Source organism: Blastococcus sp. TML/M2B (assembly GCF_016612865.1).
GTDB lineage: Bacteria > Actinomycetota > Actinomycetes > Mycobacteriales > Geodermatophilaceae > Blastococcus.
Genome location: NZ_JAENZZ010000001.1, coordinates 228,240 through 284,765, shown reverse-complemented (window position 1 = coordinate 284,765; position 56,526 = coordinate 228,240). Strand labels below are relative to the sequence as shown.

The window sequence follows — 56,526 nt, the reverse complement described above, 5'->3', positions numbered from 1 at the left end:
TGACCGAGTGCGCCACGGAGTCGTGCACCTCGCGGGCGATCCGGGCCCGCTCGGCGACCACCGCGGACGCCGCGACGGCCTCCTGCTGCGCGGCCAGGCGGGCCGCGAGCACCTGCAGCTCCCGCGAGCGCGCCTGCACCTGGTGGACCAGCGCCCCGACGCCCCACGCGGCGGCGGCGACCAGCAGGTAGAACAGCCCCTCCCAGGGCGAGGGGATGGCCAGGAAGCCGGAGCCGACCACGACCAGCGCCGAGAGGGCCGCGACGCCGGCACCGCGCCAGGGCGGCAGCACCGCGGCGGCGTGCCCGATGAGCACGCCCATGCCGAGCAGCTGGGCGCCCCCGGGACCGGGGGTGCCCAGCGCGTAGTTGCCGAAGACCGAGAACGCGCCGGCCAGTGCCGCGGCCGCCGGCCAGCGCGGGCTGAGCGCCAGCAGCACGCCGACCGCGACCCCGGGCAGCGCCGCCGCCATGCCGTAGTCGAAGACCGAGTCGGTCGCCGTCTCGACGACGGACATGCTGCCCAGCGCGAGCCCGACGGCGGCCCAGACCAGGTGGCTGCGGTCGGGGAGGGAGGCGGACCAGCGCGGCATGCGAGCACGCTAGGGGCCGCGCGGACCTGCGCACATCCCCCTCGCGGCCGAACGGGGACGCCGTCGGGTCCCCCTCGCGGCGGAGGGAGATCGGTCCGTCCCGGTGGACGCCCCGCACCCCCGGCCGTCCCTAGCTTTTCCGGCCATGACGACCTCACTCACCACCCCGCCCGCCCCGGCTCTCGACGAGCGCCCCCGTTCCGCCGGCTCCCGCCTGCTACCGCTCGCCGGCGGCGCGCTGATCGCCGGCTCGCTGCTGTACGTCACCGGTATGGCCGCCTCGCCGCCGGCCGACTCGATGTCCGACGCCGACTACATCGCCTCGCTGGCCCGCGACGAGGGCCGGACCGCGCTCTCCGCGATGCTCCTGCACTACGGGAACCTGGCGCTGGCGCTGGCCTGGCTGGCCGCACCGGCGCTGGTCCGCGGCCGCCGCGGCAGCAGGACGACGATCGTCGGCGCGCTGCTCTCGGCGATCGGCCTGGTGACCGTCACCGGCATGGTGCAGTTCGACTACTGGACCGGCGCCATCGGCAGCGAGCTCGACCAGGCCACCGCCCTGGCGCTGTTCGAGACCGTGAACGGCTCCGTGGGGGTCGCCGTCGCCGGCACGCTGACCCTGTTCGGGCTGCTCGGGCCGGTGATCGCCTACTCGGGCCTGGCGCGGGCCGGCGTCATCAGCTGGTGGCTGGTCGCCCCGTGCGTCGCGTCGCTGGTTGCCTCGATGGCGACGCCCTTCAGCCCGGTGCTGTTCGGCGTGTACGCGCTCGTCGGCGCCGTCCCGGCGATCGCGATCGGCCTGCGGATGATCCAGCGCTCCCGCGTGGAGGCCACCACCGCCTGAGTCACCCCGCCACGATCAGGTCACCTGATCATCGAGCGTCCTCCCTCACGGTCCGCGGTGAGGGAGGACGCTCGGCGGTGAGGGAGGACGCGCTGCGCCGGGAGTACGTGCCGGCTCAGCCGTCGGCGAGCTCGGAGGCGGTCAGCCAGGCCTCCTCGACCTCGGTCTTCTCCGCCTGCAGCTCCTTGAGCTTCGCGTCCAGCTCGGCGGCCTTCGCGTAGTCCGTCGCGGCGGCGGCGAGCTGCTCGTGCAGCTTCTTCTCGTCGGCGTCCAGCTTGAGCATGCGGCGCTCGAGCCGGCCGACCTCCTTCTTCGCCGCCCGAGCATCGGCCGCCGAGACGGCCGTGGGCGGAGGTCGAGGGCGCGCCCACCGGGCGGGTGCCCCCGCCGCCGGACGCCGTCGACAGCGGAGCACCGCCCGCGGCGCGGCGGCGCAGGTACTCGTCCACCCCGCCGGGCAGCTCGGCCAGCGAGCCGTCGCCCAGCAGCGCGACCACCTTGTCGCAGACGCGGTCCACGAAGTACCGGTCGTGGCTGACCACCAGCACCGTGCCGGGGAAGCCGTCGAGCAGGTCCTCCAGCGCGGTCAGGGTGTCGATGTCCAGGTCGTTGGTCGGCTCGTCGAGCACCAGCACGTTCGGCTCGGCCATGAGCAGCCGGAGCAGCTGGAGCCGACGCCGCTCGCCGCCGGAGAGGTCCCCGACCGGCGTCCACTGGCGGTTGGCCGCGAAGCCGAACCGCTCGGCCAGCGTCGACGCCGAGATCTCCTGGTTGCCGATCCGGGCCAGCCGGGCGACGTCCTGCACCGCCTCCAGCACCCGCGCCTTGGGGGGCAGCTCGGTCACGTGCTGGGACAGGTAGGCCGGCGACACCGTCTGCCCGACGACCACGGTGCCGGCGTCCGGGGAGGTCTCCCCCACGAGCAGCTTGAGCAGCGAGGTCTTGCCCGCGCCGTTCACGCCGACGATGCCGATCCGGTCGCCCGGGCCGACGTTCCAGGTCAGGTCGCGGAACAGCGTGCGCGGCCCGTCCTCGGTGGGGACGGCGTAGCTGACGTCCTCCAGCTCGTAGACGGTCTTGCCGAGCCGCTTCGCGGCGAACCCCTTGAGCGCCATCGAGTCCCGCGCCGGGGGCTCGTCGGCGATCAGCGCCTGCGCGGCCTCGATGCGGAACTTCGGCTTGCTGGTGCGGGCCGGCGGGCCGCGCCGCAGCCAGGCCAGCTCCTTGCGGACCAGGTTCAGCCGGCGCTCCTCGGTGACCGAGGCGATCCGCGCCCGCTCCGCGCGGGCCAGGGTGTACGCCGAGTACCCGCCGTCGTAGGCGTGCACGTTCCCGTCGGCGACCTCCCACGTCGTGGTGCAGACCTCGTCGAGGAACCACCGGTCGTGGGTGACGACGACGAGCCCGCCGGCGCGCTGGTTGACGTACTCGGCCAGCCAGGCGACGCCCTCGACGTCGAGGTGGTTGGTCGGCTCGTCGAGGACCAGCAGGTCCAGCGGGCGGATGAGCTGCGCGGCGAGCGCCACCCGCCGGCGCTCGCCACCGGACATCGGGGCGACCGGGGCGTCCAGTCCCATCCGGTCGAGCTCGAGGCCGGCGAGCACGCTGCGGACGGCGGGATCGGCGGCCCACTCGTGCTCGTTGGCGAACATGCTGGTCGGGAGGACGACGTCGCGCACCGTCGTCCCCTCGGGCAGCGTGCCGAGCTGGTCGAGCACGCCCATGGCGAGGTCGCCGCGCCGGGTCACGCGGCCGGAGTCGGGTTCGTCGGTGCCCGTGAGCAGGGACAGCAGCGTGGACTTCCCGCCGCCGTTGCGGCCCACGACGCCGATCCGCTCGCCCGCGGCGACGCCCAGGGAGACGTCGTCGAGGATCATGGTGGTGCCGTGCGCCTTGTGCACCCGCTCCAGGTTGACCAGGTTCAAGGGGGTGCTCATCACCCCCCAGTATCGCGCGCTGATGGCGGACGTTGACGAAGACCCCTCCCCCGGCCCGTCAGGACACGCCGCACGCCGCTGACCTGCGCAGACGCCCGGACGAGGACAGTTCCCGCTCGACACGCCGAGTGGCTCGGCGGTCCACCCCTGGAGCTCTCCGTGTCCCTCGCCACCTCCGCCCGTGCCCGTCGTGCCGGCGGGCTCACCGCCCTGACCCTGGGCGCCGTCACCCTCGGCGTCCCGGCCACCGCCCTGGCCGCCCCGGCCGACGAGACGCCGGACCCGGGCGCCGCCGCGCAGCCCGAGGCCGGGACGGAGGCCGCAGAGGTCCTCACCCCCGCGCCGCTGGCCGCCGGGGCCTCGCCCGCGAGCGCCACCGCGGCCCACTTCGGCTGGGGCAAGCTCGAGCCCGACCTCCTCGTCAGCGCGGGCAGCTCCTTCCCCGCGGACGCCGAGCTCGACCGGACCGGCGCGACGTTCCGCGTGACCTACACGAAGGTCTTCGACCGGGACACCTCGGACACCGAGGACTTCCCGGACGGCGTCCCCGTCATCGAGTGCACCTGGGACGAGGCGGACACCGACGGCAACGGGAACCCCTGCGACTTCACCGGCTCCGAGATGGTGATCGACACCGACGTCGACGGGGCGATCCTCTTCCCGCTGTCCGAGTTCACCGTCGAGCTCGTCCGCGTCCCGACCTCGGGCCAGGTGCTGCTCCCGGCCGGCGGCCGGACCATCGCCGGCTACACCGACGAGGACTTCGAGGGCCCGGTCGCCGCGGTGTTCGAGGCCCCGGGCGCCTACCGGACGCTCGGGGTCACCCTCACCGGTGCCGGCGGCGCACCCGTGGCCGGCGCGACCTTCGAGCTGTGCACCCAGCCCGGCGGCACCTGCGCCGCCGCCGCGCCGACGACGGCGTCCGGTTCCGCGCCGATCGCCGCCGCGAGCCCGCTGACCGTCAGCGCCGTCTCCAGCGCGGGCGGGCAGCTGCTCTTCCCCGGCCTGTACCTCCCCGGGCAGTACCAGATCCGGCAGACCGCGTCCGCCGACGGCTCGCCCTTCTCGACGGCGCCGTTCCTGCTGACGCTGGCCGCTGCCAGCAGCGTCGCCGACACCGGCGCCCCTGTTCTGCTGCCCGTCTCGACCGCCCCTGCGACGACCCCCGCGAGCAGCACGCTCGCCGCGGCCGCTCCCGCACCCGCTGCGGGCGCGTCGGCCCCGGCGTCCGGCGGCTCCGGCCGGCTGGCCGCCACGGGTGCTGCGCCGATGCCCGTCCTCGCGCTCGGCGCCGGCCTGGTCGCCGCCGGCGCGGTGACGGTCGGCGTCGCCCGGCGGCGCACCCGGTGATCGACCCGGCGGCACCCGGGATCTGGTACGCCTCCCACGCGGCGCCGCCGGGGCGGGTGATCGTCGGCGTCGCCACGCCGGACTTCGCCGCCGGCACGGTCGTCGAGCTGCCCGGCCCCCCGCGGCACCCCGCCGGCTGGCAGGTCGAGGCGCAGGTCCCGGTGCCCGGCCGGCTCCCGCGGCGCGTCCTGGTCTCGCCCGAGGCGGCCCCGGGCGCGCCGCTGCTGTGGGGCGTCGTCTCCCCGGCCGGCTGCGGCGACCAGGTCGACCTGGTCGCCTTCTCCACCGCCGACGCCCCCGACGGCGCACTGCTGGACCGCGCCGCGTTCGCCCGCCGGGACCTGTCGTGGGCCAACCAGGTCGGGGCGCTGCGCTGGTCGCCGTCCTCCGGCGTCATCGGGCAGATCTACGTGGCGCCCGCCCACCGCCGCCGCGGGGTCGCCGGCAAGCTCGTGCTGATGGCCGTGGGCATACGGATCGCCATGGGCTGGGCGGCGCTGGGCAGCGACGGCCGGCTGACCGACCTCGGCGACGCCTGGCTGGCCGACGCCCCCGGGTGGTGGCAGCGGTACGTCCCCGCCCGCACGGCGCACCTGCCGCCCATGACCCCCGACGACGAGGCCGCCGGCGTCCCGATCCGCAACCTGCGCCCCGACCGCGAGCTGCCGGCCCCCTGAGGGACCGGCAGCCGCCGCATCAGGGGACGACGACCTCCGCCGACACCGCGTCGCTGTTGCCGCCGAAGTCGGTGACCGACAGCTGGGCGAACAGCGCGGTGCCGCTCTCCAGCGTCTCGAAGTCGTACTGCAGGCTCGGCAGGTCGGCGTAGAGCCCGACGTCGGTGGCCGGCTCCCAGGACGAGCTGCCGTCGGCGGCGACCACCAGCAGCTTGGGCACGATGATCCCCTCGGGGTCGGCGGTGAGCTCCCCGTAGGTGCCGGCGGACGTCGTCCCGTAGTAGGTCTCGTTGAGCACGTCCCCGGTCTCCGGGTCGAACGTGATCGTCAGCGTCACGTCCCGGTACTCCTCGTCCTCGCCGGGCTCGAAGTAGGCCAGCGGGACGTCGATGGTGCCCACCTCGGCCTCGTCGTCCCAGGCCAGCGTCAGGTAGGCGTACGAGGTGTCGATGCCGTCGCTGATCGTCATGACGGTCAGGTCGTAGATCCCCAGGACGCCCCCGGAGCCGTCCTCGGCGATGTCGGCCTCCTCCTCGCCGAAGAAGGTGACCGACCCGTCGTCGGCGAGCTCGCCGTAGCTGATCGAGGACCAGACCACGTTCTCCGCGGCCGCCTCGGCGAAGGTCGCGAAGAGGTTCAGCCCGTCCTCGTCGAAGAACGCCTCGACGCTGCCGTCGCCGAAGGACGCCTGCTGCTCGACCGGGATGGCCTTGCCGGCGTCGAAGTAGCTGGCCAGGAACTCGCTCCACGCCTGCGCGCTCTCCACCGAGGCGTAGTCGGGGTTCAGCAGGTCCTCGGTCGGCGGGAAGTAGATCGACAGGCCGCTGGCGCCCAGTGCCGCCGGGCCGGCGATCTTGTACGGGACGGCGTCGTCGAGCGCCCGGATGACGGCGTCGGCCTGGTCGGAGACGTCGAGGGCGTCCACGCCGATCTCGGCGGCCAGCAGGCCGAGGTCGGCCATGTGCGTGTCCACCTCGGGGTCGGGGTCGCGGCCGAAGGAGAGAACCGAGGCGCGCTCCCGGCCGACGACGGGGGCGACCGCGGCCGCGCGCTCGCCGAGCGCCTCGCCGAACGCGGCCACCGCCTCGTCGACGGCGTCCATGGCGGTCAGGTCGATCATCGAGAGGGTGATGTCGGCGCCGGTCCCGGCCTCCTCCGCCTGCGCGGCGAAGCCGTCGACGATCGCGGTCCCGAGGGTGTCGACGTCGACCGCGGGGTCGTCGGCGGCCACCTGGAAGGCGCGGTAGTCCCAGCCGTGACCCGGCTCCAGCTCCTGGCTGGCGATCATCCGGTCGGCCAGCGGGGCCATCGTGCTGGCCGTCTCGTAGGTGGCCATGAGGCAGGCGTCGAAGCCCAGCAGGTCCAGCTTCTCCACGCCGGCCTGGTCCAGGCCGTCGGCGATGCCGCTGCGGATCTCCTCCAGGCTCAGGCTGCTGAAGTCCGAGCCCTCGTCCCCGCCGACGCCGGGCCAGGAGGCGCCGTGGTCGCTGATCACCAGCGCGTAGTGCTCGGCCGGGTGGTCGGTGATCCCGGCGGCGATGAAGTCGGCCAGCGGCGTGGGGTCGCCGGTGTCGACGTCGCCCACGTCGGCCAGCTCGGTGGCCTCGCCCTGGCCGATCGACACGTACTTCGCGCCGACCCAGTCGTCCAGGCCGAGGAACGGGTCGCTGCTGTAGTCGGCGGAGCGGTCGACCATGGCCGCGACCTGCAGGCCGTCCTGCGACCCGACCTCGGCGAACTCCTCCAGGTCGGCCAGGAGGTAGGGCTCGAGGTCGGTGTCGGCGATCGAGTAGACGAGCACCGTCCAGCCCTCGCCGTCGGCCGCGGCCGCCGCCGAGGGCTCCGCCGGCTCCTCCGGCTCGCTCGTGCACCCCGCTGCCACGAGCAGGCTCGCCGCCGCACCCAGGACCGACCACCGACGACGCATGGGACCCCATCCGCTCCGCCCCGGCCGGGACGGCCCGGGCACCCGCGGCATCCTGGCAGGTCGGACCGGTGGAGCGACACCAGTCAGCGGGTGTCGCGGGTCAGGCGAGCCGGGTGACCTCCACGGTGACGGTGTGGCCCTCGCTCTTCGGGCCGGAGAACAGCCCCTTGAACGGCGGGACGTCTCCGTAGTCGCGTCCCCGGCCGAGCGTGACGTGCCGGTTGCCGATCGGCACCGCGTTCGTCGGGTCGAAGCCGTTCCAGCCGCCGTCCCACCACTCCACCCAGGCGTGGCTCTCGCCGGTCACCGCGGCGCCGATCTCGCCGTCGGGCCGCGGGTGCAGGTACCCCGAGACGTACCGGGCGGGCAGCCCGAGCGCGCGCAGGATGCCCACGGTGACGTGCGAGATGTCCTGGCAGACACCCTTGCCGGACGTCCAGGCCTGCATGGCGTTGGTCTTCACGTTGGTGGAGCCCGGCAGGTACTCCATGCGGTCGTGCACGAACTCGCACACCAGCGGGCCGGCGTCGTGCGGGATCGCGTCGCCCACGGCCTCCCGCGCCGCGGCGACGACGTCGTCGTCGATGGCGGTGAGCGCCGTCGGCGCGAGCAGCTCGCCGAACTGCTCGCGGACCTCGCGGCCGGTGAGCGCGGACCAGCCCAGCCGGTCGTGCGCGGCGAGGTCCGGACCGGCCTCCACGGTCGAGGTGCCGGTGACGACGAGCTCCGCGTGCGGGGTGTGCAGGTCGAAGGCGGTGACCGTCGAGCCCCAGTAGTCGCGGTAGGCGTAGGCGGTGGCGCCCGGTTCGATCTCCACCCGGGAGCGCAGCGTCGTCTGCCGCGCGCTGTTCTCCGGCGTCAGCCGGGCCTCGTTGTAGGAGGAGCGCACCGGCCCGCTGTAGTGGAAGCGGGTGCGGTGCACGATCTGCAGCCGCCAGCGGGAGCCGCCGCTGCGCGCGGGCGGCGCCTGCGTCTGGAACTGGGTCATCGGCCGCTCACCCTGCCTCCTCCGGCACCCACACCTGCGGCGCCTGTTCGGTGAAGAAGCGGTGGGTGACCGCCGCGCTCGCCGCCGAGCAGGTCCGCTGCAGCTCCTCGAGCCGGACCGGCAGCTGGGCCAGCAGCTCGGGGGTGGACATGAACTCGAGCATCGTGCGCGCCCGGCCGACGATGCGGTGCGCCTCCCCGGCGACGCCGACCCGGGCCGCGTCGCGGACCGTGGAGCGCTCCAGCTCGGCCAGGCACGCCTCGGCCTGCTCCAGCGAGGCGAACACCGAGCGCGGGAACAACCGGTCCAGCAGCAGGAACTCCGCGGCGCGGCTGGAGTCCACGACCCCGCGGTAGGTGCGCAGGTAGGGCTCGTAGGCGCCGGTGGAGCGCAGCACCAGCGTCCAGGACGGCGCGGCGTCGCCGGCGAGCACGCGGGTGGAGAGCATCCGCGCGGTCATGTCCACCCGCTCCAGGGAGCGGCCCAGGATGAGGAACAGCCAGCTCTCGTCGCGGCTCATCGTGGCGTCGGCCAGCCCGAACACCATCGCCGAGCGCTCGCGGACGAAGCGGAACAGCGAGTGCGGGCCGTACCGGCGGGCCATGGTGCGCTGCTGCGGCAGCGCGTTGTGCGTGACGTTGAGCGACTCCCAGATCTCGGCGCTGAGCACCTCGCGGGCACCGCGGGCGTTCTCCCGCGCCGCCGAGAGCGCGCCGACGATCGAGCTCGGGCTGGCCCGGTCGAACGCCAGGCCGGCCAGTACCCGCTCGGTGTCGGCCTCCTCCTCGGGTACCGGCGTCCCCATGAGCGCGAGCAGGTTGGCGCAGGCCCGGCGCTCGTCGATCCACGGGTCCTCGACCAGCCGCTGGGTGTGCACGTCGAGGATGCGGGCGGTGTCATCGGCCCGCTCTACGTAGCGGCCGATCCAGAACAGCGACTCCGCGATCCGGCTCAGCATCCCGCGCCTCCCCGAGGGGCAGACATGGCCATCTCTGCCCCTTGCTGCTGCTGCTCCGACTGCTGCGACTGGGCCAGGGCGTTGTCGTTCAGCGGGCCGGGGTCCTGCGTCGGTGGCTCGTCGGGCAGGTCGGCGGCGGTGAACTCGATGGTGGTGGTGTCGCGGGCCGGGCCCAGCGGCACCGTGCTGTCGACCGGCCGGGGGCGGCTGAGCACCCAGGTGTCCTTGGAGCCCCCGCCCTGGCTGGAGTTGACCACCAGCTCCCCCTCCGGCAGCGCCACCCGGGTCAGCCCGCCGGGCAGCACCCACACCTTGTCGCCGTCGTTGACCGCGAAGGGCCGCAGGTCCACGTGCCGCGGGGCGATCCGGCCACCCACCAGCGTCGGGCAGGTGGACAGCCCGATCGGTTTCTGCGCGATCCAGTCGCGGGGCTTCGCACGCACCTTCACGGCCAGCTCCTGGAGCGTCTTCTCGTCGGCGCGCGGGCCGATGACGATGCCCTTGCCGCCGGAGCCGTCGACCGGCTTGAGCACCAGCTGGTCGAGGGACTCGAGCACCCACTCGACGGTGTCCCGGTCGTCGAGCCGGTGCGTCTCGGCGTTCTGCAGCACCGGCTCCTCGCCCAGGTAGTACCGGATCAAATCGGGCACCCAGGTGTAGAGCAGCTTGTCGTCGGCGACGCCGTTGCCGACCGCGTTGGCGATGGTCACCCGGCCGGCGCGGGCCGCGTTGAGGACGCCGGCGCAGCCGATCACCGAGTCCGGGCGGAAGTGCACCGGGTCGAGGAACTCGTCGTCGATGCGGCGGTAGATGACGTCGACGCGGCGCTGCCCGTCCGTCGTCCGCATGCTGACCTGGTTGCCGGCGCAGACCAGGTCGCGCCCCTCGACCAGCTCGACGCCCATCTGGCGGGCCAGCAGCGCGTGCTCGAAGTAGGCGGAGTTGTAGACGCCGGGCGTGAGGACGACGACCGTCGGGTCGGCGACGTTCGACGGCGCGCTGGCCTTGAGCGCGGCCAGCAGGCGGGACGGGTAGTCGTCGACCGGCTGGATGCGGTGGTCGGCGAACAGCTCGGGCAGCACCTGGCTCATCGCCGCCCGGTTGGTGATCACGTAGCTGACCCCTGACGGCGAGCGCAGGTTGTCCTCGAGCACCCGGAAGTCGCCGGCCTCGTCGCGGACCAGGTCGATGCCGCTGACGTGCACGCGGACGCCGTTGGGCGGGACCAGCCCGTGCGCCTGGCGGTGGAAGTGCGCGCTGGTGGTGACCACGCTGCGCGGCACCACCCGGTCGGCGAAGACCTGGCCGGCGCCGTAGACGTCGGCGAGGAACGCCTCGAGCGCCAGCACCCGCTGGACGACCCCGCGCTCGATGACGTCCCACTCGTCGGCGCCGATGACCCGCGGCACGATGTCCAGCGGGAACGGCTGCTCCTCGCCGGCGTGGGCGAAGGTGACACCGGCGTCGCGGTAGGTCTGGCTGAGCAGGTCGGCCCGCGCGGCCAGCTCCTCGCCGTCGATCGGCTGGAGCGAGGAGTGCAGGCCCGCGTACGGCGGCCGGGGTTCGCCGACGTCGCCGAACATCTCGTCCCACTGCTGCCCCAGGAGGTAGCCGTCGAAGAGATCCGCCATGGTCGAGAACCTAGTTCGGGGATGTGTCCCGCGCGTTTCGGCAGCGCGAACCCGCCGCCCGCTCCCCCGTCGACGCGACCAGATCGCCGATCTCGCCGCGTAGGGCGCCCGGAAGGCGCCAGATCGCCGATCTCGCCGCATAGGACGCCCGGAAGGCGCCAGATCGCCGATCTCGCGGATCTCGCCGGGAGGGTTCAGACGGCGACCGCGACGGCGAGCCAGGGGCGCAGCGCGCCGTCGGCGAGCAGCCGGCCGACCCGCCCGGAGTTCTCCTCCGCCTGCCGGAACGCCGGGTCCCCACCGTGCCGGCGGGCCACCTCGGCGTCGACGGCGTCGGCGGCGCGGGTCCACTCCTCGGGGCTGTCGGAGAGGTCGGCCTCGGCGGTGTCGATGACCTCGAAGCCGGCGGCGGCGAGCAGCTCTCGGGTCTCCGCCTCGGACGGGAACTCGTTGCCGTCGGGCGCCGGGGAGGTGAGGGGGCCGTCGGCGACGAAGACGAGCAGGCCGAGCCGGGCGCCGTCGACCAGCACCCGCCGCAGCTCGCCGAGTGCACCGGCCTTGTCCGGCATGGTGTCCAGCACGCCCAGGCACTCCGCGGCGTCGAAGGAGCCGTCGGCGAAGGGCAGCTGCTGGCCCAGGGCCACGACCGAGCGCAGGCCGAACATCCGGCGCGACGCCCGCACCGCCGCGACCATCGGCTCGGCGCACACCGGCCGGACGCCGCGCTCGGCGGCGAGCCAGGCGGCCGGCCCGCCGACGCCCGCGCCGGAGTCGAGCACCCGGCTCCCCGGGCGCAGCTCCAGCCGGTCGGCCAGCCAGCGCAGCGCGCCCTCGCTGCCGCTCCCCCGGCAGCCCGCCGGGATGGCGGTCTCCGGCCCGAGGGCGCGCACGGCCTCCTCGGTCCAGCCGGCGACGGTGTCGAACTCCGCCTCCATCGCCTCGCTCGCGAGCTCCGTCATGCCATCCCTCTCAGCTCCGTCGCGACGGCGGCCTTGATCCGCGCGCCGTCGTCCTCGCCCCGGCCCGAGCCCATCCCGGACAGGTTCACCCCGACCACGCCCTCCACGGCGAGCAGCGCCCGCGCCTCCTCGACGGCCGCAGCGATCCCGGCGGCCCGCGGGTCGGGCGCGGCCAGCACCTGCTCGACCCGCTCGTCGTCCAGGTGCAGGCCGGGGAAGCGCTGCAGCACCCGCGCCGAGCGCTCGTCGGTGTAGACGGCGACCCCGGCGAGGAACGGCAGCGTCGCGCCGGCCGCCCGAGCGGCGGCCACGAACTCCGCGACCCGCGCCGGGCTGCTGACGTGGTTGAGCACGCACAGCTGCGCCCCGGCGCGCTGCTTGGCGGCCACCCGCGCCGGGCGGGCGGCGACCGGCGGCGCCTCGGGCGACTCGGGGACGGCGACCGGCAGCCCGGTGGCGGCGGCCAGCGCGGCCAGCCGCGGCCCGTCCAGGTCGAACACCTGGGTGGCCCCGGCCGCGACCCCCGGCCCGCGGGCGTCGCCGGTCACGCACAGGACGCCGTCGACGCCGAGCGCCGCGAGCCCGGCCAGCTCCTGCTCCAGCACGACGCGGTTGCGGTCGCGGCAGGCCAGCGTGGTCCACAGCCGGCCGCCGGCGTCGTGCACCCGCGCGGCCAGCATGGTGGGCGGCACGTCCGGGCGGTTGGCGTGCTCCCCGGCGAGCACGGCGTCGCAGACCGGGGCCAGCACCTCCACCACCCGGCGCACGGAACCGGCGTCGAACGGCGCCGTCGTGAGGTCGGCGAGCACCACCGGACCGGTGTCCGCGGCGGCGAGCAGGGCGCTGGTCGCGGCCGGTGCGACCGGCCGCTCGGGCCAGTGCGGCGCCGGCTCGTCGAGGAAGACGCACTCGTGCTCGGCCACCTCGCAGCGCCCGTCCCCGCGGACCCCCCCGCAGGGGCCGAAGACCATGCGCTTCGGGCAGCCGAGCCGGGGCAGCTGCAGGTCCGGCACCGTCGCACGGTGTCCGGTCCGGCGACCGCCGAAACACGGGCACGGAGCGGGAAGACAGCACGGCCGGGACGAGTTACGGTGGCACTAGTTGAACTCTCAACCGAGGAGGCCGGCATGCCCGCCGTGACCGTCGAGGACACCACCACGCTGCCCCGCGTCCCCCTGCCCGCGCCCCGCAGCGTCCGCCGCCGGACCCGCTCGGTCACCACGGCGCCGTCGGGGTTCGAGGGCGAGGGCTTCCCGGTGCGCCGCGCGTTCGCCGGCGTCGACCTCCGCGACCTGGACCCGTTCATCCACATGGACCAGATGGGCGAGGTCGAGTACGCCCCCGGGGAGCCGAAGGGCACCTCCTGGCACCCCCACCGCGGCTTCGAGACCGTCACCTACATCATCGACGGCACGTTCGAGCACGCCGACTCCCACGGCGGCGGCGGCACGATCACCAACGGGGACACCCAGTGGATGACCGCGGGCGGCGGCGTCCTGCACATCGAGCGCCCGCCGGAGCAGCTCGTCGTCAGCGGCGGGCTCTTCCACGGCCTGCAGCTGTGGGTGAACCTGCCGCGCGCGCAGAAGTGGGTCGAGCCGCGCTACCAGGACCTGCGGGCCCAGGAGTCGGTCCTGCTCGCCAGCCAGGACGCCGGGGCGCTGCTCCGGGTGATCGCCGGCGACATCGGTGGGCACACCGGCCCGGGGTCGACCTACACCCCGATGGCGATGGTGCACGCCACCGTGGCGCCGGGCGCGCGGCTGGACCTGCCCTGGCGGCCGGACTTCAACGCCCTGGTCTACGTGCTCTCCGGCGCGGGCTCCGTCGGCATCGACGGCGCCCCGGTGCGCACCGGTCAGCTCGCCGTGCTCGGTCCCGGGGACACCGTGTCGATCACCGGCGCGGTGGCCCAGGCGAGTCGCGCACGCCGGCGCTCGACGTCGTCGTCCTCGGCGGCGCCCCGATCCGCGAGCCGATCGCCATGGCCGGCCCGTTCGTCATGAACTCGCGGCAGGAGGTCCTCGACGCGTTCGAGGACTTCCAGAAGGGCCGGCTGGGCTCCATCCCCGCCTCCTACGGACGCCGCGCACCGCACGCCGACGTGCAGGGCGAGTCCCGGTAGCCCTGACCCCCTGCTCCTCGCCGGTCTCGCCCCTCCGGGTCATCCTCCGGAGGGGCGGGACCTGCGGCGGTCACTCCTCCGTGGCGGCCTCCATGATCGAGAAGGCGGCGCCCCAGGGGTCCTCGAGAACCGCGAACCGGCCGAACTGGCTGTCCTCGGCCGGGTGCAGCACCTTCCCGCCGGCGGCCTCGACGGCGGCCACGGTGCCGTCGGCGGACGCGACGGCGAAGCAGACCGTCCAGCCCGTGGGCAGGCCCGGCTGCACCGGCCCCAGCCCGCCCAGCGGGCGGTCAGCGGTGCGGAAGGTCGAGTACTCCATGCCCTCCACCGGATCCCACCGGAAACCGAAGACCGCGGTGTAGAACTCCTGGGCGGCGGCCGGGTCCTGGACCGCGGCCTCGTTCCAGACCAGCGAGCCGGGCTCGTTGAAGCGCTGGACGCCGGTGTGCTCACCGGCCTGCCAGAGGCCGAACGCGTTCCCCTGCGGGTCCCGCGCCATGACCATCGTGCCGACCGGCCCGATCTCCATCGGCTCCACGACCACGGCGCCCCCGGCCTCGCGGATGCGCGCCGCCGTGGCCGCGGCGTCCTCCGTCGCGAAGTACGTCGTCCACGACGGCGGGTCCCCCTCGGTGAGCGGGCCGAGGCCGGCGACCTGCCGGCCGTCCTTCTCCGCGTTCGCGTAGCCGCCGTACTCGGGTTCGCCGCCGGTCCACACCCAGCCCATGAGCTCGGCGTAGAAGGACTTGGCGGCGTCCGGGTCGGCCGCGCCGTAGTCGATCCAGCAGGGGGTGCCGGCGGGCCAGGCGGTGTCTCGTGTGGGCATCTCGTTCCTCCCTCGGGTGTGAGGCAGGTCACGATGCCACCGGGGTCCGACAGAACGGCGGCCCGTCGTCTTCAGGCGGCGAGGGCCTGCGCGCCCAGCAGCGGGAGCACCTCCTCGCCCACCCGCCAGGCCTCCTCGAGGTGCGGGTAGCCGGAGAGGATGAACTCGTCGAAGCCGAGGCCGGCGTACTCCGAGATCCGCTCCGCGACCTGCTCGTGGCTGCCCACGAGCGCGGTGGCCGCACCCTCGCGCACCAGCCCGATGCCGGCCCACAGGTTGGGTGCGACCTCCAGCGAGCGCGCCCCGTCGGCCGCGGTGCCGCCGTGCAGCGCCGCCATGCGCGCCTGCCCCACGGAGTCCATCCGGGCGAACCGGGCCTGCGTGGCCGCGATCGCCTCGGGCGCCATCCCGGCCAGCATGCGGTCGGCGACGCCCCAGGCCTCCTCGGCGGTGTCCCTGCTCAGCACGTGCAGCCGGATGCCGAACCGGACCTCCCGGCCCGCGGCCGCGGCCTTCTCGCGCACCCGCTCCACCCGCTCGCCGACCAGCGCGGGCGGCTCGCCCCAGGTCAGGTAGGTGTCGACCAGTCGCGCCGTGACGTCCTCGGCCGGCCCGGAGGCCCCGCCCAGGTAGATCCGCGGCATCGGCGCGGGCGCGGCCAGGCCGGCGCCCTCGACGCGCACGTGCTCCCCGGCGAAGTCGAACGGCCGGCCCTCGAAGCTGCGGCGGAAGACCTCCAGGAACTCCCCGGTGCGGGCGTAGCGCGCGTCGTGGTCCAGGAAGTCGCCGTAGGCCCGCTGCTCGACCGGGTCACCGCCGGTGACGACGTTGATCCGCAGCCGGTTGCCGCTGAGCTCCTGGAAGGTCGCCGCCTGCTGCGCGACCAGCGTGGGCAGCGCGAACCCCGGCCGCAGCGCGACCAGGAACTCCAGCCGGTCGGTCAGCGCGGCCAGCGAGGAGCAGACGATCCACGGATCGGGGCAGCCGGCGCCGACCGGGGTGAGCACGCCGGTGAAGCCGGACTGCTCGGCGGCGCGGGCGACGTCGCCGAGGTAGCGCAGCGTGGCCGGCCGGCGCAGCGCCGTCCGGGAGGTGCCGGTGACCGTCGTCGCCGGAGCCGCGTCGTGCCCGTCGCCGCGCGTGGGCAGGAACCAGTGGAACTGCATGAGGACCTCGCGAGCGTCGGGACGGCGAGATCCCAGCAAAGCACACCAATCCGGTGCGCTTGCACGGGATTGCGGATCAGAACCGGCCGCCGCCGCCCCCGCCACCGCCGAAGCCGCCGCCCCCTCCGCCACCGCCGCCGAAGCCGCCGCCTCCCCCGAAGCCACCGCCGCCGCCGAAGCCACCGCCGAACCCGCCGCGGGAGCCGCCGGCGAGGATGCCGCCGAGCACCAGGCTGCCGAGGTCCACCCCGCCGCGGCGGTACCCCGGCCCGTACCCGCCACCGAAGCCGCCGGGGCCGCCGCCCCAGCCCTGCAGGTCGTCCTGCGCCCGCGACAGGGCCGACCGCGCCAGCGAGGTCGCCTGGTGGGCCTCCTGCAGCGCGGCCACCGGCTCGTCGCGCCCGCGGTCCACCGCGGCGTCGAGGTGCCGCTGCGCCTCGGCCAGCCGGGTGCGCGCCTCGGCGCCGACCGCGCCGCGGCGGGTGGCGATGAAGTCGCGCGCGGACGCGATCTCGGCCCGGGCGGTCAGCACCGCCTGCTCCAGCGCGCCGGCCGCCCGGCGCGCCTGGGCCTCGGCGTCGCGGGCCACGGTGAGCCCCTGGTCCAGCGCGATGTCGGCCTCCTCCAGCTGCCGGAGCGCGGCCAGCGGGTCGGGCCGCTCCCCGGCGAGCAGCTCGTCGGCCGCGGCCAGGGCCGCCTCGGCGCGGGAGATCTGCGGGCGCAGGCCGCTGCGGTCCCCGGACGCGGTGAGCGCCCGGGCCTCGGCGAGATCCTTCTCCGTCTCGGCGCGCACCGCGGCGACGCGGCCCCCGGCGGCCTCCAGGTCGGCGCCGAGCCGGCCGACGGCGTTCAGCAGCGTGGTCGTCTGCGCCACCGCGTCCTCGGCCGCGCGGATGTCGCCGACGGCGGTGCCGGGCTCGGGCGAGGCGAGCGCCGTCCGGGCCTCCTGCACCTCCTGCTCGGCCGCGGCCAGCCGGGCGCGGGCCTCGGTCACGTTGTCCGCGACCGGGGCCGTGGCGGTGTCGGCGAACCCCTGCCGCAGCGCGCCGAGCCGCTCCTCCTCCTGCGGGATCCGGGCGTGCAGCTCGGCGATCCGCGGCGCGAGCGCGTCCAGCACCTGCGGCGCGGTGTGCTCGAGGTCGCGCAGCGCCGCGAACGCCGCGGCCTGCTCGTCCAGGCGTGCGCCCGCCGCCTGGGTCAGCTGCAGCATCTCGCCGAGCATCTTCCGGGTGGTCGGCTCGTCCTCCGGGACGTCGTCGTCCAGCTGCTGGCGCAGCGTGAACGCCCGGGAGAGCTCGTCGCGGGAGGCGGCCAGGGCCTTGTCGAAACCCTCCACCGCCTGCGGCCCGTACTGCGCGCGGGCGTAGTCGAGGTCGAGCTGGGAGGTCTGCATCGCCTCGTCCAGCTCGAGCAGCGCGGTGCTGGCCCGGAACTGCAGCTTCTCCGTCGGCTCGCCGGCGTGGGGGTCGACCTGCTCGATCCGCGCGACCGGCGGCAGTGCCGCCCGCTGCTTCTTGCGGCGGTTCCGCGCGACCAGGTAGGCGCCGCCGCCGACGACCGCGACCCCGCCGACCACCAGCAGGGCACCCCCACCGCCCGATCCGGAGCCGGGCGCCTTGCCGGTGCGCAGGATGTCGGCGAACGCGACGACACCGGCCTCCCAGTCGCCGTCGGCGAACTCCGGCTCCACGGCCTGCCCGGCCAGCCGGTCGATCTCCTCGTTGCTCATGTCCGAGCCGTTCGGCGGGATGAACCCGTAGGCGCCGTCGTCGACCGCCACGGCCAGCATCGCGTCCCCGCCGCCCAGCCCGGAGAGCTCGCCGGTCGACAGCATCCAGTCCTGCGAGTCCACGCCGTCGAACGAGTCCACGAAGACGACGAACAGCTGCGTGCCGTCCTCGGACTGCAGCTCGTCGAGCGCGGCCTCGATCTCCGACTCGTCCCCCAGCACCCCGGCCTCGTCGACGATCTGGTCCTCGAGGCGGAACGGCTCCTGCGCGAGGGCCGGGGACGCGGCCAGGCCGAGCACGGCGGATGCGCCGAGAACCACGAACAGCCGGCGCACGGCCACCTCCTGGAGCGAATCGGTGCGGGAGACGACAGTACCGAGGAGGTGGGGGTCCGGCGGCCGCCCTGCGGGTAGGGGGGCTCGACGTCCCGACCACCCGAGGAGACCCCGTGCCGGACGACGACCGGATCCCCGCCACCGAGCTGCCCCCGGGCACCGTCCGCCGTGTCGGCGACTGGGCCGTGGGCAACCGCGGCCCCGAACCCGACGGCGCGGACCGCCACTTCGCCGTCTCCCGCCGCTGCCGGCACCAGCTGGCCGACCTGTCGGAGGGCTCGCTGGACGCCGACGGCTGCCTGGTCTGCCCCTGGCACCAGAGCCGCTACGACGTGCGCACGGGCGAGATGGTCGAGGGGCCGCGCGGCTTCCTCGGCTACCACGGCCCGACCCCGGGCTACACCCAGCTGGTGCGGCTGCTCGGCTCGCTGGCCCGGCTGCGCGTCCGCCGCGCCACCCGCTCCGGCACCGACGTCGTCCTCGAGTAGCCCGCCCTCCCGTCGGTCAGCGGAGGCGGTCCCACTCGGCGCGGCGGCGGGCCTGCTCGTCGGGATCGGGCACGGGCAGCGAGGCCAGCAACCGCTGCGTGTACGGGTGCTGCGGAGCGCCGAGCACCTGCTCGCCGGTGCCCTCCTCGACCAGCTCGCCCTTGTAGAGCACCGCGATGCGGTCGGCCAGCAGGTCGACGACGGCGAGGTCGTGGCTGATGAACAGGCAGGCGAAGCCCAGCTCGCGCTGCAGCTCGTCGAACAGCTCGAGCACCCGCGCCTGCACCGACACGTCCAGCGCCGAGGTGGGCTCGTCGGCGATCAGCAACTCGGGGTCCAGGGCCAGCGCACGGGCCAGGCTCGCGCGCTGCCGCTGACCGCCGGAGAGCTCGTGCGGGAAGCGGTCGCCGAAGCTCTTCGGCAGCTGCACCGCCTCGAGCAGCTCGTCGACCCGGCCGCGCGCCGCCTGCGGGTTCTTCGCCCGCTTGTGCACGACGAGCGGCTCGGCGACGGCGTCGGCGATCGTCAGCAGCGGGTTGAAGCTGGACGCCGGGTCCTGGAAGACGAACCCGATCCGCTCGCGCAGCGGCCGGAACGCCCGCTCCTTGAGCCCGTTCATCTCGGTGCCGTGCACGGTGAGCGAGCCGCCGGTGACCTTGGTCAGCCCGGCGATCGCCCGGCCGATCGTGGTCTTGCCGCTGCCGCTCTCGCCGACCAGCCCCAGCACCTCGCCCGGGCGGATCGCGAAGCTGACCCCGTCCACCGCGACGAAGTCGGGCTGGCGCAGCCGGCCGGGGTAGACGATCCGCAGGTCGCGGGCCTCCACCACCGGCGCCGCCTCCTGCCAGCCGGCGGGCCGGGCGGCGGCCCGGTCGGCCGTGCGGGCGCGTCCCTCGCCCAGCCGCGGCACGGAGCCCAGCAGTTGGCGGGTGTAGTCGTCCTTCGGCGCGGTGAACAGCGTCCGGACGTCGGCCTGCTCGACGATCCGGCCGTGGTACATGACCGCGACCCGGTCCGCGAGGTCCGCGACCACGCCCATGTTGTGCGTGATCAGCACGATCGCGGTGCCGAACTCGTCGCGGCAGCGGCGCAGCAGGTCGAGGATCTCGGCCTGCACGGTCACGTCGAGGGCGGTGGTCGGCTCGTCGGCGATGATCACGCCGGGGTCCAGCGCCAGCGCCTGGGCGATGACGATGCGCTGCTTCTGCCCGCCGGAGAACTGGTGCGGGTAGTGGTCGACCCGCGTCTCGGGGTCCGGGATGCCGACGCGGCGCAGGACGTCGATCGCCTTGGCCCGCGCCTCCTTCTTGCTGTAGTCGCCGTGGGCGCGCAGGCCCTCGGCGATCTGCCAGCCGACCGGGAACACCGGGTTCAGCGCGGTGGAGGGCTCCTGGAACACCATGGCGGCGTCCCGGCCGCGCACGTCGCCCAGGTCGCGGCGGGACAGCGCGACGACGTCGGCACTGCTGCTGCCGTCCTTGCTGGTGAGCACGATCGCGCCGCGGGTGAGCGCGGTCTCGGGCAGCAGCCCGAGGATGCTCCGCGCGGTGACGGTCTTGCCGCTGCCGCTCTCCCCCACGATCGCCAGCACCTCGCCGGCGCCCACGGTCAGGCTGACGTCGCGGACGGCGGCGACGTCGCCTGCGTCCGTGGCGAACGTGACCGACAGCTTCTCGATCTCGACGACGTCGCGCGCGGGTGTGGTCGTCACAGCTCGGCACCCTTCTCGTCCACGTACAGGTCGTCCGGCGGCGATGGCGCCGGGCACGACCGAGGTCTCCGCGACGTCGGCCGCCGTCGTCGGGCCGCGGCGGCGGGTGCGCAGCCGCGGGTCGGCCAGGTCGTTGAGGCTCTCGCCGACCAGGGTCAGCCCCAGGACGACGAGCACGATCGCCAGGCCGGGGAACAGCGAGGTCCACCAGATGCCGCTGGTGACGTCGGACAGCGACTTCTGCAGGTCGTAGCCCCACTCGGCGGCGGCCGTGGGCTCGATGCCGAAGCCGAGGAAGCCCAGGCCGGCCAGCGTCAGGATCGCCTCGGACGCGTTGAGGGTGAGGATCAGCGGCAGCGTGCGCGTGGCGTTGCGGAAGACGTGCCGCGACATGATCCGCCAGTGCGAGGCGCCGATGACGCGGGCGGACTCGACGTAGGCCTCGGCCTTGATCCGCACCGTCTCCGCGCGCACCACCCGGAGGTATTGCGGCACGAAGATCACGGTGATGGAGAGGGCCGCGGCCATGATGCCGCCCTTGAGGCTGGACTCGCCCCCGTTGAGCACGATGCCCACGACGATCGCCAGCAGCAGCGACGGGAAGGCGTAGATCGCGTCCGCGACGACGACGAGCACGCGGTCCAGCCAGCCGCCGAAGTAGCCGGCGATCAGCCCGAGCAGCACGCCGATCACGATCGACATGAGGACGGCGGCGACGATCACGTACAGCGCCGTCCGCGTGCCCCAGATGACGCGGGAGAGCACGTCGTACCCACCGACCGTGGTGCCCAGCCAGTGCGCCGACGACGGCTCCTGCTGGGCGCCGAACGGGCCGCTGGGGTCGCGCAGCTGGTTGAACTCGTAGGGCGCCAGCAGCGGCGCGAAGATCGCGGTGATCAGGAAGATGCCGGTCAGGACCAGTCCGGCGACGAGCATGCCGCGCTGCAGGCCGACGCTCTGGCGGAGCTGGTGGACGACCGGCAGGCCGCGCCACCCGCGGGGCCGGCGGCCGGCGGCGGGGGCGTCGGCGGGCTCGGCGTTCGTGCTGGTGGCCATCTCAGTACCTCACCCGGGGGTCGATGAGCGCGGCGATGACGTCGACGACGAAGTTGACCAGCGCCACGATGACCGCGGCCAGGACCACGATGCCCTGGACGGCGACGAAGTCGCGGGCCTGCAGGTACTCGACCAGCTGGAAGCCCAGGCCCTTCCACTCGAAGGTGGTCTCGGTGAGCACCGCGCCGCCGAGCAGCAGCGCGATCTGCAGGCCGATCACGGTGACGATCGGGATGAGCGCGGGCCGGTAGGCGTGCTTGCGCAGCAGCCGGCGCTCGCTGACCCCGCGGGAGCGTGCCGCCTCCACGTAGCCGCTGCCCAGGGTGCCGATGACGTTGGTGCGCACCAGCCGGAGGAAGACCCCGGCGGTGAGCAGGCCCAGCGCGATGGCCGGGAGGACGGCGTGCTCCAGCACGTCCCGGAGGACCTCGCCGTCGCCGAGCTTGATCGCGTCGATCAGGTAGATGCCGGTGGGGTTCTCCAGGGACTGGAGCTGGATCTCCGCGCCGGTGGAGGCGCGCCCCGCGACCGGGAGCCAGCCGAGGTTGACCGCGAAGACCAGCTTGAGCAGCAGGCCCGCGAAGAAGACCGGGGTGGCGTAGCAGAGGATCGCGAACACGCGCAGCAGCGCGTCGGGCCAGCGGTCGCGCAGGTAGGCGGCGAGCCGGCCGAGCGGGATGCCGACGGCGAACGCCACGATCAGCGCGTAGAAGGCGAGCTCGAGGGTGGCGGCGCCGAACGTGGTCAGCATGTCGCTGATCTCGCGGCCGTCGCTGATCGCCGTCCCGAAGTCGCCGCGGGCGAGCTGGCCGAGGTACTCCCAGTACTGGACGAGGATCGGCCGGTCGTAGCCGGCCTCGGCGATCCGCCGGGCGAGCTCCTCGGCCGGGAGCCGGCCGCCCTGCGCGGCGGTGATCGGGTCACCGGTCAGGCGCATGAGGACGAAGACCGTCGTCACGAGGATGAAGATCGTCGGGAAGATCAGCAGGAAGCGGACGAGCAGGTAGCTGCCCAGCCCCCCGCTGCGGCGCTGACGAGCCGCGGTGGGCGCGGCCTCGGGGGCGGCTCCGCCCCCGGTCAGCTCGGTCGTGGTGGTGGTCATCTCTCCCACTCGGTTCTTTCGGGCCCTCACACGGCAGACCCCGGGTGACCCGCTCGCGGCGGGTCACCCGGGGCCGTGGTGCCTACAGTCTCCCAGCTGGTGGGATCAGCCCTTGCTCAGGGCGCCGTAGCGGAACTTGAAGGACGCATCGAGCGTGTCCTCCGCGCCCTCGACGTCGGAACCGACGACGGCGACCTGGGCGCCCTGCAGGTAGGGCAGCGTGGACAGGTCGTCGGCGACCAGGTCCTGGATCTGCTCGAGCAGGCCCTGGCGCTCGGCGGGGTCGGCCGTCGTCGCCTGCTGCAGGATCAGGTCGTTGACCTGCTGGTTCTCGTAGTGGTTGCTGAGGAAGTTCTCCAGCAGGAAGAACGGCGTCAGGTAGTTGTCGGCGTCGGAGTAGTCCGGGAACCAGCCGAGCTGGTAGGCCGGGTAGGCGTCCGCGGTGCGCTGCTCCGAGTACTGGGTCCACTCGGTGGTCTGCAGGTTGACCGTGAACAGGCCGTCCGCCTCGAGCTGGTCCTTGATCAGCGCGTACTCGTCGGCCGAGGACGGGCCGTAGTGGTCGTTCGAGTACTGCAGGTTCAGCTCGACCGGGGTGGTGACGCCGGCCGCCTCGAGGCGGGCCTTCGCCGCGGCGGCGTCGGGGCCGCCCTCGTTGTCGCCGTACTTCTCCAGGAGCGGCTCGATCGCGCCGGTCAGGCCCTCGGGGACGTGGGAGTACAGCGGCGTGTAGGTGCCCTTGTAGACCTGCTCGGCGATCTCCTCGCGGTCGAGCAGGTCGGCGGCGGCCTGGCGGACGGCCAGCGCCTTGGCCGGGTCGACCTCCGGCGTGGTGGCGCCGAACGGCTGGGTGTTGAAGTTGAACACGATGTAGCGGATCTCGCCGCCGGGGCCGTCGACGACCTTGACGTCGTCGTTGCCACGCAGGTCGTCGATGTCCGTGGCGGTCAGGCTGCGCCACGCGACGTCGATGTTGCCCTGCTGGATGTCCAGCTTGAGGTTCGAGGCCTCGGCGTAGTACTTGACGTTGACCTTCTCGGTCTTCGCCTCGCCCAGCACACCCTGGTAGTCGGGGTAGGCCTCGTAGGAGATCAGGTTGTTCTGGTCGTAGTTCGTGATGACGTACTGACCGTGGAAGGCCTCGCCGTCGACGATCTCCTGGTCCGGGGTGATCTCGTCGGCCGAGAAGACGTCCTCGTCCACGATCGGGCCGGCCGGGCTGGAGAGGATCTGCGGGAAGACCTGGTCGTTCTCGGTCTTCAGGTTGAACACGACCGTGGTGTCGTCCGGGGTCTCGACGCTGTCGAGGTTGTAGAGCAGCGAGGACGGGCCGTTCTCGTCCGCGATCGCCAGCTGGCGGTCGAAGGTGAACTTGACGTCGGAGCTGGTCAGGTCGTTGCCGTTGGCCCACTTCAGGCCCGGCTTCAGGGTGACCGTGTACTGGGTCGGGGAGGTGAACTCCGCCGACTCGGCGATGTCGGGCTCGACGTCCGGGCTGCCGTACGGGGTGTTCAGCAGGAACGGGTAGATCTGGTTCATGACCGCGAACGAGCCGTTGTCGTAGGAACCGGCCGGGTCGAGGAAGGTGATCTTGTCGGTGGTGCCGATGGTCAGGGCGCCGCCGCTGCCGGAGCCGCCACCGGAACCGCCGTTGCCACCGTCGTCGTCGCCGCCGCAGGCGCTCAGCAGGAGAGCGGTCACCGCGACGCCCGCCGTGGCGACCATGCGCCGACGGCTGCTCGATCCGGAGATCATCCGATACCTCGTCTTCATCAAAATGCGACCCGCGCGGCGCACCGGGCGCGGCTGCGGGCCACCACAGGTCAGTGGATGAAGCAGGTCTAACACGCCGGTGCGGCCGCAAGGAATCCCGTCCCGACACCGTTATGACGTCGTGACTGCAGCAGTGAGCCCGGACACGCGGACGTCCTCGTCCGTGTGCCCGGGCTCACCGGATGTCATCAGAACGCGGGCAGGACCGCGCCGGAGTAGGTCTCCTCGATGAAGGTGCGGACCTCGTCGGAGTGCAGCAGCTCCTCCAGCTTCGTGATCCGCTCGTCGCCCTCGTCGCCGGTGCGCACGACGAGCAGGTTGGCGTTCGGGTTGCCCTCGCCCTCCTCCAGCACGAGCGCGTCCTCGGCCGGGTTCAGGTCGGCGTCGATGGCGTAGTTGCCGTTGATGACCGCGGCGTCGACGTCGGCCAGCGAGCGGGGCAGCTGCGCGGCCTCGACCTCGGTGATCTCGAGGTTCTTCGGGTTCTGGTCGACGTCGAGCGCCGTCGGGGCGTCGTCCCCGGTGTCGGCCAGCGTGAGCAGGTCGTTGGCCTCGAGCAGCCGCAGCGCGCGGCCGGCGTTGGTCGGGTCGTTCGGGATGGCGATCGTCGCGCCGTCGGGCAGGGCGGCGACGTCGTCGATCGACTCGGAGTACAGGCCCAGCGGCTCGATGTGCACCGGGTCGAGGGCGGTGAAGTCGTAGCCGGCGTTCTTCTCCTGCTCCTCCAGGTACGGCACGGTCTGGAAGAAGTTGGCGTCCAGCGAGCCGTCGTCGAGGGCGACATTGGGCTGCACGTAGTCGGTGAACTCGACGATCTCCAGCTCCAGACCGGCGTCGTCGGCGAGCTCGTCGGCGATGAAGTTCAGGATCTCGGCGTGCGGCACCGGCGAGGCGCCGACGCGCAGCGGCTCGTCGGCGCCGGAGAGCTCCGCGTCACCCCCGCACGCGGACAGGCCGAGCACGGCGGCGGCCGCGACGGCGGCCAGGACGGACCTACGGGGGCGGGACATGGTGGATCTCCTTGCTCGTGGGGCGGTGCGTGGGCTCAGACGTGCGCGAGACGCCGGGCCCACCGGTCGCCGGCCCACTGCAGGAGCTGGACCAGCACCAGCAGCAGGACGACGGTGGTCACGGTGATGTCGGTGCGGAACTGCTGGTAGCCGTAGCGGATGGCGAAGTCGCCGAGCCCGCCGCCGCCGATCGCACCGGCCATCGCGGAGTAGCTGATCAGCGCGACGACGGTGACGGTGACGCCGGCGACCAGCGAGGGCAGCGCCTCGGGCAGCAGCACCGTGCGGACGACGTCGCGCCGGCGGGCGCCCATGGACAGCGTCGCCTCGACCTTGCCGGGGCTCACCTCGCGCAGGCTGGTCTCCACCAGGCGGGCCAGGAACGGGACCGCGCCGATGGTGAGCGGCACGATCGTCGCGGTGGAGCCGATCGTGGTGCCGACGATGCCGCGGGTCACCGGGGCGACCAGCACCAGCAGGATGATGAACGGCAGCGAGCGGCCCAGGTTGACCACCAGGCCCAGCACCCGGTGGAGCACCGGCCGCGGGGAGAGCGCGCCGGGCGCGGTGATCGTGAGCAGCACGCCGAGCGGCACCCCGACGAGCACGGTGAGCAGCGTGGAGACGCCGACCATGTAGAGGGTGTCCCAGGTGGCCTCGGCCAGCTGCGGGGCGATGCGGGACCAGTCGTTCACCGCTGCACGTCCGGGGAGTCGAGGAGGCGGGTCAGCGCGGGGGCGCCGGCGCCGGGGGCGGGTTCGGGCCCGGGCCCGGTCAGGTCGACGGGCGGCGGCTGGTCGCAGGGCACGGCGCGCTCCACCAGCGAGCCGCCGTCGCGGAGCCGCTCCAGCGCGGGGTCCAGCCGGCCGTCGTCCCCGGTGACCGCGAGCAGGAGGCGGCCGAACCGCCGGCCGGCGACGGTCTCCACCGACCCGCCGACGATCTCGACGTCCAGCCCGAGCTCGCCGGCCAGGGTGCGCAGCACCCGGCCCTCGGGTGCGGCCTCGGTGACGGTGATCCGCACGAGGTCGCCGGCGGCGCCGGCGGCGGCCGGGGCGGGCAGCAGCTGGGCGGCCAGCGCGGAGTGCGGCCGGGTGAGCACCTCGGCGAGGGGTCCGCCGTCGACGACGCGGCCGGCGTCCAGCAGCACGGCGCTGTCGCAGACGGCGCGGACGACGGCCATCTCGTGGGTGATGAGCAGGACGGTGAGCCCCAGCTCCGCGCGCACCTGGCGGAGCAGGTCGAGGACGCCGGCGGTGCTGGCCGGGTCCAGCGCGCTGGTCGCCTCGTCGCAGAGCAGCACCTTCGGTCGCGCCGCGAGCGCCCGGGCGATGGCGACGCGCTGCTTCTGGCCGCCGGAGAGCTGGGCCGGCCGGGAGCCGTGCCGGTCGCCCAGGCCGACGAGGTCGAGCAGGTCGGCGACCCGGCGGCGGCGCTCGGCCTTGCCGACCCCGGCGAGCTCGAGGGGGTGCTCGACGTTGCCCGCGGCGGTGCGCGAGTCGAGCAGGTTGAAGTGCTGGAAGACCATGCCGACGGTGCGCCGGGCCTGCCGGACGCCGTCGCCGTCGAGGTCGGTGAGCACCTGCCCGTCGACGACGACCCGGCCCGAGGTCGGCCGCTCGAGCAGGTTGACCATCCGGGCCAGCGTGCTCTTGCCCGAGCCGCTGGGGCCGACGACGCCGGCGAACTCGCCGTCGGCGACCGACAGCGAGATGCCGTCGACGGCGGTCACCGCGGCCGCCCCGCGGCGGGCGGGGAAGACCTTGCGGACGTCGGTCAGTTCGATCACGGGGAGGCCTCGGTGGGGGCTCGGCGGTGCGGCACGGGACGGGGCGCCGGCGCGGGGATCCCGGGCAGGCGCGGACGAGCCGCAGCTACAGGCGGCTGGCCGTGCGCATGAGGTCGATGGCACGCCGACGCGTCAGCACCCCACCTCCCACCACGGGTCGAGTCTCCCCCGTCCCGGCGGTTTCCGACCACGGACCGTGCCGGATGTGAGCGACCCCTCACCCCTCCCGGATGTGAGCCACCCCCGACCCGTGCCGTTGTCCTCCCCGGACACCCCCTCGGGACTTTCGGTACCGAAAGTCCCCCACCTCCCCGGACTTTCGGTACCGAAAGTCCCTGTGCGGTGCGGTCAGGCGGTGATGGTGCGGCGGCCCTCGAAAGCGCGGCCGAGGGTGACCTCGTCGGCGTACTCCAGGTCGCCGCCGACCGGCAGCCCGCTGGCCAGCCGGCTCACCGTCAGGCCGAGCGGGCCGACGAGCCGGGCCAGGTAGGCCGCGGTCGCCTCGCCCTCCAGGTTCGGGTCGGTGGCGATGATCAGCTCGGTGACGCCGCTGTTCATCAGCCTGGTCATGAGCTCCTTGACCCGCAGGTCGTCGGGGCCGACGCCGTCGATCGGGCTGATCGCTCCGCCGAGCACGTGGTAGCGGCCGCGGAACTCGCGGGTGCGCTCGATGGCGACGACGTCCTTGGGCTCCTCGACGACGCAGATGACGTCCTCGGAGCGGCGCGGGTCGCGGCAGATGCGGCACTGCTCGGCCTCGGCGACGTTGTAGCAGGTGACGCAGAAGCGGACCTCGGCCTGCACGCGGGTGAGCGCGGCCACCAGCCGGCCGACGTCGGCGGACTCCGACGCCAGCAGGTGGAAGGCGATCCGCTGCGCGCTCTTGGGCCCGACGCCGGGGAGGCGGCCGAGCTCGTCGATGAGGTCCTGGACGGCACCCTCGTACACGGTGTTCCTCGTTCCCTGGGCGATCTGGAGGGGCAACCGGTCAGGCGCGCTGCCCGGGTCGGGCGGTCAGAAGCCGGGCAGGCCCAGCCCGCCGCCGGGGCCGCCGAGCCCACCGGCCAGCGGGCCCATCGCGTCGGCGGCCAGCTCGTCGACGGCGCGCTTGGCGTCGCGGACGGCGGCGACGACGAGGTCCTGCAGCGTCTCGACGTCGGCCGGGTCGACCGCCGACGGGTCGATGGTGAGCGCGGTCAGCTCGCCGGCGCCGGTCATGGTGGCCGAGACGAGACCGCCGCCGGCGGTGCCGGTCACCTCGCGCGACGCGAGTTCCTCCTGCGCGGCGACCAGCTGCTGCTGCATCTGCTGCGCCTGCTTCATCAGCTGCGCCAGGTCGGGCTGGCCACCTCCGGGGAACATGCTCCGAGAGTAGGCCGCGGATACGACCGGGAGCGGCTCGGCCGGGACGGCTGGTGTCGGCGGGGCGACCGGGCTCAGGAGTCGATCGGGCGGGCGCCGAGCTGCGCCTTGAGCAGCTGGAGGGCGGCCTGCTCGGGGTCGACGGCGGGCTCGCGCTCGCCCTCGGGCAGCGACGCCTCGGCCGCCCGCTCGGCCATGAGCTCGCGGGCCTCCGCGGCCTCCGCGGCGCGGGCCGCCGCGCGGGCGTCCTCGCGGCTGGCCCCCGGGCCGGCGGCCGTCGCGCCCTCGACGACGACCTGCACCTTCCAGCGGACGCCGAGCAGCTCCTGCAGCGAGGCGCGGATGACGTCCTTGTTGAGGTCGTCGCCGAGCATCTTCGCCAGCGCCGGCGAGGTCGCGGCCAGCGTGAGCACCCCGTTGGCGAGGTCGTGCACCTGGGCGCTCTTGAGCAGCGCCTCGGTGGTGCGCTTGTGCCCGCGGACGACCTTGAGCAGCTCGGGCCACACCCGCCGGACGTCGCTGGTGTTCAGCGTGCCGTCGGACTCCGGCGGGTTCGCCGACACCACGGGGGTCGGCTCGCCGCCGCGCGGCACCGGTGAGGACTCGGCGGCGGGACGCGGCGCGGTCTCCGACCGGGGCTCCTCCACCCGCTCGGCGGCGGCGCGGACGGCCTCGGGCCGGGCCGGGTGCGGCCAGTCCTCGTCGTCGGTGGGCTCGGGGGGCAGCGGGATGTCGGGCTCGCCAGCGGCCACCCGCGGACGGCTCGGCTCGGGCGCGCGCTCGGCGGCGGGCGCCGGGGACGACGGGGCCGGGGACGGCGGGGCCGGCGTCGCAGCCGGGGCCGCCGCGGCGGGTGCGGAGCGGCGGGCCGAGCCGGGCTGCACCGTCTCCGGCCAGTCGTCGGTGGCCGCGGCCGCGGGCGGTCGGGCGGCCGGCTGCTGGGCGGCGGGCGGCTGGGCGGCGGCCTCGCGGCGCTGCGACGGGCGGACGTACGCCGGCGCGGCGGCCGGCTGCTCGCGGACCGGCTCGGCCGCGCGGGCGGGCTCGGGTGCCCTGGTGGGCTCGGGCGCCCGGGTGGGCTCGGGCGCGCGAGCCGGTGCCGGGCGGGACTCGGCGGCCCGCGCGGGCTCGGGCGCGGCTACCGCTCCCCCGCCCACCCGGCCGGCGTGCTCGCCGGCGATCGACATCCGCCGCTCGAGGCGCTCGAGCCGCTGCAGGGTGGCCACGGCCGAGCCGTCGGTGCCGGGCAGCAGCATGCGGGCGCAGACCAGCTCGAGCAGCAGCCGCGGCGCCGTCGTCCCCCGCATCTCGGTGAGGCCCTCGTGCACGGTGTCGGCCATGCGCGACAGCGTCGCGGAGCCCAGCGCCTGCGCCTGAGCGCTCATGAGGTCCACCCGGTCGGACGGGGAGTCGAGCAGCCCGTTGCCGCCGGCGTCGGGCACCGCGTCCAGCACGATCAGGTCGCGCAGCCGGTCCAGCAGGTCGGTGGCGAACCGGCGCGGGTCGTGCCCGGCCTCGACCACGCGGTCGACGGCGCGGAACACCCCGGCGGCGTCGTGCGCGGCGAGGGCGTCGATGGTCTCGTCGAGCAGCGCGTCGTCGGTGACCCCGAGCAGGCCGACGGCGCTGCGGTAGGTCACGCCCTCGGGCCCCGCACCCGCCAGGAGCTGGTCGAGGATGGACAGCGAGTCGCGGACCGAACCGCCACCGGCGCGCACGACCAGCGGGAACACGGTGGGCTCGACGGTGACGCCCTCGGCCTCGCAGGTCTTCTCCAGCAGGCCGCGCAGCGTGGTCGGCGGGACGAGCCGGAACGGGTAGTGGTGCGTGCGCGACCGGATGGTCGGCAGCACCTTGTCCGGCTCCGTCGTCGCGAAGACGAAGACGAGGAACTCCGGCGGCTCCTCGACCACCTTCAGCAGGGCGTTGAAGCCCTGCGTGGTGACCATGTGCGCCTCGTCGACGATGTAGACCTTGTACCGGCTGCTCACCGGGGCGAAGAAGGCCCGCTCGCGCAGGTCGCGGGCGTCGTCCACACCACCGTGGCTGGCCGCGTCGATCTCGATGACGTCGAGCGAGCCGGGGCCGTCGGGGGCCAGGGCGACGCAGGAGGCGCAGACCCCGCACGGGGTGGACGTCGGGCCCTGCTCGCAGTTCAGCGAGCGCGCCAGGATGCGCGCCGAGGACGTCTTGCCGCAGCCGCGCGGACCGCTGAACAGGTAGGCGTGGTTGATCCGGCCGCCGTCGACCGCGTTCACCAGCGGCGCGGTCACGTGCTCCTGGCCGACCACCTCGGCGAACGTCGCCGGGCGGTACTTCCGGTACAGAGCCAGGGCCACGGAGGCAGGTTACGCGGAGGCGGGGACACTCCCGGAGCAGCCGGGTGGAACCGGTCCGCGGAGCGGCCCGGGGAAAGAAAAGGACCCCCCGCGCACCCGCCAGAGCCCGCTTATCCTTGCTGCCTTCCGGCCCTGGGGAGGTTCACAGGGTGACGCCACACGAGGGGTCGGGCTCCACTGTAGAGCACGGCCGCGACCACCCCCGGACGCAGGCGGGCCCGCCGCGTCCTGGTGGACGGGCGGGCCCGGTGCTGCGGAGGATGGGAGATTCGAACTCCCGAGGGTTTTATCCCAACCCGCTTTCCAAGCGAGCGCCATAGGCCACTAGGCGAATCCTCCAACTGCGGAGCCGATCCTACCGGGCGCCCCCGGCACCGCTGCCACGGCTCTCGACGACGAGCACCGAATCGGCCGCACCGAGGTCCACCACCTCGCTCTTGGCGGGGTTCAGCCGCACCTCCCCGGTCGCGCCGACGCGGTAGCCGAGCACCGACTGCCCGCGGGACGCCCCGGCCGCCACGACCGCGCCGAAGGGCACGGGCTCCCGGCCGACGTAGCGGCGCGCCGGGTGGAACCCGAGCCGCGCACCCTCGGGGTCGAAGAGCTCCACGAAGACCTGGGCCAGCTCCGTGCGCTCCGAGAGCTGGGCCAGCACGAGGCTGGTCACCTCGTCGCTGACGATCCAGTCGTCCACCCCGCCGGCCCGCACCAGCTCGACGTCGTCGCGCTCGAGCACCTCGGCGACGATCCGGACCGCCCGCTCACCGCCGGCCGGCCAGGCCCGCCGCAGCGCGAGCAGGGTGAGCAGGGTGCGGGCGTCGCCGTCGGCGGCCGCGACGGCGTCGCGGTAGCTGAGCACGATGCCCTGGTCGTAGTCGCCGTCCTGCACCAGCGCGGCGAGCTCCTCGGGCCCGGCGCTGGTCGGGTGCACGCGGACCTCGGTGTGCTGCAGATCCTGGACCAGCACGTCCCCCGGGTCGACCAGCGCTGGGTCGACGACGACGTCGACGACGGTGCCGGGGACGGCGAACTGGTCGAACTCGCGCACCACCTTCGCGCCGAGCTGGCTCCAGCCGACGATGAGCAGCCGCTTGGGCAGCGGGACCTCGTCCGCCAGCAGCTCGGCCTCGGGCACCGGCCAGGTGGTGGTCCCGGTGCAGCGGAACGTGGAGTCGTCCTCCGCGACGGCGATGACCTGGTCGCCGTCGCCGAGGACCGTCGCGGCCGGCGGGTTGAGCAGGATGCGGCCGTCGGCCCGGGCCAGCCCGAGGACGGCGCAGGCGTCGAACGCGGTCAGCACCTCGGCGTAGGTGCGGCCGGTGAGCTCGTCGAAGGGGGCGAAGTAGATCTCGTCGCCGTCGAAGTCGATGAGGTCGCGGAGCACCTGCGACAGGCCGCTCTGCCGGCAGGACTGCGCGGTGATCTCGGCGATCACGTGGTCGGAGTTGACCGTGACCACCCGCCCGTCGGTGAGCGCGGCGAGGCTCGCGGCGTACGTGGGGTCGGAGATCTCGGCGACCACCCGCGGGCCGGCGAACTCCGGGTCGAGCGTCTTGAGGGCGAGCACGGCGCGGATCGCGTCGGCGTCGCCGTTCCCGGCGCTCATCACGATCACCGAGCGCGCACCGAGGACGTCGACCATCTCCAGGTCCGCGACCGAGGCCGGCGAGCCGGAGCGGCAGACCAGCCGGGTCGTGCCGGTGTCGCCGACGGCGGCCGCCAGCGCGTCCTCCATCACGGTCTTGTCCTCCGCGCCGAGGACGACCACGGCCGCGCGCCGCTCGCTGGCGTTGGCGACGACCAGCTCCGACACGATCGCGGCGATCCGCGGCGACCAGCCGAGGACGACGGTGTGCCCGGACTCGAGGACCTGGCTGCGCCCCTTGCGCAGGCCCTCGATCCGCTGGTCGACGGCGTTGGCGATCAACCCGATCAGGCTGCCGGCGATGAAGATGCCGGCGAGGGTGACCAGGAAGGACAGCAGCCGCATCGGCCAGCTGCTGTCGCCTGCGAACGTGCCGGCGTCGACGACGCGCAGCATCGCCTGCCAGATGCCCTCCGCGGGGTTCGCCACCGGCCCCTCGCCGTTGACACCGTCGAGCCCGAAGCCCCAGAACGCCAGGCCGGCGACGACGAAGATCGCCAGGGTCAGCAGCGCCAGCCAGCCGATCACGACGCCGGCACCGCGGGCGAGGGCGTTGTCGAACCGGTAGCGCAGCCGCTGGCCGGGGGTCGGCGTGCGCGCCGGCCGGGACGCGCGCCGCACCGGCGCGCCGGTGGCCGGCGTCGCCATGCGGGTGCGGCGGCTGACCGCCTTGCCCGGCCGCGTCGCCCGTGTCGTGGTGGTCCTGATCTCGCCCATGCCCGCTCCCGCCCGGAGCCGCGGCTGCCGGCGCCGGACCGCCGGCCGGTCAGGCGGCCGGCGACAGGTTAGGGGCTCAGACCCGGAACGACGCGGTTCCCGGGCCGCCCGGGTGGTTGAGTGTCGCGACCTGCGGGCATCCCCGCACGCAACGATCGGGTGGCCCCGGAGAACGCGCCGCGCGGCGACCGGAGGAGGAGACGGACATGAGCGAGGACACGCAGGTGCGGCCCGACGTCGTCGAGGCGATCGTCGGCGTCCTCAAGGGCGGCGACGCCGCCGCCCTGCCGGAGGGCGCGACCGCCGCGGAGAAGGCCGCGGCCAAGGACTCCTACCTGTCGGACTTCGTCGCCGACCGGCAGAAGCGCGACCGCCAGTCGCAGGCCTGGGAGCTGCTGGTGACCCGCAGCTACGACGAGCCCCCGACGTGGGCGCAGATCTTCGACGACCTCGACCCGGCGGTGCACGCCGAGCTCGGCGCCCTCTTCGACGCCCTCCCCGCGGGGGCCCGCGACGAGTACGTGCGCCGGTACGGGGAGCCCACGGGCGCCTGACCACGCGGTCGACCCCGACACCCCCATGTCCACATCCCTCACCACGCCCGGCCGGCTGGTCGCCGGGCGCTACCGGCTGCAGTCGCAGATCGGCGGCGGCGGCATGGGCGCGGTCTGGCTGGCCCTCGACGAACTGCTGGGCCGGCAGGTCGCGGTCAAGCAGGTGCTCGTCTCCGAGAGCGACCCGGTGCTGGCCGAGCAGCAGCGGCAGCGCGCCCTGCGCGAGGGCCGGATCGCCGCCCGGCTGAGCCACCCGCACGCGATCTCGGTGTACGACGTCGCCCAGGAGGGCGAGGTCCCGTGGCTGGTCATGGAGTACCTGCCCTCGCGCAGCCTCGCCGAGGTGGTCAGCGCCGACGGCGTGCTGCGGGTGGACCAGGTGGCGCAGATCGGCGCCCAGGTCGCCGACGCGCTCGCCGCCACGCACGCCGCCGGCATCGTGCACCGCGACGTGAAGCCGGCGAACGTCCTCATCGGCCGGGGCGAGCGGATCGAGGGCCTGGTCAAGATCACCGACTTCGGGATCTCGCACGCCCACGGCGACGTCACGCTCACCCAGACCGGCCAGATCACCGGGACGCCGGCCTTCCTGGCCCCCGAGGTCGCGCAGGGCGCCGAGATGGGCGAGGCCAGCGACGTCTTCTCGCTGGGCGCGACGCTGTACACCTGCCTGGAGGGCCAGCCCGCCCTTCGGCATGGAGGACAACGCGCTGGCGATGCTGCACAAGGTGGCCGGCGGCTCGATCCGGCCGCCGGTACGGGCCGGCTCGCTCTCCGGTCCCCTCACCCGCATGCTCGCGGCCGATCCCGCCGAGCGGCCCACCATGGCCGAGGTGCGTGACGAGCTCGCCCGGCTGGCCGCCGGCCGCAGCGGCGACACCACGACGGTGCTGCTGGCGCGCACCGACCTGCGCCCGGCCGGCGGTCGGCCGCGCACCGAGGTCCTCCCCGTCGCAGCGGCCGCCGGTGCGGACGACGCGACCGCCGAGCCCGCCCCCGCCACGCCTCCCCCGGCCGCGGCTGCCCCGGCCGCGGCTGCCCCCGCGGCCGCCCGGCCCCGGGTCACACCGGCCCCTGCCCGCCGCGGCCGCCGGGCCGCGTGGCTCGCCGCCGCGCTGGTCGCCCTGGTGATCGTCGGGCTGGTCGGCTTCCTGCTCCTCCGCCCGGACGGCGACGACGGCGACCCGCAGGCGGGAAGCACGCCGTCGTCGTCCGCCGCGCCGTCCTCCGAGGCGACGTCCTCGGCCGCGCCGTCCTCCGAGGCGCCGTCCTCCGAGGCGCCGTCCACCGGATCGGCGGACGGCGACGGCACGACCGGAGGCGCCGCCGGCGGCGGCGACCAGCCCGCCGACGAGGGGGCGCCCACCGCGGGCGACCCGGCCGCGGCGACGCGGGCCTTCTTCGCCCTCGTCCCCGGCGACCTGGCGGCGGCGCACCGGCTCACCAGCCCGTCGTTCCAGGAGGAGTTCCCGCTGGAGCGGTTCGCCGGCTTCTGGGACGACTTCTCGGCCGTGCAGATCAGCGACGTGCAGGCCGACGGCGACGACCGCGCGACGGTCGACATCACCTACGTGCGGCCCGACGGCTCCCGCGAGACCGAGCAGCACGAGCTGCGCTTCGTGGCCGGCGCGGACGGCCGGCTGCTGCTGGACCGGGACGAGGCCCGGTAGGGCGTCATCGGCCCCGAGCGGCCCCGGCCCGGCCCCGACCGGCCCCGGAAAGCGGCGACGGCGGCGCCCCCGTGAGGAGACGCCGCCGTCGGACTGCGGTGGCGGTGGGATTTGAACCCACGGAGGCTGTGAACCTCACACGCTTTCGAGGCGTGCTCCTTCGGCCGCTCGGACACGCCACCGCCGAAGAGACTACAGGCCCCTCTGCGCGCGGAAGAACGCACGTAGCAGCGTGGCGGACTCCTCGGCCCGGATGCCCGCGGTGACCACCGGCCGGTGGTTGAGCCGCCGGTCCCGGACGACGTCCCAGAGCGACCCTGCCGCGCCCGCCTTGGGGTCGTCGGCGGCGTAGACCACGCGGTCGACGCGGGAGAGCACGCTGGCGCCGGCGCACATCGTGCAGGGCTCGAGGGTGACCACGAGCGTGCAGCCGGTCAGCCGCCAGCCGTCGCCGTGCACCCGCGCGGCCGCCCGCAGCGCCAGCACCTCCGCGTGCGCCGTCGGGTCGCCGGTCTTCTCCCGCTCGTTGGCCGCCTCGGCCAGCACCACGCCGTCCGGCCCCAGGACGACGGCCCCGATCGGGGTGTCGCCCCACTCCTGCGCGGCGGCCGCGAGCTCGAGAGCCCGGCCCATGGCCGCGTCGAGGTCGAGCGTCACGCATGCGCTCCGCGCACAGTTGGGTTCTGCCCACCACCGCGGGCAGAACCCAACTGTCCCGGGAACGGATGTGCCGGTCGGCTCACGCGGCCTCGTCCAGCGGGAAACCGACCAGCGCGGACAGCTCGGCGATCGCGACGGCCGGGTCGACGACCTTGATGGTGGAGAAGCCCAGCGCCCGCGCGGGCTTGAGGTTGATGCCCAGGTCGTCGAGGTAGGCGCAGTCGGTCGCCTCGATCCGCCGGCCCACGGCGTCGGAGAGCCGGTCCAGCGCCCGGACGTAGATCTCCGGCTCGGGCTTGCGGATGCCCTCGATCGAGGACTCCACGATGACGTCGAACAGGTCCAGGATGTCGTCCATCCGGCCGCCGCGCTCCATCGGCGAGACGTTGTTCGACACCATGCCCAGCGGCAGGCCCGCCGCGCGCAGCCGGCGGATCGCCTCGACCATGGCGGGCCGCACCTCGCCCCGCAGCGCGGCCAGCACGCGGCTCGCGTCCAGCGTGTGCCCCAGAGCCGCCGCCTCGGCCTCGAACGCCGCGGAGAACCCGGCCACGTCGAGCTCGTTGCGCTCGAAGCGCGCCCAGGCGTTGGTGTCGGGGTCGGTGGAGTTCAGCTGCCGGATCAGCCCGTCCGGGAGACCCGCCTCCCGCTCGTAGGCGGCGAAGGCGATCATCGGGCTCTCGGTGATCACCCCGCCGAGGTCGAAGACCACCGCCGAGACGGTGCCGGCCGCCGGAGCGCTCACGCGGTCACCGCCGCGGCCAGCTCGTCGGCGAACCCGAGGCGGGCGGCGATCCGTTCCACCATCTCCTCGGCCCACAGGTCATCCGCTGTCACGATCGTCCTCAGCTCCTCCGCGGGCAGCCCGTCGTCGGCGAACACGTCCATGTCGCCACCGGGCCAGCCGCTCTCGTCGTCGTCGAAGGCGCCGTCGGTGTCGACGCCGATCCCGTACCGCTCCACCACCTCGGCGGCGAGCACCCATTCGAGCATCGTCGCGTCGGAGATGAGCGCGCGGACCATGCCCTCGGGTCCGTGCCGCAGGACGACGAAGTACAGCCGCGAGTCGACCACGACGACGAACGGCGGCGGCCAGGCGGCGCGGTCGAACTCGCCCAGCGCGCGCTCCAGCACCGGCAGCTCGTCGCCGGCGTCGTCGGCCAGCAGCTCCACCCGCCAGCGGGCGCCCTCCCGCGCGACCCGCACGGCGAAGCTGCCCGAGGCCGTCGGCCCGCCCTCGAGCGCGCTCACCGCTTGCGCAGCAGGGTCAGGCCGTCGGCCAGCGGCAGCAGCGCGGTCTCCCAGCGCGGGTCCGCGGCCAGGGCGGCGTTGAGCGCGGCGAGCGCGCCGTCGTTCCTCGTCCTGCGGCTCCAGCACCCGGCCGCCGCGCAGCGTGTTGTCCAGCAGCACGACGCCGTTCGGGTGCAGCCGCGGGTGCAGCTCCTCGACGTAGGCGGCGTAGCCGGTCTTGTCGGCGTCGACGAACGCCAGGTCGAAGGCCGGCTCGGCGGGCAGCGACCGCAGCGCGGGCAGCGCGTCGCCCAGCCGCAGCTCGATCCGGTCGGCCACCCCGGCGCGCTCCCAGTACCGGCGCGCCACCGCCGTGACCTCGGGATCGCGGTCGAGGCAGAGCAGCATTCCGCCGGCCGGCAGCCCGCGGGCGATGCACAGCGCGGAGAGCCCGGTGAACGTGCCGATCTCGATCGCGGTGCGCGCGCCGAGCGCCGTCGTCAGCAGTTGCATGAGCACGCCCTGCTCGGGGGCGATCTGCATCGTCGCCGACACCTCGCCGCGGCCGGCGAGCTCCGCGGTCTCGCGCACGAGATCGGCCGCGACGTCGTCGAGGGGGTCCGAGGAGGCGCGCACGTAGTCGGCGAGCCGTGGCGTGAGGAGGAACGACCTGGGGGTCATAGCCTCTGATCATGGCCGATGCCGCAGGTTCCGGGACCGCTCCGCCCGGGACGCCGTCGTTCCCGGTGCCCACGATGCCCGCACCGCCGGTCTCCGTGGTGGGGCTGGGGCAGCTGGGCGGCTCGCTGGCCGCGGCGCTGGTCGCCGCCGGTCGCGCCGTCTCCGGCTGGGACGTCGACCCCGCCGCGCGCGACGCCGCGGCCGCCCGCGGGGTGACGATCTCCCAGCAGGTCTCCGGTGTCGTCGTCCTGGCGGTGCCGCTGCCCGCCATGGCGACGGCGCTGGACGGGCTCGCCGTCGACCCAGACGCCACCGTCACCGACCTCGGCTCGGTGAAGACCCCCGTGCTCGAAGCGCTCACCCCGGCGCTCGGACGACGGTTCGTGGGCGGGCACCCCATGTGCGGCACCGAGCGCTCCGGCCACACCGCCGTCGACCCCGCGCTCTTCGCCGGCCGGCGCTGGGCGCTGTGCCTGGAGCCGGACACCGACCTCGCGCGGTGGCTGCGGGTGGCCGAGGTCGCGCTCGCCGTCGGCGCGGAGGTCGTGCCCGCGACGGCCGCCGAGCACGACGCCGCGGTCGCCGCGATCAGCCACGTGCCGCACCTGCTCGCCGCCGCCCTGGCCACCGCGGCCGCGGAGGCCGGCCCGCTCGCCCTCGCGCTGGCCGCCGGCAGCTTCGGCTCCGGCACCCGGGTCATCGGCAGCGACCCGGCGTTCGTCACCGCGATGGTCGAGGGCAACGCCGGCCCGACCGGGGCGGCGCTGGACCGGGTGCGCGCCGAGCTCGCCCGCCCGTGGCCGGAGCTGGTGGCCGCCGGGCACGCCGTCGTCACCCGGGAGACCGGGCGCCGGTCGGTGCGGATGCCGCTCGAGCGGGCCGCGCTGCTGGCGCTGGGCCGGGCCGGGGGCGCGGTCACCGGGCGGCTGGCGGCGTTCCTCGAGGGCTGGGTGCCCGCCTGACCGTTTCGGTCCGCCGTGGAGGGGCAGGCACCCGGGCATGGACGAGACCGACATCCTCAGCCGCATCCACGCGCTCGTCGACGAGGAGCACCGGCTCCGGGACAGCACCGAGCACACCGACGAGACGCGGGCCCGGATGACCAAGCTCGAGGCCGACCTGGACCAGCTGTGGGACCTGCTCCGGCAGCGCCGGGCCAAGCGCCAGTACGACGAGAACCCCGACGAGGCGGAGCTCCGCCCCGAGCCGCAGGTGGAGAACTACCTGCAGTGAGCCCCCGGGCGGGCTAGGCCGACCGAGCGGCCGGCCGCCCGTGCTGCGCGCCCAGCAGGGCGAGCTGCCACTGCAGGCGCGCGCGCGGGTCGGCGACGGTGCGGCCGGTGACCTGCTCGATCCGCCGCAGCCGATGCATGACCGTGTTCCGGTGGCAGTACAGCTCGTCGGCCGCCCGGGTCGGCGAGCCGTCCGAGGCGAGGAACGCGGCGAGCGTGTCCAGCAGCACGTCGCGCTCGTCCTGCGGCAGCGCGAGCAGCCCGCCCAGCGTCTGCCCGACCAGCCGCGAGCTGATCTCCGGTGAGTTGCTCAGCAGCGCCTCGGGCAGCCGCTCGTCGATGGTGACGACGCGGCGGGTGCCGCGCGGCAGCGTGCGGGCGGCCGTCTCGGCCAGCCGGTAGGCCGAGCTCACCATCGCGGCGCCGTCGACCGGCGCGGAGACCCCGACCGGGCCGGTGGTCAGCGCCTGCAACCGGGCCCGGACCTCGTTGGCGCCGAGCGCGCCGAGGGCGATCACGCCGACCTGCGCGCCCGACCGGGTGCCCCACACCGAGCGGACGCCGTGGCGCAGCAGCTCGGGCCCGACGCCGTCGAGCCCCGGCTCGTCGTCCTCGGCGGGCAGCGCGACGACCGCCATCAGCCGGCCGTCGAGCGGCATGGACAGCAGGTCGGCGGCGGTGCGCACGAACGCGGGGTCGTCGCCGCGGCCGTCGAGCAGCCCGTCGAGCACGCGGCGGCGGGTCTCCTCGTCCACCCCGGCCAGCCGGCGCTGCTCCTCGCGGTAGCCCTCGGCGAGCTCCGCGCACTCGATGTCGTTGGTGCGCCAGACGGTGCCGGCCACCTGCAGCAGCAGCGTGTCGTGCCGGCCGCCGGCCTGGGCCGAGACCGTGAGCAGCGCCTCCCAGGTCACCTGCCCGCCGAGCCGGTAGGCGCGCAGCGCCGCCTCCAGCGGGATGCCCTGCGCGGCGCGGCGGCGGCCGATCTCGCGGGCCGCGTGCAGCGCCGGCCGGTCGGCGACGGGGGCGCCGACGAGCGCGAGCAGGCCGTGCTCGAGGTTGTCGCGGGTCGAGCCGCGCAGCTCCTCGCCGGACGCCTCGATGAGCTCGCGGTAGGACGGCTCGGTGCGCGAGAGCACGTCCATCATCCGGTCGGTCATCGAGTCCAGCTGCTCGAGCAGCATCGGGGCCAGGTCGACCAGACACGACGTGACCTCGGTGTCGAACGCCTGCACTCGAGCTCCTTTTCCGACCGGACGGTTCCGACGTGACGTACAGCACAACACGTCGCCACCATGACTGTGCGGTGAGCCCATTGTGACCCGACGCACGACAGGCCCGGCGCTTTCGGACGTACTCGTGACCTAATCGTCGCCGTCCCCGGCGGCGCTCTCGACGCCGGGTACCCTCCCGACGCCGTCGCGGACGACGCGTGTCACTCCACGCCGGCCGGGTAGGAGTCCGGCCTGCGCGAGCGCCTCGCCGGGCGCCGCGGCGACCGAGGGAGCGGGCATGGCGGAGCCGGTGCGGGCGGCGCGGGACAACCGGCGCGCGGTGGTGACCGGCGGCGCCGGATTCCTCGGCTCGCACCTCTGCGAGCACCTGCTCGACCGCGGCGTCGAGGTCGTGTGCCTCGACAACTTCCTCACCGGCTCGCCCGAGAACGTCGTGCACCTCCTGGAGCGCCCCGGCTTCCGGCTGGTGCGCTGCGACGTCACCGACTACGTGCACGTGCCCGGCCCGGTCGACCTCGTCCTGCACTTCGCCTCGCCGGCCAGCCCGCTGGACTACCTGAGGATGCCGATCGAGACGCTCAAGGTCGGCAGCCTCGGCACGCTGCACACGCTCGGCCTGGCCCGCGAGAAGGGCGCCCGGTACGTCCTGGCCTCGACGTCGGAGGTCTACGGCGACCCGCTGGTGCACCCCCAGCCCGAGGAGTACTGGGGCAACGTCAACCCGGTCGGCCCGCGCGGCGTGTACGACGAGGCGAAGCGGTTCAGCGAGGCCCTGACGACGGCCTACCGCAGCTCCCGCGGGACCGACACCGGGATCGTCCGCATCTTCAACACCTACGGACCGCGGATGCGCGCCGACGACGGCCGGGCCATCCCCGCCTTCGTCGGCCAGGCGCTCGCCGGCCGCCCCCTCACCGTCGCCGGCGACGGCTCGCAGACCCGCTCCATCTGCTACGTCGACGACACCGTCACGGGCATCCTCGCCATGGCCTTCTCCGAGCACCCCGGCCCGGTCAACATCGGCAACCCCGACGAGCTGTCGATGCTGCGGCTGGCCGAGTGGATCGTCGAGCTCACCGGCTCGGACTCACCCGTCGAGTTCATCGACCTGCCCGTCGACGACCCGAAGGTCCGCCGCCCCGACACCACCCGCGCCGAGCAGCTGCTGGGGTGGCGGCCCTCGGTGCCGAGCGAGGTCGGGCTGCGCCGGACCGTGGCCTGGTTCGCCGAGCAGCTGGCCCGGGACGAGGTGCGCGCCGGTTGATCCGGCGGGCCGGGCGGCGGTGCGGCGGCTTCCCACTAGGCTGGCCACCGCGGGCCGGGGGGCCGCGCCCGTCACCGAGTCGATGACAGAGAGCGAGCATGGGCCGCCACGCTGACCCGACCGAGAACCGCCGCCCGTTCCCCACGCTGTGGGTCGCCGCCGCGGGGGCCGTGGTCGTCCTCCTCCTCGCCGGCGGACTCGTGTGGTGGCTGGCCGGGGGCGACGACGAGAGCTGCGCGACGCGCTCCACGGTCGCCGTCACGGTGACCCCCGAGATCGCCGACCTCGTCGACGGGCTCCTCTCCGATCCCGATGCGCTGGGTGCCGACGGCTGCGTCACCGCCGACGTGACCGCCCAGAGCCCGCTGCAGACCGCTGGTGACCTGAGCGCCCTGGACGACGACGCGCTGCCCGACGTCTGGGTGCCCGACTCCTCGATCTGGTTCCCCCGCGCCGGGGACGCCGAGCTCTCCCCCGACTCGTCGCTGGCCACCTCGCCGGTCGTCCTCGGCACCAGCACCGCCGTCGTCGACGCGCAGGGCTGGGCCGACGCGCCGCCGACGTGGGCCGAGGCGCTCACCGGCGACCAGCCGGTCGCCATGCCCGACATCGCCTCCAGCGGCGAGGCGCTGGCCGCCCTCTCCGCGCTCATGACCTCCGCCGGCGACGCCGACGCGGGCGACACCGCCGTCGTCCAGGCCGTGCTGGCCGCCGACCGCGGCGCCGGGGGCGCCTCCAGCGCCCTGGACGCCGCCGCCGGGGGCAGCGCGGACGCCCCGCTGGTGCCCGTCACCGAGCAGGCGGTCTACGCCGCGCGGGCGACCGACGCCGGTTCCGCCCTCACCGCGGTCTACCCCGAGGGCGGCTCGCCGGTGCTCGACTACCCCGTCGTCCGGGTCGGCTCGCCCAGCGGCGACCAGAGCCGGGCCGTCGACTCCGTCGTCGCCGTCCTGACCTCGGCCGACGCGCGGACCGCCGCCGGCGAGGCCGGGTTCCGGGACGCCGACGGCACCGCACCCCCCGCGGCCGGTGAGGAGAGCGGCATCCGCGAGGAGGCCCCGGAGGAGGTGCCGCTGGACCCCGACGAGGTGCAGGCACTGCTCTCCCGGCTGGCCGCGCTGGCCGCGCCCTCCCGGCTGCTGGCCGTCGTCGACGTCTCGGCGTCGATGGAGGCGAACGTGGGCGGCGGCGGCACCCGCGCCACGCTGGCCCGCGACGCCGCCAAGAGCGCGCTGGCGCTCATCCCGGGGCGCTCGGCGCTGGGCCTGTGGGTGTTCGCCCGCGAGCTCGACGGCGGCACCGACTGGCAGGAACTGGTGCCCACCCGCGTGCTCGACACCGAGATCGACGGCCGTACGCAGCGGGAGATCCTCCAGGAGCAGGCGGACTCGTTCCCGACCCGCCTCTCCCCCGGCGGCACCGGGCTCTACGACACGGTGCTGGCCGCCGTCCGCAAGGCCCGCGTCGACTACGACCCGACCGCGGTCAACACCGTCGTGATCATCACCGACGGCACCGACGAGGACGACGGCAGCATCGGCCTGGACGGGCTGCTGCAGACCCTCGCCTCCGAGGCCGACCCCGGCCGCCCGGTGAAGGTCATCGGCATCGCCCTCGGCCCGGACGCCGACCTGAGCGCCCTGCAGTCCATCGGCGAGGCGACCGGCGGTGACGCCTACTCCGCCCTCGACGAGAACGACCTGCAGACGGTGCTCTTCGACGCCCTCCGCCAGCGCGGCTAGGGACTTTCTGTACCGAAAGTCCCGATCAAGCGCGGACTTTCGGTACAGAAAGTCCCGGGGACGAGCGGACTTTCGGTACCGAAAGTCCCCTGGGGAGCAGTCCACGTCCTCACGGGAGGGACTGCACGGCGTTCACCACCTCGTCGACGGTGATCTCCGCCAGCGCGGGGTCGAGCTCGCTGCCCCACGGGTCGCCGCTGCCGCCGTGGACGCCGCCGTGCCAGAGCACCACGTGCTGCGAGCGGTCCGGCGGGCCCCACAGCGCGGGTGACACCGGGCCGAACAGCACCACCGAGGGACGGCGGTAGGCGGTCGCGAGGTGCGCCACCCCGGTGTCGCCGCAGACCACGACCCGCGCCGCGGCGACGACGGCGGCGAGCTCCAGCGACGTCGTCCGCCCGGCCAGCACGGCGTCCGGGCCGAGCCCGGCGGCCTCGGCGACCGCGCGGGCCAGCTCGACCTCGTCGGGGCCGCCGGTGATCCGCACGTCGTGCCCCGCGGCCGCCAGATGGCGGGCGACGGCCGCGAACCGGTCGGCCGGCCAGCGCCGGCTCGGGTAGGCGGCGCCGGGGTGCACGACCGCGACGTCCCGCACCGCCCGCGGCACCCGGGGGACGGCGAGGTCGAGCGCGTCGGGGTCGGCCGCGACGCCCAGCCCCTCGGCGACCAGCCGGCACCAGCGCCGGACCTCGTGCTCGTCGGGGTACCACGTCGGCCCGGGGTAGCCGGGGCTGTCGAAGGTCAGCAGCCGCTCCGGGTGCAGGGCGGCGACGACGACGTGCGAGGCGGGGCCCTTGCCGTGCAGGTCGACGGCGAGCACGGGCGGTGGGCCGGTCCAGTCCAGCGGCTCGAGCTCGCGGGCGGGCAGCACCTCGTCGACGGCGTCGATCAGCCCGGCGAGCGGGCGCAGCGCCTCCGTCGTCGCCAGGACCAGCCGGTGCCCGGGGACCGCGGCCCGAACGGCGCGGATCGCGGGCACCGCGGTGAGCAGGTCCCCCAGCCCGAGCGGCCGCAGCACCACCGCCGTCGGGACTTTCTGTACAGAAAGTCCCACGGGGTCGGGACTTTCTGTACAGGAAGTCCCTGGGGCGGGGTGGTCCATCAGACGCGGGAGCGCTCGACCAGGGCGGTGGTCGAGTGCCCGTCGAGGTAGGGCAGGACGACGGCCTGCCCGCCCCAGCTGCGCAGCACCGCCGCCTCGGGCAGGTCGGCGCCGGCGTAGTCGCCGCCCTTGGCCCACACGTCCGGGCGCAGCCGCTCGAGCACGGCCGAGGGGGTGTCCTCCTCGAACACGACGACGGCGTCGACGAACTCCAGCGCCTCGAGCACGCGGGCCCGGTCGGGCGCGCTGGTGAGCGGTCGCGACGGGCCCTTGAGCCGGCGGACGGAGTCGTCGGAGTTGATGCAGACCACCAGGCAGTCGCCCAGCCCGCGCGCGGCGCGCAGCGTGGCGACGTGCCCGGGGTGCAGCAGGTCGAAGCAGCCCCCCGTGGCGACGACGGTGCCGCCGGCCGCCCGCACCCGCGCGATGACGCCCTCGGCTCCAGGTCGGGCGACGACGACGTCGGGCGTCTCCCGGTCCCACGCCGTGGCGCCGCCGCGGCCCACGAACGCGGAGGCGAACGCGACGGCCGACGCGACGGCCTCCCCGGTGACGGCGCCGTCGGCGAGCGCCAGCGCGGCCGCCGCAGCGAACGAGTCGCCGGCGCCGCAGGGGTCGCCGCCGGTCACCGGCACCGCGGGCACGACCATCGGCGCCCCCGGGCCGTAGGAGAGCAGCGCCCCGCGGGCACCCATGGTCACCGCGACCGCCCCGACCCCCCAGCGCCCGATCAGCACCTCGGCCCGCGCGCCGACGGCGGCCAGCCCCTCGCCGGGCACGTCGGGCACGACGCGGGCGGCCTCGGCGCCGTTGGGTGTGACCAGCCGGACGCCGCGCACCGGGTCGGCGCCGCGCGGGTGCGGGTCCCACACGACCGGCCCGCGGGCGGCGGCCAGCGCGGCGCGCACGTCGGCGGCGGCCGTCGTCCCCCGGCCGTAGTCGGCGAGGAGCACGGCGGCGGCGTCGCGGATGGCGTCGGCGGCCTCGGCCGGCAGCGCGCCCAGCTCGGCCACGGGGGCGCCGCTGTCGAGCCGGGCGACGGAGTGGTCACCCACCCGGATGCGCTGCTTGACCGCGGTGCCCCCGCCGGCCGGGATCGCGATCAGCCGCACCCGCCCGTCGAGCAGCGCCCGCAGCCGGCCGGCGCCCTCGTCGGAGTCCAGCGGGGCGACCAGCACCACCTCGCGGGAGGTCGCGGCCGCGGCGATCACCGCGGCCAACGCGGCCCCGCCGGGGCGCTCGCGGCGCTCGACGTCCTCGACCACCGGCACCGGCGCGTCGGGGGTGAGCCGCGAGGCGCTGCCGACCAGGTCGACGTCGAGCAGCGCGTCGCCGACGACGACCAGCGGCCGGCCGGCCGAGCCCGTGCGCCCGCTCACCGGACCGGGCCCAGCGCCGGGCCCGCCGGCACGCGGGAGGGCTCGGCCAGCACGGCCGCGTCGAAGGCGGCGCAGACCAGGTGCAGCGCGACGAGGTGGCACTCCTGCACCGTCGCCGTCCACGGGCTGTCGATGCAGATCGCGTCGTCGGCCGCGGCGGCCAGGGGGTTCGGGCCCGGACCGGTCATGGCCAGGGTCGTGATGCCGCACGCGCGGGCGCGGCGGGCGGCCGCGACGGCGTTCGGCGAGCGGCCCGACGTCGAGAGCAGCACCAGCACGTCGCCGGGCCGGCCGTGCGCCTCCACCTGGCGGGCGAAGAGCTCGTCGGCCGGGTAGTCGTTGGCGATCGCGGTCAGCGACGAGGTCTCCGCGGTCAGGCAGATCGCCGAGAAGGGCGGCCGGTCGGCCCGGTACCGCCCGACCAGCTCGGCGGTGAGGTGCTGCGCCTGGGCGGCGCTGCCCCCGTTGCCGGCGGCCAGCAGCCGGCCGCGGCCCTCCCCGCACAGCACGCCGGCGAGCAGCCGCCCCCAGTCGTCGAGGACGTCGAGCTGACCGTGCAGCGAGCCGAGCGCGGCGGTCAGCGAGGCGACGTGGTCGGCGCCGGTGAGGTGGGTGCAGGTCGCCGGGTCGGGGACCTCGGCGGCCACGTTCTCGAAGAAGGAGTGCGGGCGGCTCATCGGAGGACCTCCACGAGACGGCGGCCGGTGCGCACCTGCCGGTAGACGGACTCGGTGTCGGCCGCGACGCGGCTCCACCGGTAGCGGTCGCGGGCCCGCGCCACCCCGGCGGCGCCGTAGGCGGTGCGGCGGGCGTCGTCGGCGAGCAGCGCGGCGAGCACCGCGCCGAGCCGCTCCGGGTCCCGCGGGGGCACGAGGTCACCGGTCACGCCGTCGACGACGCTGTCCTGCAGCCCGCCGACGGCGGTGGCCACGACCGCACGGCCGCAGGCCATCGCCTCCAGCGGCGTGATGCCGAACGGCTCGTACCAGGGGACGGCGAGGACCACGTCGGCCGAGCGCACCCACGCGGGGACGTCGGCGCGCGCCACGGAACCGGCGAACACCAGCCGGTCGGCCACCCCGGCCTCGGCGGCGATCGCCCGCAGCCGGCGCACCTCGGGGTCGGCGTCGACCCGGTCGGGCGGCGGGCCGCCCACGACGACCAGCTCGGCGTCGGGCACCGCCCGCAGCGCCCGCACCGCGTCGTCCTGCCCCTTGCGCTCGACCAGCCGCCCGAGGACGAGCAGCCGCCGGCGGCCGGTGCGGGGCGCGACGGGGCCGTCGGGGGTGAAGACGGCGGTGTCCACGCCGCAGGGCACGACCGAGACGCGGTCGGCGCTCAGCCCGAGCCGGCGCAGCTCGAACACCTCGTCGGTGCAGGTCGCGACGACGTGGTCGACCGTGCCGCACAGCGAGCGCTCGAGCGCGATCCGGTTCGGCGGCGACGTGTCGGCGTCGCCCTGGTGGCGGCGCTTGACCGAGCCGAGGGCGTGGAAGGTCTGCACGACCGGGAGGGCACCGGCCGCGGCGACGGATGCCAGGCCGCTCATCCAGAAGTGCGCGTGCACGAGGTCCGGCGGGTGCGCGGCCCACGTGCGCCGCAGGTTCGCGGCGAACTCGGGCATGTGCCGCAGCAGGTCGTCCTTGGGCAGCTCACGGGCCGGCCCGGCGGGCACGTGCACCACCTCGTAGCCGTCCTGCAGGACGACGCGCTCGGGCAGCGCCGCGTCGTCCCGGCGGGTGTGCACCGTGACGTCGTGCCCGCGCTGGGCCAGGCCGGCCGCGAGCGCGGCCACGTGCACGTTCTGCCCGCCGGCGTCGACGCCGCCGATGGCCGCCAGCGGGCTGGCGTGCTCGCTCACCAGGTGGATGTTCACCGGGTCACCTCCGCCAGGAGCTCGTCCCAGTCGCGCAGGAAGCGGCCGAGCCCGTAGCGCTCCAGCGCCGCGGCGCGGGCCGCCTTGCCGGCGAGCCGGGCGGCGTCGTCGTCGTGCAGGAAGGTGCGCACGCCCTCCCACAGCCGCTCGGGCCGGGTGCTGATCAGCCCCGCCCCGGCCGGCACCGCCTCGACCACCTCGGTCGTGGCGAGCGCCACCACCGGCATGCCCAGGTGCATCGCCTCGAGCAGCGAGAGCCCGAGGGAGGTCCAGCGCACCGGGTGCACGTAGACGCGGCGGCGGGCCAGCTCGGCGTGCATGGCGGCCTGCGGCGGGTCGTCGAACAGCGCCACCCGCGCGGGGTCCAGCCCGTACCGCTCGTGCAGCCCGGCCAACCCCATGCCGAAGACGTCGACCGGCGCGACCGCGGCCAGCCCCGGCAGCAGGTCGGCGCCGACGGTCCGGCCGCGGCGCACCGGTTCGTTGGTGACGACGGCCGCGCGGGCGAGCTCGCCGGTCCAGCGCTCGCCGGGGTCGACGATGCCGTGCTCGATCACCGTCGTCGGCGCCCGGCCGTTGTCGTAGAAGAGCCGGTTGAAGTGCGTGACGTGCGCGATCGGGATGTCCGACCGCCCGGCCACCGGGTGCAGGGTGTGGGGAACGGGTGCGGCTCCGTCGTCCAGGCCGGGGGCGTTGTGCTCGAGGAAGACCGCCGGCAGGTCGCGGCCGGGCTCGCGGCCCAGCCACTCGCGGACCAGCTCCAGGTCGCGCACCCGCTGCAGGACGACGACGTCGGGCTGCTCGGCCCGCAGCTGCTCGGGCGTCACCTCCCGCGCCGAGGCCGGCCAGTCCCAGGTGCGGGCGCGGCCGAGCCCGTCCGGCCCGCGCCCCTCGACCACCGGGAGCAGGTACTCGTGGCCGCCCTGGACGAAGGCCGTCGTCCACGAGCCGTGCACGTGCCAGACCAGCACCTTCATGCGTCCACCAGCTTCCCGACGGCCGCGACGACGTCGTCGGCGGTCACGGAGGTCAGGCAGGGGTGGCCGGGCACGGGGCAGACGCGGGCGCGGGTGCCGCGGCAGGGGGCGGACTGGTCGCCGAGCAGCACGGTGGGGCACGCCGTAGGGCGCCCACCGGCTCGCGGGGACGACGGGGGCGAACAGCGAGACCACCGGCGTCCCGACGGCGGCGGCCAGGTGCGCCGGGCCGGTGTTGCCGACGACGACCGCGGCCGCCCCGTCGAGCAGCGCGGCCATCTCCGCCAGCGTCGTCGCACCGCCGAGATCCAGCCCGCGGGTGCCGGCGACGCGCGCGGTCAGCGCGCGCTCGCCGGGCCCGCCGGTGACCACGACCCGGTGCCCGGCGTCCGCGAGCGCCTCAACCGCCTCCGCGCAGCGCTCCGGCGGCCAGGCCCGGGCGGGTACCGACGCCCCCGGGTGCAGGACGACGTACCCCGGCGCCAGGTCCACGAGATCTGCGCACTCGTGGCTTTCCGCGCTGCGGATGCCGCGAGTGTGCAGATCTCGCGGAAGGGTCAGCGGGCGGCGCAGCGCCAGCCGGCCGTCGTCGCCGGGCGGCAGCTCGAACCCGGCGGCGCGGGCCAGCGAGAGGGCCCGCTCGGGCTCGGGCAGGTCGTCGTCGACGGCGTGCCGGACGTCGAGCAGCGAGCCCGGGTAGTCGACGCTGATCGCGGAGATGCGTCGCACGCCGGCGGTGCGCAGCAGCAAGGCCAGGGGCAGCGGCGACTGGTGGAACGAGGTGGAGACGACCGCCTCGTCGGGTGCGAGTCCCCGGATCCGCTCGGTGAGGGCGGCGAGGTCGTCGGCGTCCACCGGGGGCGGGTCGCCGAGGATCCACGGGCAGGCCCACGTCCAGACCTCGTCGACGCCGGGCAGCAGCTCGGCGGCGGCGGCCCCGGCCGGCCCGGCGAGGAACACCACGCGCTCGGCGCCGTGCGCGACGGCACGCACCAGCGGGCCCTGCAGGAGGACGTCGCCGGCGTTGTCCAGCCGGGCGACCAGCACCGTCCGGGGTCCCGGTACCGGGCGGGCGGTCACCACCGGCCGCCCAGGACGTCGTCGACCGCGGCGGTCAGCGTCGGCGCGACGTGCGCGGCCGCGGCGACCTCGGCCTTCCGGGTGACCGGCGTCGGCACCATGATCCCGGTGGCGCCGGCGGCGGCCGCGGCGTCGACGTCGGCGGCGATGTCGCCGATGACCACGCACCGCGCGGGGTCGACGTCGAGCTCGGCGCAGGCGGTCTTCACCATGCCGGGCGCGGGCTTGCGGCAGGTGCAGCCGTCGTCCGGGCCGTGCGGGCAGACCTGCAGCGTGTCGAACGGGCCGAGCAGCTCCGCGAGCCGCGCCATGCAGGCGTCGACCTGCGCCCGGATGATGATCCCGCGGGCCACGCCGGACTGGTTGCTGACCACCCCGACCCGCACGCCGCGGGCGCGCAGCGCGTCCAGCGCCGCCTTCGCGCCGTCCACCGGCCTCACCAGCGCCGGGTCCCCGTTGTAGGGGTAGTCGCGGACCAGCGTGCCGTCGCGGTCGAAGAGCACGAGGTCGGGCAGCCCGCGCCACGGCCGGACGCCGACGTGCCGCACGACGCCCCGCAGCCAGTGCCACGTCGCCAGGGGCGGGATGACGGCGCTGGTGGCGAGCATCGTGCGCACCTCATCGCGGGTGCGCGGCCCGGGCGCGATGCGGCGCCAGGCGAACTCCGCGGTGCCGGCGGCCCAGGCGCCGGCCGCGGCGAGGGCGGCCCGGGGCCGGCCGCTGAGCGCGAGGCCCGCGGCGGCGACCGCGGCGGCGGTGACGGCGGTGTGCTGGGGGCGGCGGCCGAGCGGGGCGTTCGCCCGGTGCGGAGCGCGCCAGCCCGGCCCGTGCAGCCGCCGCATGAGGACGTCGTCGGCGTTGCCGGCCTGCACGCGGGCGCTCACCCAGCGGTCGGTGGGGCGCACCGGGTGGGTGATCCACCGCTCCCCGCGGACCAGGCGCGCGCCGGTGGCCGTGATCCGCAGCGCCAGGTCGGAGTCCTCGCGGAAGGCGCGGGGGAAGCGCTCGTCGAAGCCGCCGACAGCGGAGAGCGCGGCCCGGCGGTAGGCCAGGTCGGCGGTGATCCAGGAGCTCGTGGCCAGGCCGGCGGTGCCGCGCTCCCAGTCGGTGGGCGGGCGGTCCTCCGGCAGCGGGACGCGCACCCGGCCCTGGCTGCCGGCGACGTCGGCCGGCAGCTCGGCGAGATCGCGGTCCAGCGCGGCGTACCAGTCGGGATCGGGGACGACGTCGTCGTCGAGGAACGCGATCCACGGGGTGCGCGCGGTGCGCCAGCCGAGGTTGCGGGCGCGGGCGGGGCCCCCGCCCCCGGTGCGGACCACGCGGACCGGCGGGAGGCCGGGGCGCTCGGGCGCCAGCGGCGGTCCGGCGGGGCGGTCGTCGACCAGCACCAGCTCGGCCGGGCGCGGGCCGGAGGCGGTGGCGAGCGCGTCCAGGAGCACGTCGAGCGAGGGCCGCCCGACCGTGGGCACGACCACGGTGCACTCCGCGAGCATGACCGGGGCGGTGCCCGGACCGGTCAGCGCAGAAACACTACGGGCTCGAAGCGTTCCGGTTCTCGGCGGTGCGCACGCCGCCCCCGTCAGACCGCGCCGGGTACCAGCGGGACGACGTCGTCGGCGAAGGAGAGCCGGGCGCCGGTGCGCTCCTGGAGCTCGTCACGGCCCAGGCCCTCGACCACCTCGCGCACGAGCAGCCCCCCGGGCACGACGTCGATGACCGCCAGGTCGGTGTAGATCCGGTCGACCACGGCCGCCGCGGTGAGCGGGTACGTGCACAGCGGCAGGATCTTGGGCCGGCCGTCCTTGGTGGTGTGCGTCATCAGCACCAGCACCCGCTTGGCGCCGACGGCGAGGTCCATGGCGCCGCCGACCGCCGGCGGGTGGCCGACGTCGTCGGTCGCCCAGTTGGCCAGGTCGCCCTTCTCCGAGACCTGGAACCCGCCGAGCACGGTGACGTCGATGTGCCCACCGCGCATCATCATGAACGAGTCGGTGTGGTGGAAGAACGAGCCGCCGGGCACCAGGGTGACCGGCTGCTTGCCGGCGTTGATCAGCTCGGGGTCGCCTTCACCGGGCGCGGGCGCCGGCCCCATCCCGAGGATGCCGTTCTCCGAGTGGTAGACGATCTCCTTCTCGGGCGAGACGACCTGGCCCACCAGCGTGGGCATGCCGATGCCGAGGTTGACGTAGGCGCCGCTGGGGATGTCGCGGGCCACGCGCCGGGCCATGTCGGTGAGCGCGAGCCGGCTCATGCGGGGACCTCCACGACGCGGTCGACGAAGATGCCGGGGGTCACGACGCACTCCGGGTCGAGGTCGCCGAGCTCGACGAACTCGCGCACCTGGACGACGGTCAGCGCCGCCGCGGTGGCCATCGTCGGGCCGAAGTTCCTGGCCGCCGTCGAGTAGACGAGGTTGCCCCAGCGATCCGCCTTGCGCGCCTTGATCAGCGCGACGTCCCCGTGCAGCGGCTCCTCGAAGACGTGCCGCCGGCCGTTGATGACCCGCACCTCCTTGCCCTCGGCGAGCAGCGAGTCCGCGCCCGCGGGGGTGAAGAAGCCGCCCAGGCCGGCGCCGGCGGCGCGCATCCGCTCGCTGAGCGTCCCCTGCGGGACGAGCTCCAGCTCGATCTCGCCCGCGCGGTAGCGCTCCTCGAACCACACCGAGCCGCTGGACCTCGGGTAGGAGCAGATGATCTTGCGCACCCGGCGCTCGCGCAGCAGGGCGGCGACGTCGGTCTCCCCGCTGCCGGCGTTGTTGGTCACCAGCGTCAGGTCGCGGGCGCCCTCGTTGAGCAGGGCGTGCACCAGCTCCACCGGGATCCCGGAGTTGCCGAACCCGCCGACGAGCACCGTCGCGCCGTCGGCGATCCCGGCGACCGCCTCGGTCAGCGACCCGACCCGCTTGTCGATCACTGGCTCCCCGTCCGCTGGTGTCCTCCGGCCTCCCCACTCTGCCCCAGGTGCCCAGCGGTCGCGGCTCAGGGGCGGTCGATGTCGACCCGTGTGCTGCCACCGCCGTCCCGCTCGCCGGGGCCGACCTCCCGCGTCGCGTCGTCGTGGTCCGACTCAGGGGTCCACGAGGTCCCCTCGGACTCGGCGCCCGGGGTGTCCTGACCCGGCGCCGCGGACTCGAGCTGGTCGGCGTACAGCGCCGCCGGCCGGCCCCGGCGCTGCCGCCGGATCCCGCGCACCGTGCTGTAGATGACCACCGCCGCCATGAGCGCGAAGATCGTGCCCGAGAGCGGCCGGGTGATGAAGATGTCGAACTCCCCTCCGGAGAGCAGCATCGACTGGCGGAACGCCCGCTCGAGGATCGAGCCGAGCACGAACGCCAGCACGAGCGGCCCGGGCTCGAACCCGGTCTTCTTCATCAGCCAGCCGACGACGCCGAACACCAGCACGACCCACATGTCGAACGGGTCGTTGTTGACCGAGAAGACTCCGGCCATCGTGATCAGCAGCGCGAAGGCGGCGAGGATGCCCGCCCGCACGCGCAGCAGCTGCACGAAGACGCCCACCAGCGGCACGTTGAGCGCCAACAGCATCAGGTTGCCGATGAACATCGAGGCGATGACGCCCCAGAAGATGTCCGGGTTCTGGTCGATCAGCTGCGGGCCGGGGGTGATGCCCTGGATGAGCAGCGCGCCGTAGATCAGCGCCAGCACGACGTTCGCCGGGATGCCCAGGGTCAGCAGCGGCACGAACGCCGAGGTGGAGGACGCGTTGTTCGCCGTCTCCGGCCCCGCGACGCCCTCGATGGCGCCCTTGCCGAACCGTGTCGGGTCCTTGGCGCGGCGCTTCTCCAGCGCGTAGGAGGCCAGCGAGGAGATGACCCCGCCACCGCCCGGCAGCACGCCCAGCACGAAGCCGAGCACCGAACCGCGCCCGATGGCGCCGGAGGAGTCGCGGAAGTCCCGACGAGAGGGCCAGATGTTCTTGATCCGCGTCTTGATCTGCTCGGCCTTCTCGGTCTGCTCGAGGTTGTAGAGGATCTCCCCCACACCGAACAGGCCCATGGCCACCGCGACGAAGTCCAGTCCGTCGAAGAGCTCCACCTGGTCGAAGGTGAACCGCGTGGTGCCGGTGATCGCGTCCTGGCCGATGGTGGCCAGCAGCAGGCCCAGCGCTGCCATGCACAGGGCCTTCACCGGGTGCTTGGTCCCCAGGTAGGTGACCAGCAGGATGCCGAACGCGGTGAGCGCCACGTACTCCGGAGGGCCGAACTCGACCGCCAGGTCGGCCAGCGGCGGCGCGAGCAGGATCAGCCCGATCACCGAGACGGTGCCGCCGATGAACGAGCCCACCGCCGCGATGCCCAGCGCCGGCCCCGCCCGGCCCTGCATCGCCATCTGGTGCCCGTCGAACACCGTGACCACCGATGCCGCCTCGCCGGGCAGCCGCAGCAGCACCGACGTGATGGTGCCGCCGTACATGGAGCCGTAGTAGATGCCGGCCAACATGATCACCGCCGTCGCCGGCTCGATCTCGTAGGTCAGCGGCAGCAGCAGCGCGATCGTCGCCGTCGGCCCGAGGCCGGGGAGGACGCCGATGACGGTGCCGATCAGCACGCCCAGGAAGACGTACAGGATGTTGATCGGGTCGAGCGCGACGGAGAAGCCCTCGCCGAGGCCGTCCAGGATGCCCACGTCAGCCTCCCAGCACGATGTCGTCGGGGAAGGGCACGCCGAGGGCCTCGACGAACACCAGGTGGAAGACCACCGCGCCGATCACCGCCAGCGGCAGCGCCCACCTCCACGGCTCCCGGGCGAACAGCCGCAACCAGACCAGCAGCATGAGCACCGCCGGGACGAGGAAGCCGATCTCCTGGAACAACACGATGAACACCGCGAGGCTGACCAGCCCCAGGCCGATGCCGACCGTTCCGCGGGTCCACGGCTCGTAGTCCTCCGGGTCGTCGACGACGAGCAGGACCAGCGCTGTCAGCGCGAGCAGGGTCGCGCAGAGGAACGGCCAGAGGCCGGGCCCGGGCGAGCGGAACTCCCCCAGGGTCAAGTCCCGGGCCATCAGCATCGCGGCGATGCCGAGCAGCAGCAGGACGAGCGGCGCGAGCCGGAACAGGTGCCTGGACATCGAACTCCCGTCGATGGGCGGAACCGCTCGGTCAGTCCCCGAGGATCGGGCCGTAGACGTCGACGATCTCGTCGATGCGCTCCCGGAAGGCGTCGGTGCCGATGAACTCGTCCGGCACGTACTGCTCCCCCAGTTGCTCGACGACGTCGGGCTTCTCGAGGCAGGTGCTGACGGTGTCCTCGAGCGTGCCGACGATCTCGTCGGGCGTCTCGGCCGGGGCGGCCAGGCCGAACACCGAGACGCTGTTGGTCAGCTCCGGGAAGCCGACCTCGGCCAGCGGCGGGGCGTCGATGTAGTCGACCGGCTCGGGCGTGCTGACGGCCAGCGGCACGAACTTGCCGGCGTCGATGTTCTCCAGCACGTCCTGCGAGCTGTTGATGAAGATCGCATCGACGTTGCCACCGGCGAGCGCCGTCGTCATCTCCGCGTTGCCCGTGAACGGCACGAGGGTGAGCTCGGGTGTCGTACTCCTCGGCCATCCGCTTGAGCTCCATCGCCTGCGAGGTGGTCGTCCCGGGGACCCCGACGTTGAGGTCGCCGGGGTTCTCCCGGGCCGCCTCGAAGAACGCTTCGGCGTCCGCGTACTCGGAGTCCGGGCCGACGACGAGGGCCGAGGGGATCTGGGTGACCGCGGCGATCGGGACGTAGTCGTCGTTGGTGTAGCCGACGTCGTCGCCCTGCAACGGGTTGGTCGCCGTCGCCGGGACGGCGATCAGGGAGAGCGTGTAGCCGTCCGGGTCGCCGGCCAGCATGGCCTGCATGCCGATCGAACCCGAAGCGCCCTCGCGGTTCTCCACGATGACGGTCTGGCCGAACTCGTCCTCCATGCAGCTCGCGATGGTGCGTGCGGCGAGGTCGGTCGGGCCGGCGGGCGCGTAGGGGACGTAGAGGGTGATGTCGTCGTCGGGGTACGAGGCGGCATCACCCCCGCCGGAGGATCCCCCCTCGTCGTCCCCGCAGGCAGCGAGCAGCAGCAGAGTCGCGGCGGTCAGGGCGGGAGCGGTCGTTCGGGTGGAGCGCACGGTTTCCTCCGGTCGGTGAGCTGGCGGACGGCAGTTCAGCCGAGGATCGGCTCGTGGCCCGCTGGTCGCGGGCGAGTGCACCGGCCGGCGTCACCGCCGGCGAACTCCTCGGGCGGGCCGTCCTGAGGGCGACCGCACGGCCGCCTCCTCCACGTCGTTGTGATCGGGACCACAGCCATGCAAACACAGGTCGTCGGGCCGGGCCCGCCCAGTTGGCAACGAAGCTGCAACGGTCCGGACGGTTCCGTTCCCGGTCGTGGGCGTCGGGTCAGCGCCGGGAACGGGCGGCGGCGGAGACCCGCGCCAGGGCGTCGGTGACGACGGCGGCGTCGTCACCGAGCGGGGTGAGCAGCTGCGCGACCAGCTCGTCGTGGGTGATCGCCGCCTCGGCGACCCGCCGGCGCCCGGCGTCGGTGAGGCGGGCGTGCAGCACCCGCCCGGTCGGCGTCCACGCGCTCGCGCCGCACCAGCCCGTCGGCCACCAGCCGGCTCACCGTGCTGGTCACGCCCGGCCGGGAGAGCCCGAGCGCCTCGGCCACCTCGCCCATCGACGCGCGCTCCCCCGGGGCGTCGGCGATCCGGCGCAGCGCCTCGAAGCCGGTCAGCGAGAGGCCGTGCCGGCGGTGCAGAGCGGAGTCGACCCGCCGGGTGATGCGGTCGTGCACCTCCACGACACGGAGCCACGTCCCGGCGGGGC

The 56,526-nt window shown here is 74.9% G+C and carries 50 protein-coding genes, 2 tRNA genes, 1 other RNA gene and 3 pseudogenes (1 of these 56 cut by a window edge); 13 read left to right on the top strand and 43 right to left on the bottom strand.

The annotated features are described in order from the left end of the window. Positions 1-592, bottom strand: the start of a protein-coding gene (locus JKP75_RS01295) for a sensor histidine kinase (RefSeq protein WP_200489490.1). Its footprint begins 593 nt before the window's first position; only the first 592 of its 1,185 coding nucleotides appear in the window; the start codon lies at positions 590-592; its stop codon lies off the left edge, out of view. 145 nt (positions 593-737) lie between these two features. On the opposite strand from JKP75_RS01295, the gene JKP75_RS01290 reads away from it, so the two are divergent. Next, entirely contained in the window at positions 738-1,436 is a 699-nt protein-coding gene (locus tag JKP75_RS01290) for a hypothetical protein (RefSeq protein ID WP_200489491.1), read from the top strand. A 115-nt stretch (positions 1,437-1,551) separates the two neighbouring features. On the opposite strand, the gene JKP75_RS24260 is transcribed toward JKP75_RS01290, so the two are convergent. Beyond that, complete coding sequence (locus tag JKP75_RS24260; protein WP_375539229.1) at positions 1,552-1,719, bottom strand: hypothetical protein; 168 nt, start codon at positions 1,717-1,719, stop codon at positions 1,552-1,554. Positions 1,720-2,104: 385 nt separating this feature from the next. Next, positions 2,105-3,313: pseudogene (locus tag JKP75_RS24255) on the bottom strand (ABC-F family ATP-binding cassette domain-containing protein); the annotation flags it as partial. A gap of 219 nt (positions 3,314-3,532) precedes the next feature. Between JKP75_RS24255 and JKP75_RS01280 the strand changes: the two are divergent. Together JKP75_RS01280 and JKP75_RS01275 are read left to right on the top strand one after the other, a co-directional pair. Next, on the top strand, positions 3,533-4,723 hold the full coding sequence (locus JKP75_RS01280; RefSeq protein WP_200489492.1) for a hypothetical protein: 1,191 nt from the start codon (positions 3,533-3,535) through the stop codon (positions 4,721-4,723). Continuing rightward, positions 4,720-5,400, top strand: coding sequence for a hypothetical protein (locus JKP75_RS01275; RefSeq protein WP_200489493.1), 681 nt, complete (start codon positions 4,720-4,722; stop codon positions 5,398-5,400). The genes JKP75_RS01280 and JKP75_RS01275 overlap by 4 nt, the downstream gene beginning before the upstream one ends. A gap of 19 nt (positions 5,401-5,419) precedes the next feature. Here JKP75_RS01275 and JKP75_RS01270 read toward each other — a convergent pair whose 3' ends face one another. From JKP75_RS01270 to JKP75_RS01245, 6 genes are all read right to left on the bottom strand, one after another. Next, the gene (locus tag JKP75_RS01270) at positions 5,420-7,327 is read right to left on the bottom strand and encodes a clostripain-related cysteine peptidase (protein WP_200489494.1); all 1,908 of its coding nucleotides are present in this window, start codon (positions 7,325-7,327) and stop codon (positions 5,420-5,422) included. A 100-nt stretch (positions 7,328-7,427) separates the two neighbouring features. Beyond that, a complete protein-coding gene (locus JKP75_RS01265; protein ID WP_200489495.1) occupies positions 7,428-8,315 on the bottom strand; it encodes a transglutaminase family protein in 888 nt (295 codons plus the stop codon). A 7-nt stretch (positions 8,316-8,322) separates the two neighbouring features. Further along, positions 8,323-9,273 carry an alpha-E domain-containing protein gene (locus tag JKP75_RS01260; RefSeq protein ID WP_200492697.1) on the bottom strand — a complete coding sequence of 317 codons (951 nt, stop codon included), beginning with the start codon at positions 9,271-9,273 and terminating at the stop codon, positions 8,323-8,325. Then, complete coding sequence (locus JKP75_RS01255) at positions 9,267-10,904, bottom strand: circularly permuted type 2 ATP-grasp protein (protein ID WP_200492696.1); 1,638 nt, start codon at positions 10,902-10,904, stop codon at positions 9,267-9,269. Before JKP75_RS01255 ends, JKP75_RS01260 begins: the two co-directional genes overlap by 7 nt. A gap of 194 nt (positions 10,905-11,098) precedes the next feature. Continuing rightward, positions 11,099-11,863, bottom strand: a complete 765-nt coding sequence (locus JKP75_RS01250) for a class I SAM-dependent methyltransferase (RefSeq protein WP_242472729.1) — start codon at positions 11,861-11,863, stop codon at positions 11,099-11,101. After that, the gene (locus JKP75_RS01245; RefSeq protein ID WP_309229405.1) at positions 11,860-12,876 is read right to left on the bottom strand and encodes a methylenetetrahydrofolate reductase C-terminal domain-containing protein; all 1,017 of its coding nucleotides are present in this window, start codon (positions 12,874-12,876) and stop codon (positions 11,860-11,862) included. The genes JKP75_RS01250 and JKP75_RS01245 overlap by 4 nt, the downstream gene beginning before the upstream one ends. 114 nt (positions 12,877-12,990) lie before the next feature. Between JKP75_RS01245 and JKP75_RS01240 the strand changes: the two genes are divergently transcribed. Beyond that, the gene (locus JKP75_RS01240) at positions 12,991-13,869 is read left to right on the top strand and encodes a pirin family protein (protein ID WP_255523231.1); all 879 of its coding nucleotides are present in this window, start codon (positions 12,991-12,993) and stop codon (positions 13,867-13,869) included. Beyond that, complete coding sequence (locus JKP75_RS22320) at positions 13,848-13,988, top strand: pirin-like C-terminal cupin domain-containing protein (RefSeq protein WP_255523230.1); 141 nt, start codon at positions 13,848-13,850, stop codon at positions 13,986-13,988. Before JKP75_RS01240 ends, JKP75_RS22320 begins: the two co-directional genes overlap by 22 nt. 70 nt (positions 13,989-14,058) lie before the next feature. Here JKP75_RS22320 and JKP75_RS01235 read toward each other — a convergent pair whose 3' ends face one another. The 3 genes from JKP75_RS01235 to JKP75_RS01225 all read right to left on the bottom strand — a co-directional run bounded on the left by JKP75_RS01235 (position 14,059) and on the right by JKP75_RS01225 (position 18,045). Next, positions 14,059-14,814, bottom strand: coding sequence for a VOC family protein (locus tag JKP75_RS01235; RefSeq protein WP_200489498.1), 756 nt, complete (start codon positions 14,812-14,814; stop codon positions 14,059-14,061). A gap of 71 nt (positions 14,815-14,885) precedes the next feature. Continuing rightward, complete coding sequence (locus JKP75_RS01230; RefSeq protein WP_200492695.1) at positions 14,886-15,980, bottom strand: LLM class flavin-dependent oxidoreductase; 1,095 nt, start codon at positions 15,978-15,980, stop codon at positions 14,886-14,888. A gap of 76 nt (positions 15,981-16,056) precedes the next feature. Then, positions 16,057-18,045 carry a TPM domain-containing protein gene (locus tag JKP75_RS01225; RefSeq protein WP_200489499.1) on the bottom strand — a complete coding sequence of 663 codons (1,989 nt, stop codon included), beginning with the start codon at positions 18,043-18,045 and terminating at the stop codon, positions 16,057-16,059. A gap of 113 nt (positions 18,046-18,158) precedes the next feature. Between JKP75_RS01225 and JKP75_RS01220 the strand changes: the two genes are divergently transcribed. Beyond that, positions 18,159-18,533 carry a Rieske (2Fe-2S) protein gene (locus JKP75_RS01220; RefSeq protein ID WP_200489500.1) on the top strand — a complete coding sequence of 125 codons (375 nt, stop codon included), beginning with the start codon at positions 18,159-18,161 and terminating at the stop codon, positions 18,531-18,533. Between the two features lie 16 nt (positions 18,534-18,549). Here the strand turns inward: JKP75_RS01220 and JKP75_RS01215 are convergent, their stop codons facing one another. The 12 genes from JKP75_RS01215 to JKP75_RS01155 form a co-directional block, all read right to left on the bottom strand. Continuing rightward, positions 18,550-21,300: a dipeptide ABC transporter ATP-binding protein gene (locus JKP75_RS01215; protein WP_242472727.1), complete on the bottom strand. Its 2,751-nt coding sequence runs from the start codon at positions 21,298-21,300 to the stop codon at positions 18,550-18,552. A gap of 1 nt (position 21,301) precedes the next feature. Beyond that, entirely contained in the window at positions 21,302-22,402 is a 1,101-nt protein-coding gene (locus JKP75_RS01205; protein WP_200489504.1) for an ABC transporter permease, read from the bottom strand. Between the two features lie 105 nt (positions 22,403-22,507). Continuing rightward, the gene (locus tag JKP75_RS01200) at positions 22,508-24,127 is read right to left on the bottom strand and encodes an ABC transporter substrate-binding protein (RefSeq protein ID WP_242471168.1); all 1,620 of its coding nucleotides are present in this window, start codon (positions 24,125-24,127) and stop codon (positions 22,508-22,510) included. A 236-nt stretch (positions 24,128-24,363) separates the two neighbouring features. Continuing rightward, entirely contained in the window at positions 24,364-25,185 is an 822-nt protein-coding gene (locus JKP75_RS01195; protein WP_200489506.1) for a MetQ/NlpA family ABC transporter substrate-binding protein, read from the bottom strand. Between the two features lie 35 nt (positions 25,186-25,220). Then, positions 25,221-25,880 carry a methionine ABC transporter permease gene (locus tag JKP75_RS01190; protein WP_200489507.1) on the bottom strand — a complete coding sequence of 220 codons (660 nt, stop codon included), beginning with the start codon at positions 25,878-25,880 and terminating at the stop codon, positions 25,221-25,223. After that, complete coding sequence (locus tag JKP75_RS01185) at positions 25,877-26,974, bottom strand: ATP-binding cassette domain-containing protein (protein ID WP_309229404.1); 1,098 nt, start codon at positions 26,972-26,974, stop codon at positions 25,877-25,879. The genes JKP75_RS01190 and JKP75_RS01185 overlap by 4 nt, the downstream gene beginning before the upstream one ends. A 348-nt stretch (positions 26,975-27,322) precedes the next feature. After that, on the bottom strand, positions 27,323-27,922 hold the full coding sequence (gene recR, locus JKP75_RS01180; RefSeq protein WP_200489508.1) for a recombination mediator RecR: 600 nt from the start codon (positions 27,920-27,922) through the stop codon (positions 27,323-27,325). A gap of 66 nt (positions 27,923-27,988) precedes the next feature. Then, the gene (locus JKP75_RS01175; protein ID WP_200489509.1) at positions 27,989-28,336 is read right to left on the bottom strand and encodes a YbaB/EbfC family nucleoid-associated protein; all 348 of its coding nucleotides are present in this window, start codon (positions 28,334-28,336) and stop codon (positions 27,989-27,991) included. Between the two features lie 74 nt (positions 28,337-28,410). After that, positions 28,411-30,675, bottom strand: coding sequence for a DNA polymerase III subunit gamma and tau (locus JKP75_RS01170; protein ID WP_200492694.1), 2,265 nt, complete (start codon positions 30,673-30,675; stop codon positions 28,411-28,413). A gap of 76 nt (positions 30,676-30,751) precedes the next feature. Further along, positions 30,752-30,847, bottom strand: an RNA gene (gene ffs / locus JKP75_RS01165) — signal recognition particle sRNA small type. An 82-nt stretch (positions 30,848-30,929) separates the two neighbouring features. Further along, a tRNA-Ser gene (locus tag JKP75_RS01160) sits at positions 30,930-31,014 on the bottom strand. 16 nt (positions 31,015-31,030) lie between these two features. Continuing rightward, complete coding sequence (locus JKP75_RS01155) at positions 31,031-33,037, bottom strand: hypothetical protein (protein ID WP_200489511.1); 2,007 nt, start codon at positions 33,035-33,037, stop codon at positions 31,031-31,033. Positions 33,038-33,243: 206 nt separating this feature from the next. Between JKP75_RS01155 and JKP75_RS01150 the strand changes: the two genes are divergently transcribed. From JKP75_RS01150 to JKP75_RS01140, 3 genes are read left to right on the top strand one after another with little or no spacing between them, the layout of a single operon-like run. Then, positions 33,244-33,591 carry a hypothetical protein gene (locus JKP75_RS01150; protein ID WP_200489512.1) on the top strand — a complete coding sequence of 116 codons (348 nt, stop codon included), beginning with the start codon at positions 33,244-33,246 and terminating at the stop codon, positions 33,589-33,591. Between the two features lie 25 nt (positions 33,592-33,616). Beyond that, positions 33,617-34,432, top strand: coding sequence for a serine/threonine-protein kinase (locus JKP75_RS01145; RefSeq protein WP_200492693.1), 816 nt, complete (start codon positions 33,617-33,619; stop codon positions 34,430-34,432). Next, a complete protein-coding gene (locus JKP75_RS01140; RefSeq protein ID WP_200492692.1) occupies positions 34,383-35,261 on the top strand; it encodes a hypothetical protein in 879 nt (292 codons plus the stop codon). The genes JKP75_RS01145 and JKP75_RS01140 overlap by 50 nt, the downstream gene beginning before the upstream one ends. Positions 35,262-35,357: 96 nt before the next feature. Here JKP75_RS01140 and JKP75_RS01135 read toward each other — a convergent pair. The 4 genes from JKP75_RS01135 to JKP75_RS20005 form a co-directional block, all read right to left on the bottom strand. After that, positions 35,358-35,443: transfer RNA gene (locus JKP75_RS01135), tRNA-Ser, on the bottom strand. Between the two features lie 10 nt (positions 35,444-35,453). Further along, entirely contained in the window at positions 35,454-35,918 is a 465-nt protein-coding gene (locus tag JKP75_RS01130; protein WP_309229403.1) for a nucleoside deaminase, read from the bottom strand. Positions 35,919-36,000: 82 nt separating this feature from the next. Further along, positions 36,001-36,666 (bottom strand): HAD-IA family hydrolase, encoded by a 666-nt coding sequence (locus JKP75_RS01125; RefSeq protein WP_200489514.1) that lies wholly within the window; start codon positions 36,664-36,666, stop codon positions 36,001-36,003. After that, the gene (locus tag JKP75_RS20005; protein WP_242472725.1) at positions 36,663-37,832 is read right to left on the bottom strand and encodes a class I SAM-dependent methyltransferase; all 1,170 of its coding nucleotides are present in this window, start codon (positions 37,830-37,832) and stop codon (positions 36,663-36,665) included. The genes JKP75_RS01125 and JKP75_RS20005 overlap by 4 nt, the downstream gene beginning before the upstream one ends. An 11-nt stretch (positions 37,833-37,843) precedes the next feature. Between JKP75_RS20005 and JKP75_RS01110 the strand changes: the two genes are divergently transcribed. Both JKP75_RS01110 and JKP75_RS01105 read left to right on the top strand, forming a co-directional pair. Continuing rightward, the gene (locus JKP75_RS01110; RefSeq protein WP_200489517.1) at positions 37,844-38,794 is read left to right on the top strand and encodes a prephenate dehydrogenase/arogenate dehydrogenase family protein; all 951 of its coding nucleotides are present in this window, start codon (positions 37,844-37,846) and stop codon (positions 38,792-38,794) included. A gap of 37 nt (positions 38,795-38,831) precedes the next feature. Next, on the top strand, positions 38,832-39,065 hold the full coding sequence (locus JKP75_RS01105) for a DUF2630 family protein (RefSeq protein WP_200489518.1): 234 nt from the start codon (positions 38,832-38,834) through the stop codon (positions 39,063-39,065). A 13-nt stretch (positions 39,066-39,078) separates the two neighbouring features. Here the strand turns inward: JKP75_RS01105 and JKP75_RS01100 are convergent, their stop codons facing one another. After that, complete coding sequence (locus tag JKP75_RS01100; protein WP_200489519.1) at positions 39,079-40,296, bottom strand: CdaR family transcriptional regulator; 1,218 nt, start codon at positions 40,294-40,296, stop codon at positions 39,079-39,081. A 277-nt stretch (positions 40,297-40,573) separates the two neighbouring features. Between JKP75_RS01100 and JKP75_RS01095 the strand changes: the two genes are divergently transcribed. Beyond that, positions 40,574-41,560 carry a UDP-glucuronic acid decarboxylase family protein gene (locus JKP75_RS01095; RefSeq protein ID WP_200489520.1) on the top strand — a complete coding sequence of 329 codons (987 nt, stop codon included), beginning with the start codon at positions 40,574-40,576 and terminating at the stop codon, positions 41,558-41,560. Between the two features lie 98 nt (positions 41,561-41,658). Then, positions 41,659-43,302 (top strand): VWA domain-containing protein, encoded by a 1,644-nt coding sequence (locus tag JKP75_RS01090; RefSeq protein WP_200489521.1) that lies wholly within the window; start codon positions 41,659-41,661, stop codon positions 43,300-43,302. Between the two features lie 109 nt (positions 43,303-43,411). On the opposite strand, the gene JKP75_RS01085 is transcribed toward JKP75_RS01090, so the two are convergent. The 14 genes and pseudogenes from JKP75_RS01085 to JKP75_RS23580 form a co-directional block, all read right to left on the bottom strand. After that, a complete protein-coding gene (locus JKP75_RS01085; protein ID WP_309229402.1) occupies positions 43,412-44,320 on the bottom strand; it encodes a glycosyltransferase family 9 protein in 909 nt (302 codons plus the stop codon). 83 nt (positions 44,321-44,403) lie between these two features. Then, entirely contained in the window at positions 44,404-45,783 is a 1,380-nt protein-coding gene (rfaE2, locus tag JKP75_RS01080) for a D-glycero-beta-D-manno-heptose 1-phosphate adenylyltransferase (protein WP_200489523.1), read from the bottom strand. Next, positions 45,780-46,460: an SIS domain-containing protein gene (locus JKP75_RS01075; RefSeq protein WP_200489524.1), complete on the bottom strand. Its 681-nt coding sequence runs from the start codon at positions 46,458-46,460 to the stop codon at positions 45,780-45,782. Before JKP75_RS01075 ends, rfaE2 begins: the two co-directional genes overlap by 4 nt. After that, entirely contained in the window at positions 46,457-47,659 is a 1,203-nt protein-coding gene (locus JKP75_RS01070; protein WP_309229401.1) for a glycosyltransferase, read from the bottom strand. The genes JKP75_RS01075 and JKP75_RS01070 overlap by 4 nt, the downstream gene beginning before the upstream one ends. Next, complete coding sequence (locus JKP75_RS20000; protein WP_309229400.1) at positions 47,656-49,683, bottom strand: glycosyltransferase family 9 protein; 2,028 nt, start codon at positions 49,681-49,683, stop codon at positions 47,656-47,658. The genes JKP75_RS01070 and JKP75_RS20000 overlap by 4 nt, the downstream gene beginning before the upstream one ends. Positions 49,684-49,712: 29 nt before the next feature. Beyond that, positions 49,713-51,191 (bottom strand): HAD-IIIA family hydrolase, encoded by a 1,479-nt coding sequence (locus tag JKP75_RS01055; RefSeq protein ID WP_309229399.1) that lies wholly within the window; start codon positions 51,189-51,191, stop codon positions 49,713-49,715. Positions 51,192-51,295: 104 nt separating this feature from the next. After that, on the bottom strand, positions 51,296-51,967 hold the full coding sequence (locus JKP75_RS01050; protein WP_200489526.1) for a 3-oxoacid CoA-transferase subunit B: 672 nt from the start codon (positions 51,965-51,967) through the stop codon (positions 51,296-51,298). Then, positions 51,964-52,629, bottom strand: coding sequence for a 3-oxoacid CoA-transferase subunit A (locus tag JKP75_RS01045; RefSeq protein WP_200492689.1), 666 nt, complete (start codon positions 52,627-52,629; stop codon positions 51,964-51,966). Before JKP75_RS01045 ends, JKP75_RS01050 begins: the two co-directional genes overlap by 4 nt. Positions 52,630-52,694: 65 nt before the next feature. Then, a complete protein-coding gene (locus JKP75_RS01040) occupies positions 52,695-54,362 on the bottom strand; it encodes a tripartite tricarboxylate transporter permease (RefSeq protein WP_200492688.1) in 1,668 nt (555 codons plus the stop codon). Between the two features lies 1 nt (position 54,363). Next, positions 54,364-54,807: a tripartite tricarboxylate transporter TctB family protein gene (locus JKP75_RS01035; RefSeq protein ID WP_200489527.1), complete on the bottom strand. Its 444-nt coding sequence runs from the start codon at positions 54,805-54,807 to the stop codon at positions 54,364-54,366. 31 nt (positions 54,808-54,838) lie between these two features. Beyond that, the gene (locus JKP75_RS22315) at positions 54,839-55,252 is read right to left on the bottom strand and encodes a tripartite tricarboxylate transporter substrate-binding protein (RefSeq protein ID WP_309229398.1); all 414 of its coding nucleotides are present in this window, start codon (positions 55,250-55,252) and stop codon (positions 54,839-54,841) included. A gap of 79 nt (positions 55,253-55,331) precedes the next feature. Beyond that, positions 55,332-55,634, bottom strand: a pseudogene (locus JKP75_RS22310) (tripartite tricarboxylate transporter substrate-binding protein); the annotation flags it as partial. Positions 55,635-56,097: 463 nt separating this feature from the next. Then, positions 56,098-56,262 (bottom strand): hypothetical protein, encoded by a 165-nt coding sequence (locus JKP75_RS19995; protein ID WP_242473241.1) that lies wholly within the window; start codon positions 56,260-56,262, stop codon positions 56,098-56,100. Between the two features lie 64 nt (positions 56,263-56,326). After that, positions 56,327-56,494 (bottom strand): annotated as a pseudogene (locus tag JKP75_RS23580) (MarR family transcriptional regulator); the annotation flags it as partial. Positions 56,495-56,526 lie beyond the last annotated feature (32 nt).

Coding starts and splice junctions, on each gene's coding strand:
- JKP75_RS01290 (WP_200489491.1), top strand. CDS start 738: ATGACGACCTCACTCACCACCCCGCCCGCCCCGGCTCTCGACGAGCGC.
- JKP75_RS24260 (WP_375539229.1), bottom strand. CDS start 1,719: ATGCTCAAGCTGGACGCCGACGAGAAGAAGCTGCACGAGCAGCTCGCC.
- JKP75_RS01270 (WP_200489494.1), bottom strand. CDS start 7,327: ATGCGTCGTCGGTGGTCGGTCCTGGGTGCGGCGGCGAGCCTGCTCGTG.
- JKP75_RS01265 (WP_200489495.1), bottom strand. CDS start 8,315: ATGACCCAGTTCCAGACGCAGGCGCCGCCCGCGCGCAGCGGCGGCTCC.
- JKP75_RS01260 (WP_200492697.1), bottom strand. CDS start 9,273: ATGCTGAGCCGGATCGCGGAGTCGCTGTTCTGGATCGGCCGCTACGTA.
- JKP75_RS01255 (WP_200492696.1), bottom strand. CDS start 10,904: ATGGCGGATCTCTTCGACGGCTACCTCCTGGGGCAGCAGTGGGACGAG.
- JKP75_RS01250 (WP_242472729.1), bottom strand. CDS start 11,863: ATGACGGAGCTCGCGAGCGAGGCGATGGAGGCGGAGTTCGACACCGTC.
- JKP75_RS01240 (WP_255523231.1), top strand. CDS start 12,991: ATGCCCGCCGTGACCGTCGAGGACACCACCACGCTGCCCCGCGTCCCC.
- JKP75_RS22320 (WP_255523230.1), top strand. CDS start 13,848: ATGGCCGGCCCGTTCGTCATGAACTCGCGGCAGGAGGTCCTCGACGCG.
- JKP75_RS01235 (WP_200489498.1), bottom strand. CDS start 14,814: ATGCCCACACGAGACACCGCCTGGCCCGCCGGCACCCCCTGCTGGATC.
- JKP75_RS01230 (WP_200492695.1), bottom strand. CDS start 15,980: ATGCAGTTCCACTGGTTCCTGCCCACGCGCGGCGACGGGCACGACGCG.
- JKP75_RS01215 (WP_242472727.1), bottom strand. CDS start 21,300: ATGGCCACCAGCACGAACGCCGAGCCCGCCGACGCCCCCGCCGCCGGC.
- JKP75_RS01205 (WP_200489504.1), bottom strand. CDS start 22,402: ATGACCACCACCACGACCGAGCTGACCGGGGGCGGAGCCGCCCCCGAG.
- JKP75_RS01200 (WP_242471168.1), bottom strand. CDS start 24,127: ATGGTCGCCACGGCGGGCGTCGCGGTGACCGCTCTCCTGCTGAGCGCC.
- JKP75_RS01195 (WP_200489506.1), bottom strand. CDS start 25,185: ATGTCCCGCCCCCGTAGGTCCGTCCTGGCCGCCGTCGCGGCCGCCGCC.
- JKP75_RS01175 (WP_200489509.1), bottom strand. CDS start 28,336: ATGTTCCCCGGAGGTGGCCAGCCCGACCTGGCGCAGCTGATGAAGCAG.
- JKP75_RS01155 (WP_200489511.1), bottom strand. CDS start 33,037: ATGGGCGAGATCAGGACCACCACGACACGGGCGACGCGGCCGGGCAAG.
- JKP75_RS01150 (WP_200489512.1), top strand. CDS start 33,244: ATGAGCGAGGACACGCAGGTGCGGCCCGACGTCGTCGAGGCGATCGTC.
- JKP75_RS01145 (WP_200492693.1), top strand. CDS start 33,617: ATGTCCACATCCCTCACCACGCCCGGCCGGCTGGTCGCCGGGCGCTAC.
- JKP75_RS01140 (WP_200492692.1), top strand. CDS start 34,383: ATGCTCGCGGCCGATCCCGCCGAGCGGCCCACCATGGCCGAGGTGCGT.
- JKP75_RS20005 (WP_242472725.1), bottom strand. CDS start 37,832: ATGACCCCCAGGTCGTTCCTCCTCACGCCACGGCTCGCCGACTACGTG.
- JKP75_RS01110 (WP_200489517.1), top strand. CDS start 37,844: ATGGCCGATGCCGCAGGTTCCGGGACCGCTCCGCCCGGGACGCCGTCG.
- JKP75_RS01105 (WP_200489518.1), top strand. CDS start 38,832: ATGGACGAGACCGACATCCTCAGCCGCATCCACGCGCTCGTCGACGAG.
- JKP75_RS01095 (WP_200489520.1), top strand. CDS start 40,574: ATGGCGGAGCCGGTGCGGGCGGCGCGGGACAACCGGCGCGCGGTGGTG.
- JKP75_RS01090 (WP_200489521.1), top strand. CDS start 41,659: ATGGGCCGCCACGCTGACCCGACCGAGAACCGCCGCCCGTTCCCCACG.
- JKP75_RS01075 (WP_200489524.1), bottom strand. CDS start 46,460: ATGAGCCGCCCGCACTCCTTCTTCGAGAACGTGGCCGCCGAGGTCCCC.
- JKP75_RS01050 (WP_200489526.1), bottom strand. CDS start 51,967: ATGAGCCGGCTCGCGCTCACCGACATGGCCCGGCGCGTGGCCCGCGAC.
- JKP75_RS01035 (WP_200489527.1), bottom strand. CDS start 54,807: ATGTCCAGGCACCTGTTCCGGCTCGCGCCGCTCGTCCTGCTGCTGCTC.